Origin of the sequence: Embleya sp. NBC_00888 (assembly GCF_045207655.1) — a bacterium.
GTDB lineage: Bacteria > Actinomycetota > Actinomycetes > Streptomycetales > Streptomycetaceae > Embleya.
On record NZ_CP108784.1, the window covers coordinates 1 to 57,671 of the forward strand.

At 70.3% G+C, this 57,671-nt stretch carries 46 protein-coding genes and 4 pseudogenes (1 of these 50 running past the window's edge); 25 read left to right on the plus strand and 25 right to left on the minus strand.

Annotated features, from left to right (window positions below; genetic code table 11):
- Positions 1-1,317 precede the first annotated feature (1,317 nt).
- The 3 genes from OG948_RS00005 to OG948_RS00015 are packed head-to-tail and all read right to left on the minus strand — an operon-like array spanning position 1,318 to position 4,821.
- Positions 1,318-2,394 (minus strand): hypothetical protein, encoded by a 1,077-nt coding sequence (locus tag OG948_RS00005; protein ID WP_331768902.1) that lies wholly within the window; start codon positions 2,392-2,394, stop codon positions 1,318-1,320.
- Entirely contained in the window at positions 2,391-3,176 is a 786-nt protein-coding gene (locus OG948_RS00010; RefSeq protein WP_331768903.1) for an ATP-binding protein, read from the minus strand. The genes OG948_RS00005 and OG948_RS00010 overlap by 4 nt, the downstream gene beginning before the upstream one ends.
- The gene (locus tag OG948_RS00015) at positions 3,139-4,821 is read right to left on the minus strand and encodes a Mu transposase C-terminal domain-containing protein (protein ID WP_406300151.1); all 1,683 of its coding nucleotides are present in this window, start codon (positions 4,819-4,821) and stop codon (positions 3,139-3,141) included. Before OG948_RS00015 ends, OG948_RS00010 begins: the two co-directional genes overlap by 38 nt.
- A 1,409-nt stretch (positions 4,822-6,230) precedes the next feature.
- On the opposite strand from OG948_RS00015, the gene OG948_RS00020 reads away from it, so the two are divergent.
- On the plus strand, positions 6,231-6,716 hold the full coding sequence (locus tag OG948_RS00020; RefSeq protein ID WP_331768905.1) for a hypothetical protein: 486 nt from the start codon (positions 6,231-6,233) through the stop codon (positions 6,714-6,716).
- Here OG948_RS00020 and OG948_RS00025 read toward each other — a convergent pair.
- The 4 genes from OG948_RS00025 to OG948_RS00040 form a co-directional block, all read right to left on the minus strand.
- On the minus strand, positions 6,709-7,965 hold the full coding sequence (locus tag OG948_RS00025) for an IS110 family transposase (protein WP_406292718.1): 1,257 nt from the start codon (positions 7,963-7,965) through the stop codon (positions 6,709-6,711). The two genes, OG948_RS00020 and OG948_RS00025, sit on opposite strands and share 8 nt — an antisense overlap.
- A gap of 621 nt (positions 7,966-8,586) precedes the next feature.
- On the minus strand, positions 8,587-9,873 hold the full coding sequence (locus OG948_RS00030; RefSeq protein ID WP_331768907.1) for a hypothetical protein: 1,287 nt from the start codon (positions 9,871-9,873) through the stop codon (positions 8,587-8,589).
- Positions 9,870-10,610, minus strand: coding sequence for an ATP-binding protein (locus OG948_RS00035; RefSeq protein WP_331768908.1), 741 nt, complete (start codon positions 10,608-10,610; stop codon positions 9,870-9,872). Before OG948_RS00035 ends, OG948_RS00030 begins: the two co-directional genes overlap by 4 nt.
- 65 nt (positions 10,611-10,675) lie before the next feature.
- Positions 10,676-10,873: a hypothetical protein gene (locus OG948_RS00040; RefSeq protein ID WP_406292720.1), complete on the minus strand. Its 198-nt coding sequence runs from the start codon at positions 10,871-10,873 to the stop codon at positions 10,676-10,678.
- 588 nt (positions 10,874-11,461) lie between these two features.
- Here OG948_RS00040 and OG948_RS00045 point away from each other — a divergent pair.
- From OG948_RS00045 to OG948_RS00055, 3 genes are all read left to right on the plus strand, one after another.
- A complete protein-coding gene (locus OG948_RS00045; protein WP_406300152.1) occupies positions 11,462-12,979 on the plus strand; it encodes a Mu transposase C-terminal domain-containing protein in 1,518 nt (505 codons plus the stop codon).
- A complete protein-coding gene (locus OG948_RS00050) occupies positions 12,969-13,745 on the plus strand; it encodes an ATP-binding protein (protein ID WP_331768911.1) in 777 nt (258 codons plus the stop codon). Before OG948_RS00045 ends, OG948_RS00050 begins: the two co-directional genes overlap by 11 nt.
- Positions 13,746-14,182: 437 nt before the next feature.
- On the plus strand, positions 14,183-15,043 hold the full coding sequence (locus tag OG948_RS00055; protein WP_331768912.1) for a hypothetical protein: 861 nt from the start codon (positions 14,183-14,185) through the stop codon (positions 15,041-15,043).
- A gap of 238 nt (positions 15,044-15,281) precedes the next feature.
- Here the strand turns inward: OG948_RS00055 and OG948_RS00060 are convergent, their stop codons facing one another.
- Entirely contained in the window at positions 15,282-15,533 is a 252-nt protein-coding gene (locus OG948_RS00060) for a hypothetical protein (protein ID WP_406292722.1), read from the minus strand.
- A 95-nt stretch (positions 15,534-15,628) separates the two neighbouring features.
- Between OG948_RS00060 and OG948_RS00065 the strand changes: the two genes are divergently transcribed.
- The gene (locus OG948_RS00065) at positions 15,629-16,450 is read left to right on the plus strand and encodes a hypothetical protein (RefSeq protein WP_406292724.1); all 822 of its coding nucleotides are present in this window, start codon (positions 15,629-15,631) and stop codon (positions 16,448-16,450) included.
- Between the two features lie 3 nt (positions 16,451-16,453).
- Here OG948_RS00065 and OG948_RS00070 read toward each other — a convergent pair whose 3' ends face one another.
- Complete coding sequence (locus OG948_RS00070; RefSeq protein WP_406292725.1) at positions 16,454-17,524, minus strand: nucleotide kinase domain-containing protein; 1,071 nt, start codon at positions 17,522-17,524, stop codon at positions 16,454-16,456.
- Positions 17,525-17,572: 48 nt separating this feature from the next.
- Between OG948_RS00070 and OG948_RS00075 the strand changes: the two genes are divergently transcribed.
- Positions 17,573-17,893, plus strand: a complete 321-nt coding sequence (locus tag OG948_RS00075) for a hypothetical protein (RefSeq protein WP_246127353.1) — start codon at positions 17,573-17,575, stop codon at positions 17,891-17,893.
- A 410-nt stretch (positions 17,894-18,303) separates the two neighbouring features.
- Here OG948_RS00075 and OG948_RS00080 read toward each other — a convergent pair whose 3' ends face one another.
- From OG948_RS00080 to OG948_RS00090, 3 genes and pseudogenes are all read right to left on the minus strand, one after another.
- On the minus strand, positions 18,304-18,948 hold the full coding sequence (locus tag OG948_RS00080; protein WP_406292728.1) for a hypothetical protein: 645 nt from the start codon (positions 18,946-18,948) through the stop codon (positions 18,304-18,306).
- Positions 18,949-19,303: 355 nt separating this feature from the next.
- Positions 19,304-20,496, minus strand: a pseudogene (locus tag OG948_RS00085) (hypothetical protein).
- A 40-nt stretch (positions 20,497-20,536) separates the two neighbouring features.
- Entirely contained in the window at positions 20,537-22,975 is a 2,439-nt protein-coding gene (locus OG948_RS00090) for a Helicase associated domain protein (RefSeq protein WP_406292730.1), read from the minus strand.
- 181 nt (positions 22,976-23,156) lie between these two features.
- On the opposite strand from OG948_RS00090, the gene OG948_RS00095 reads away from it, so the two are divergent.
- The 9 genes from OG948_RS00095 to OG948_RS00135 all read left to right on the plus strand — a co-directional run bounded on the left by OG948_RS00095 (position 23,157) and on the right by OG948_RS00135 (position 34,608).
- Positions 23,157-24,287, plus strand: a complete 1,131-nt coding sequence (locus tag OG948_RS00095) for a TniQ family protein (protein WP_406292732.1) — start codon at positions 23,157-23,159, stop codon at positions 24,285-24,287.
- 275 nt (positions 24,288-24,562) lie between these two features.
- Positions 24,563-25,276, plus strand: coding sequence for a hypothetical protein (locus OG948_RS00100; RefSeq protein ID WP_406292733.1), 714 nt, complete (start codon positions 24,563-24,565; stop codon positions 25,274-25,276).
- Positions 25,273-26,340, plus strand: coding sequence for a hypothetical protein (locus OG948_RS00105; RefSeq protein ID WP_406292735.1), 1,068 nt, complete (start codon positions 25,273-25,275; stop codon positions 26,338-26,340). Before OG948_RS00100 ends, OG948_RS00105 begins: the two co-directional genes overlap by 4 nt.
- Positions 26,261-27,787, plus strand: coding sequence for an integrase (locus tag OG948_RS00110; protein ID WP_406300153.1), 1,527 nt, complete (start codon positions 26,261-26,263; stop codon positions 27,785-27,787). The genes OG948_RS00105 and OG948_RS00110 overlap by 80 nt, the downstream gene beginning before the upstream one ends.
- A complete protein-coding gene (locus OG948_RS00115; RefSeq protein WP_406292737.1) occupies positions 27,784-29,718 on the plus strand; it encodes a hypothetical protein in 1,935 nt (644 codons plus the stop codon). Before OG948_RS00110 ends, OG948_RS00115 begins: the two co-directional genes overlap by 4 nt.
- On the plus strand, positions 29,715-31,805 hold the full coding sequence (locus tag OG948_RS00120) for a hypothetical protein (protein ID WP_406292739.1): 2,091 nt from the start codon (positions 29,715-29,717) through the stop codon (positions 31,803-31,805). Before OG948_RS00115 ends, OG948_RS00120 begins: the two co-directional genes overlap by 4 nt.
- The gene (locus OG948_RS00125) at positions 31,802-32,218 is read left to right on the plus strand and encodes a hypothetical protein (RefSeq protein ID WP_406292741.1); all 417 of its coding nucleotides are present in this window, start codon (positions 31,802-31,804) and stop codon (positions 32,216-32,218) included. The genes OG948_RS00120 and OG948_RS00125 overlap by 4 nt, the downstream gene beginning before the upstream one ends.
- Positions 32,219-32,329: 111 nt before the next feature.
- Positions 32,330-33,559: a Mu transposase C-terminal domain-containing protein gene (locus OG948_RS00130; RefSeq protein WP_406292743.1), complete on the plus strand. Its 1,230-nt coding sequence runs from the start codon at positions 32,330-32,332 to the stop codon at positions 33,557-33,559.
- Complete coding sequence (locus OG948_RS00135; protein WP_406292744.1) at positions 33,553-34,608, plus strand: TniB family NTP-binding protein; 1,056 nt, start codon at positions 33,553-33,555, stop codon at positions 34,606-34,608. Before OG948_RS00130 ends, OG948_RS00135 begins: the two co-directional genes overlap by 7 nt.
- Before the next feature lie 132 nt (positions 34,609-34,740).
- On the opposite strand, the gene OG948_RS00140 is transcribed toward OG948_RS00135, so the two are convergent.
- The 5 genes from OG948_RS00140 to OG948_RS00160 form a co-directional block, all read right to left on the minus strand.
- Positions 34,741-35,085 carry a hypothetical protein gene (locus tag OG948_RS00140; RefSeq protein ID WP_406292746.1) on the minus strand — a complete coding sequence of 115 codons (345 nt, stop codon included), beginning with the start codon at positions 35,083-35,085 and terminating at the stop codon, positions 34,741-34,743.
- On the minus strand, positions 35,082-35,450 hold the full coding sequence (locus OG948_RS00145; RefSeq protein WP_406292748.1) for a hypothetical protein: 369 nt from the start codon (positions 35,448-35,450) through the stop codon (positions 35,082-35,084). The genes OG948_RS00140 and OG948_RS00145 overlap by 4 nt, the downstream gene beginning before the upstream one ends.
- Before the next feature lie 387 nt (positions 35,451-35,837).
- Positions 35,838-36,314 (minus strand): ATP-binding protein, encoded by a 477-nt coding sequence (locus tag OG948_RS00150; RefSeq protein WP_406292749.1) that lies wholly within the window; start codon positions 36,312-36,314, stop codon positions 35,838-35,840.
- Between the two features lie 72 nt (positions 36,315-36,386).
- Positions 36,387-36,995 carry an NAD(P)H:quinone oxidoreductase gene (gene wrbA / locus OG948_RS00155; protein ID WP_406292751.1) on the minus strand — a complete coding sequence of 203 codons (609 nt, stop codon included), beginning with the start codon at positions 36,993-36,995 and terminating at the stop codon, positions 36,387-36,389.
- A gap of 175 nt (positions 36,996-37,170) precedes the next feature.
- Entirely contained in the window at positions 37,171-37,473 is a 303-nt protein-coding gene (locus OG948_RS00160; RefSeq protein WP_406292753.1) for a muconolactone Delta-isomerase family protein, read from the minus strand.
- Between the two features lie 215 nt (positions 37,474-37,688).
- On the opposite strand from OG948_RS00160, the gene OG948_RS00165 reads away from it, so the two are divergent.
- Both OG948_RS00165 and OG948_RS00170 read left to right on the plus strand, forming a co-directional pair.
- Positions 37,689-38,402 (plus strand): SDR family NAD(P)-dependent oxidoreductase, encoded by a 714-nt coding sequence (locus tag OG948_RS00165; RefSeq protein ID WP_406292754.1) that lies wholly within the window; start codon positions 37,689-37,691, stop codon positions 38,400-38,402.
- Positions 38,403-38,623: 221 nt separating this feature from the next.
- A complete protein-coding gene (locus tag OG948_RS00170; RefSeq protein WP_406292756.1) occupies positions 38,624-39,655 on the plus strand; it encodes a nitronate monooxygenase in 1,032 nt (343 codons plus the stop codon).
- 105 nt (positions 39,656-39,760) lie between these two features.
- On the opposite strand, the gene OG948_RS00175 is transcribed toward OG948_RS00170, so the two are convergent.
- A complete protein-coding gene (locus OG948_RS00175) occupies positions 39,761-40,381 on the minus strand; it encodes a TetR/AcrR family transcriptional regulator (protein ID WP_406292757.1) in 621 nt (206 codons plus the stop codon).
- A gap of 152 nt (positions 40,382-40,533) precedes the next feature.
- Between OG948_RS00175 and OG948_RS00180 the strand changes: the two genes are divergently transcribed.
- Positions 40,534-40,890 (plus strand): YybH family protein, encoded by a 357-nt coding sequence (locus OG948_RS00180; RefSeq protein ID WP_406292759.1) that lies wholly within the window; start codon positions 40,534-40,536, stop codon positions 40,888-40,890.
- A 126-nt stretch (positions 40,891-41,016) separates the two neighbouring features.
- On the opposite strand, the gene istB is transcribed toward OG948_RS00180, so the two are convergent.
- From istB to OG948_RS00195, 3 genes are all read right to left on the minus strand, one after another.
- A complete protein-coding gene (gene istB / locus OG948_RS00185; protein ID WP_331773332.1) occupies positions 41,017-41,823 on the minus strand; it encodes an IS21-like element helper ATPase IstB in 807 nt (268 codons plus the stop codon).
- Positions 41,820-43,079 (minus strand): IS21 family transposase, encoded by a 1,260-nt coding sequence (istA, locus tag OG948_RS00190; RefSeq protein WP_406292761.1) that lies wholly within the window; start codon positions 43,077-43,079, stop codon positions 41,820-41,822. Before istA ends, istB begins: the two co-directional genes overlap by 4 nt.
- Before the next feature lie 624 nt (positions 43,080-43,703).
- Entirely contained in the window at positions 43,704-43,853 is a 150-nt protein-coding gene (locus OG948_RS00195) for a hypothetical protein (protein WP_406292762.1), read from the minus strand.
- Positions 43,854-44,020: 167 nt separating this feature from the next.
- Here OG948_RS00195 and OG948_RS00200 point away from each other — a divergent pair, with 167 nt between their 5' ends.
- The 3 genes from OG948_RS00200 (at position 44,021) to OG948_RS00210 (ending at position 46,529) form a co-directional block, all read left to right on the plus strand.
- Entirely contained in the window at positions 44,021-44,725 is a 705-nt protein-coding gene (locus OG948_RS00200; protein WP_406292764.1) for a type 1 glutamine amidotransferase domain-containing protein, read from the plus strand.
- Between the two features lie 604 nt (positions 44,726-45,329).
- Positions 45,330-45,701, plus strand: coding sequence for a fic family toxin-antitoxin system, toxin component (locus OG948_RS00205; RefSeq protein WP_406292765.1), 372 nt, complete (start codon positions 45,330-45,332; stop codon positions 45,699-45,701).
- Between the two features lie 348 nt (positions 45,702-46,049).
- A complete protein-coding gene (locus OG948_RS00210) occupies positions 46,050-46,529 on the plus strand; it encodes a DEAD/DEAH box helicase family protein (protein WP_406292767.1) in 480 nt (159 codons plus the stop codon).
- A 301-nt stretch (positions 46,530-46,830) separates the two neighbouring features.
- Here the strand turns inward: OG948_RS00210 and OG948_RS00215 are convergent, their stop codons facing one another.
- Positions 46,831-49,065, minus strand: coding sequence for a beta-propeller fold lactonase family protein (locus tag OG948_RS00215; RefSeq protein ID WP_406292768.1), 2,235 nt, complete (start codon positions 49,063-49,065; stop codon positions 46,831-46,833).
- A gap of 349 nt (positions 49,066-49,414) precedes the next feature.
- Here OG948_RS00215 and OG948_RS00220 point away from each other — a divergent pair.
- Positions 49,415-49,504, plus strand: a pseudogene (locus OG948_RS00220) (chaplin family protein); the annotation flags it as partial.
- A 233-nt stretch (positions 49,505-49,737) separates the two neighbouring features.
- Here the strand turns inward: OG948_RS00220 and OG948_RS00225 are convergent.
- Positions 49,738-50,241, minus strand: a complete 504-nt coding sequence (locus tag OG948_RS00225; protein ID WP_406292769.1) for a hypothetical protein — start codon at positions 50,239-50,241, stop codon at positions 49,738-49,740.
- Between the two features lie 163 nt (positions 50,242-50,404).
- Between OG948_RS00225 and OG948_RS00230 the strand changes: the two genes are divergently transcribed.
- A complete protein-coding gene (locus OG948_RS00230) occupies positions 50,405-51,757 on the plus strand; it encodes an IS4 family transposase (RefSeq protein WP_406292770.1) in 1,353 nt (450 codons plus the stop codon).
- 107 nt (positions 51,758-51,864) lie between these two features.
- Positions 51,865-53,445, plus strand: a complete 1,581-nt coding sequence (locus OG948_RS00235; RefSeq protein ID WP_406300154.1) for an IS1182 family transposase — start codon at positions 51,865-51,867, stop codon at positions 53,443-53,445.
- 100 nt (positions 53,446-53,545) lie between these two features.
- Here OG948_RS00235 and OG948_RS00240 read toward each other — a convergent pair.
- Positions 53,546-54,549, minus strand: a pseudogene (locus OG948_RS00240) (IS5 family transposase).
- 293 nt (positions 54,550-54,842) lie between these two features.
- Between OG948_RS00240 and OG948_RS00245 the strand changes: the two are divergent.
- Positions 54,843-55,555 (plus strand): annotated as a pseudogene (locus tag OG948_RS00245) (IS110 family transposase); the annotation flags it as partial.
- 89 nt (positions 55,556-55,644) lie between these two features.
- Here the strand turns inward: OG948_RS00245 and OG948_RS00250 are convergent.
- Positions 55,645-57,671: the 3' portion of an FG-GAP-like repeat-containing protein gene (locus tag OG948_RS00250; RefSeq protein WP_406292771.1), read on the minus strand. It continues 892 nt past the right edge of the window; 2,027 of the gene's 2,919 nt are visible here — the last part of the coding sequence; the start codon falls outside the window, past its right edge; its stop codon occupies positions 55,645-55,647.

The window sequence follows — 57,671 nt, forward strand, 5'->3', positions numbered from 1 at the left end:
ACGCGCGACCCTACGGGTCGCAAGAGGTGTTGGTTGGAAGTGACTCCGTCACTTCCAACCAACACGCAATCGCTACGCGATTGCCCGCCGAACCGAACGCACCGGTCCCCCCGATCGATGGGCTCCGGAACTGTGCTGGCAGCACGGCGGGTTGGTGTGTGGTTCCGTCTCCACTGCGGGACCGGCGATTCGAGACAACGACCGGTGGGGCAAACCAACATCGCACGATGCCAGAGGACTTGAGATCGTCATGCGCCAACCATCATTGGAAACAGGCGACTTCATGACCAGTCGAAGACTTCCAATATAGGTGGGTGTCGCATCACGCAACAAGACCATGCATCAGAACTTCTTGCCGGGTACGATTCGGGGAAATCCACAGGCCCCACCGGACCCCAACCCCGGCCTGGTGCGTCCCGTCACGCCGGGCAGGGCATTCTCACCGTGCGGCCGGCCGATCCCAGGGCGTCGTCCCACTCACCCGACCGCGACGAGATCACCAACTCCCCCACGGACAAAGACGGATCCCGATTTCGCACCCACGCACCCCATGGACAGTCCGATGAGAATCCACCGGACAACCACACAGGACCCCACGAGCCCGCTCCGCGGCCCCACCGCCGCACCCGACGGGCCGAACCGGCACCGACCCCAGCGCATCGAACCGGCCCTCCACAGCCATCGCAAGCCCACCCCGACACCCACACCAGGAACCCCCGACAAGCGGCCTGGACACCCTCCTGCGGCCCTCACACCCGAGCCCGCCACAACCCACCCGCCGACGCCCCATACCCCCGGAAACCACGCCCGAAAGTCGTAAGGAAAACCCGGCGGGAAAATCAGCCCGAAAACCCCGGAACCTGCAGGTCGACAACCCTCCACCCGGCGCAGCGGCCGGCGACCCCCACGCAGCAGACCGGACACGAGCAACTCCCGGAACCGGGACGCAGGAACCGGACCGAGGTACGGGTTGTGCCCACGGACGACTCGACGAGGCCGCGTCCGCAACTCGGCATGCTCGGCATCGTGTGATCCCACCCCCACGCCGTGTCCGACAGGCAATCCTCAATCGTGTTGCGCGGCCTTCTCAAACCCTGCGGCACCACAGGCCAACCGCCCCGTCACCGAGCAGGCACCCATCGGGGGCGGGTGATCGGCAGCCCCTCACGCTCCGGGGATTCGTCGGGTCGTCGGGCGAGTGGGAGAGGCGTCGGCGGGGCTTCGCATGAGGAACTTTCGAACAATTCCTTACCACTTACCGAAATGTTGATTCCTTACACGAAGCCTGTGCGGTGGGGGCGGGCCGGGTCGGTGTGGTCATCGGGTCCCGCGCCGCCGGGATGGTGGAGGTTGGGGGGCACGCGCGCGGAGCCGGCATCGATCGGCGAGCGCGGGGAGTTCGGGGGCGATCCCGTGGGGATCGCTCGGGTCGACGAACAGGAAGGCGCTCACGCCGGAGGTGATCCACGTCAGGTGACGGGCGGCGATCAACGAACGGCGAGCCCAGGGCGGCACGGGATACTCCACGCAGCCGTAGTGGTAACCGGACGGATCGTGCAGGAGCAGGGCGTCGGCATCCGGGGAGAGGTCGGTGGCGCGGGTCCACACGAGCTGGGCGGTGGAGGCGGCCGTGAGCACCGTGGCCACCACCGCTGCTGCGGGGCGGGGGTGGGCGGTGGCGGCGTCGAGCCTGCGGAGGATCTCCGCCGCGGTGGCCTGCCGCAGGCGCGGCACGACGGGTGGACGCAGTCGGGCGAAGGTGCGGGCGGGGAAACGGCGACTGCGCGGGGTGCAGCCGCATCCGGGGCGCGGTGGTTCGTGCCGGCTGCGCTCGCCCAGGCGGGCCAGGGCGGGCAGGGTGATCCACCGGTTCGTGGGCCGCCGCGGCACTGCGGAGGCCGCGATGTCGGGCTTGGGGTCGGTGGGTGGGAGCAGTGCGGCGGCGTCGGCGAGGTGGTGCGGGACGGTGGCGAGCGCGCGGGTCAGGGCGGTGGGGACCGTGGGGCGGTGGCACACCGCCTGGAGGCGGATCCCGGTGTGCGCGCGCAGGGTCAGCAGGTGTTGCCAGCACGATGGGGGCAGTAGGTGTGCGCGCAGCAGTGTCAGGTGGGTGATGTCGGTGGTGAGAATCCATGCCGCGGCGGTGGCCCATGCGATCCGGTTCCGGATCTGCTGGTTGCGGGGACCGCTGGGGTGGGCGAAGGGGACGGGCTTGCCCAGGGCGGCGAGGACGTCGTAGGCGAGCGTGAGTGGTGAGGTGGCGGCGGGCGTGGGGTGGACGGTCAGTCGCCCTTGGGCGGGGTGGTGGGCGTGGAGCGCGGCGCGGGTGTGGGTCACGTCGTCGAAGGGGTCGAGGACCACCGTCACCGGTGGGAGGAACGGGGTGTTCGTCATCGGGCGGGTGCTCGGCGGGTGAGTTTGCTGTAGGCCCAGCGCAGGAGTTCCTCGTCGACGCGGGTGCGGTCGGTGGCGTCCAGGCCGGTGGTGAGGTGGTGGGTGATCTTCGCCCAGGCGCGGAAGTTGCCGTGGGCGGCTTCGCGGTCGCAGGTGGCGATCAGGTCCGGGTCGGCCTCGGCCCAGATCGGGTGGAAGGCGGGGATGACGGCGAGGACTTCGTCCAGGGGCATCGGGCCGATCTCCTGCCAGGCGTATACGCGGGATTCGAGCATGGGTTCGCTCTGGAGCATCTCGAAGCAGCCGTTGCCTCCGGTGAAGACGATGGTCAGGTCGGTGTCGGTGTCGTCCCAGAGGTAGCGCAGGTATTCGAAACAGAGTTTCGACAGCCATTGGGCCTCGTCGCAGACCAACACCCGGCGTTCCTCCAGGGCGCCGCGGAGCATGCGGTCGAACTCGATCGCGTGGGAGGGTGGGCGGCCGGGCAGGCCGAGGGCGTGGAAGAGTTCGTGGCGCAGGTCGCGGGTGCTGGGGCGGGCGCGGAAGACCACGCGGTGGGTGGTGGTCGGGGCGAGTTCGCGCAGCGAGGCGTTCACCGCGAGGGATTTGCCGTGGCCGGCGGTGCCGTGGACGCAGATCATCGCGCGCGCGTCGATCGCGGCGCGGATGTCCTCCCTGACGGCGAGCAGGGTTCTGGTGCCCACGATCTGGGCGCCCTTGAGGCGCATGTAGTGGTCCTCGCGTTCACCGGGCAGGCGGCCCTTGCGTGTCGCGGTGCTCATGTCGGTCGCCTTCCTCGGACGGACTCGGCGGTCGGCGCGGTGCGGTGTCGCAGTTCCGTTCGCCGGTGTCGTCGCCGGTTGTCGGTGCGGTGTTCGTGTCGGAGGCCGCCGGTTGCCTGGTGCGGGGGCGTGCCCAGGTCGTCGGTGGTTCGCGGGGCGGGATCAGGTCCGGCAGCGCGCGCGAGGCCAGGTCCGCCTGTCGGGAGCGAGTCAGCTCGGCCTCGGCCTGCGCGGCGGTGAGTGCGCCCAGTTGTCGGGGGGCGGTCGCGGTGGTGACCGCCGCGTAACGCCGTCGGCGTTGTCGGTCGGCCTCGGCCAGGGCGTGTGCCAGGGTGCGGCGTTCGGCGTCCTTGGCTCGGCGCAGTGCGGCGCGTTGTGTGGCTGTGGCCTGGTCGGCGAGGTGGGCGCGGCCCAGGTGGGCGTGGGTGGTGGCGTCGAACACCTCGATCTCGTGGTCGTGGTGTGGGATGTAGCGCAGGCGTACGCGGATGCCGTCCTTGCCGTGCATCCATGGGCCGACGTAGTCGCGGCCGCGCCAGCGGATTCCTTTGGTGGTCAGTGTCCTGGTTCGGCCGTCGTCTTCGAGGGTGAAGGCCCAGAGCAGGTCGGGGGGGACGTCCTCGATCGGGGTCGGGTCGGCGTTCCACGCCTGCAGCGGGGTGCCGGCGTGGGCCTGGCTGTGGTGTTCGGTGTTCCACCACGCGATCCAGTCCAGGAGTCGGGAGGTGAATTCGACGAAGGGCAGTACGTGGGTGGGGGCGGTTTTTGGGGGTCGTGCGCGGAGTGAGGTGGTGGGGGTGTGGAGGTGGCCGGGCAGGGCGATGCAGAACGTACTCGCCACGCAGGCGTTGAGGTTTTCCACCGTGCCTTTGAGGTCCGGGCGGTATGGCGGCAGGTCGTGCACGGGTACGGCGAACGCGCCGAGCGCGGTGGTGACGGTGCGGGAGAGGAAGTCCTTGCCGCGGTCCACGCGGACGAGTTCGGGTAGACCACCGATCGGGCCGTAGGGGCCGTCGGGTTCGTCTCGTGACATGGCGATGCGCAGCGCGGCCAGGATCGCGTCGCGGGAGGGGGTGTGGGGGGTGACGGCCGCGCCGGGGACGGCTCCGGTGGCGCAGTCGATGAACCAGGTGACCCACGGTGTGACCAGTTCCCCTTCCAACTCGACCTGGACGGGTAGGTGTTTGTGGTCGGCTTCCCAGCAGGCGTTGCGCCATTGGCGTGGGCGGGCCAGGTGGACGTCGTGGAGGCGGCGGGCGCGTTCTCCGCCTTTGAACGCGGCGCGTTGGCCGGTGTTGACGTCTCGGCGTATCGCGCGTTGCAGTGTGGCCAGTGACGGAACGTCCGGCGGGGCCGTGCTCGTGTCCCCTGTTCCTGTGGTGCGGTGTGTGGCGGCCGCGTGGGCCTCGGCGATCAACTCGCGGTGCACGGCTGCCGCGTTCCCGCCCCACAGCGCCAGCCGGGCGTGCAGGTCGGCGGTGATCGTGAACCGTGGCCGTGGGCGAGGGGTGGTACGGCCTTCCTCACGGGCCGTTTGCAGCCAGCGCTGCAGGGTGCGTGGTGACTTCCCCGCTGCGGCTGCAGCCAGTCGGAGGTGCTCGGGCGTCAACGCGCCCCGGGCTTCCAACCCCGTGAGGCGGGCGATCACTTGCTCCCGGGCCGCAGCCGCCGGCACCACACCGGTTGCCCACAGGTCGTCCTCGGGTGCGTCGGTCACCACCACTCCCCCCTTCCCCTTTTTCCTGCCCGGCCCCGGGAGCCGGACGACCCGGCCGTCGGAACACCGCTTCCTCCAGGAACACGGAAACCGCGTCACCGTGACGCCGAAAACGGCATTCCGATGACGCGGGCGGGACGTTCTGGTAAAAGCCGGACAGCGGGCGGCCCAAGGGGAAGTTGCAGGACGCCGACCTGCGGGACGTCGTTTCCATGACGCCACAAAACCGCACCGGAAAGACGCGACCAGGGCCCTACATGGCTGTGACCAGGCAGATCTGTCACACGATCGACGACATACTCACGCGGCCACCACGACACCCAACCGCAACTTCACACTCGTGATCGGGACCGCCGAACCACGGGAGCTGGCGGACCTCACCGTCACGGTCAGACCGAAGTCGAACACCTCAGGCCGACCCACCAGCGAAACCTCCTCCACCTCGCTCCAGAGCGAACGCGGCCCCGCCTGAAGGACATTCGGACACCGGCCCCCGGCAAAACCCGCCGCGGCCACCGACGGAACCCCGCAGCCGGCCGTCAACCACAACGTGCCCTCACCCGCACGCTCACCCGGAGCCACCACGGGCACACACCCCGGAACCCGCAAACCGACGACGAACGCCACCGGATCACAGGAACCACCGACCACATCCACCAACGACAACTCCGTACCGCCGGCTCCCCAACCCGGACCCTCCGACACACCGCCCACCACCATCCCGGCCAGCGAACACACCGCTTCCCAAAGGGAATTCTCAATCGCGTTGCACATCCCTCTCAAACTCTGCGACACCGCAGGTCAACCGACCCCTCGCGAACGAGCGCGCCCCATCCACACACCGAAATCCCAGGTCACAAAACACAAACCACATTCTCAATCCGTGCCGCACCGCAGGTCAGCGCACCACACCCGCACAACCCAAGTGAGACGACGTACTCGCCAACTGCCGCCGACCCCTGGAAACCCGCACCAACCCCGCCCGCCGGGCGCAGCGATGGGAACGGCTCGCCGCCGTCGACCCCGACTGGAACCCCATGGGCCGCACCGACCCGGCACGGCGATGGTCGGTGGACTGGCAGCGGATACTCGCCCTGGTCCGGCTGCACGTGGAAGGCGGTGGGCGCCCGGCCGAGTTGACGCCGGGTCACACCATCGGCGGCGAACCCGTCGGACGATGGCTTCAGCGACAGAAGACGAGCTGGGCGGAACTGACCCCGGCGCAGCGGAGGGCGTTGACCGGGCTCGGCGTTCGACGGGTGCGGGGGGTGCCCCTATGGGTTTCGTCAAGGGAAATCGGGCTGCATTCGGGGTGGGGAGCCGGGCAACATGGTGGTGTGCCCGATCTGCTGTGGGATGACGTGAAGTGTTTCTTCGATCCCGACCTGATGGGATCCCTGCCGGACATGCGTGTCCCTGACGCCTCGGTGGAGGACTGGCAGACGGTCCTTGATCTTGTCGAGGCGAGAGGCTGGAAGTGCCGGTACTCCGAGGGCGAGATGGTGCTGCCGGTGCCCCGGGCGAGGGCCGTGCTGTCCCGCCCGCGTGACGCCGAGTGTCCGAACCTGCGGGTCTGGCCGACGGGTGGTGTGTTGGCGATCTTCCGTTTCCACGACCACGACGAAATCGACTTCGACGTCGACCTGGGGGAGTTGCAGGGCCAGGAGCGACTCGATGCGTTCTGCGGATTTCTGCGGGAGATCGGGCGGGGTTTGGGCAAGCCCGTGCTCATGGACCCGGAGGGCGACCACGGCCATCCGGTGCTCGGATTCGAGGTCGGGGCCGACCGGGTCGTCCTCCTGACCGAGCCGCCGCTCAGGTGACCTCCGCCGGCCGGGGTTCGTAGAAGGTGCCGTCTCTGAGCATGGCGAAGAGGACGTCGGCTCTTCGGCGGGCGAGGCAGAGGAGGGCTTGCGTGTGGTGCTTCCCCTGGGCTGTCTTCTTGTCGTAGTAGGCCCGGGAGGCGGGGTCGTTCAGGGCAGCGAACGCGGAGAGGAAGAACGCGCGTTTGAGCTGCTTGTTGCCTCTCCGGGAGGGCTGTTCGCCGCGGATCGACGATCCCGAGCTCCTGGTCGCCGGGGCCAGGCCCGCGTAGGCGGCGAGGTGGGCGGCGGAGGGGAAGCGGCTGCCGTCGCCGACGTCGATGAGGATCCGGGCTCCGGTCCTGACGCCGATGCCGGGCATCGAGGTCGGGACCTTCGAAAGAGGGTGGGCCTCCAGGAGCTCCTCGATCCTGGCGGCGAGGACTTTGCGCTGGTCCAGGACGGCGGTGAGCGAGCCGGCGAGGCTGGGGACGATGAGCGCGGTCGCATCGGTGCCGGGGACGACCGCGGTCTGTTCGTCGAGCGCGGCGAAGATGTCGTCGACCAGGCGTTCGGCCATGCGTGGGGCCTTGGGTCGTATGAGGTTCACGAGGCGTCTGCGTCCGGCCTTGCGGATCAGGGCAGGGGACCCGAATCGCTGCAACAGCGTGAGGATACCGGGGTGTTGGATGCGTGGGCCCAGGACGCGTTCCAGGTGGGGGTGGATCTGGGTGAGCAGGCCGCGCATCCGGTTGGAGACTCGCGTGGCCTCGCCGGCGAGGTCGTCGTCGAAGCCGACGATCATCTCCAGCTCGGCGATCGCCTCGTCTGCGGCCTCGATTGCCCGCAGGGTGTGGGGCATCGAGCGGGCGGCGTCGGCGATGACGAAGGCGTCGCGGGCGTCGGTTTTGGCCTCGCCGGGGTAGAGATCGGCGATCCGCCGCATGGTCAATCCGGGCAGGTAGGCGACTTCGCAGCCCATGTCCCGGGCCACCGCGAGCGGTAGGGCGCCGATGGAGGCGGGCTGGTCGACGACCACGAGCACGGTTCCGTGTTTCGTGGCGAGTTTGGCGAACACCTCGCGCAGCTTGGGCTCGCTGTTGGGCATTCGCTTGTCGAGGACCTTCTTCCCGGCCGGGGTCAGCGCGGTGGCGTGGTGTTCGCCCTTGCCGACGTCCAGGCCGAGGAAGACGTCGATGTCGCCGATGTCGATCACGTGCTTCCTCCAATCGTTTCCTGCCCGGCCGTCCCACGGCACCGATCGCCACATCCACATTACGAAGAGCCTCCCGACCTGCGGACAAGCCGGTGGTCATGCCCCTAATCAGCGGTCTGTCGATGCCTTCGGGATCGGTGACACCACCCCCCTGGCCATGCGTTCAACAGGGGGAGACAGTCATGCCGGTCCCGAAGGCCGGGAGCCCCGTTGCGGGGCCACCAAAAAGGTAATGGGGAGTGCGAGGAGAGGGCGGCCCCGGCGGGTGTCGTTGTCAACCGGTGGACGCTCACTCTCGCCGCCGCGGGTGCGTTCCGGGCGCGCGAGGTGCACCTGACCGTACCCCGCAGGCATCTCGAGATCGTCCGGGCAGGCGGTGTGGACCACGAGGTGAAGTTGGGGGTGGCGTTGGCGAACGCGCGGCAGCGGCGGGGTCCTACCCGCAAGACAGGCTCGACGCACTCTCCGCTCTGGGCATGCGATGGGCGTAGCGGCGCGGTCGCCTGAACCGCCGACCGCGCTGGGGCGACGCGTCCGTGAGGGTGTCGCCGCGGCCGGTCGTGGAAGGGCTCGCGTCGGGCTCTCGGGCTCGGTGGCGGCCGGGTCGAATCGGTCGGCGGTTAGGGGCTGTTGCCTTGGCTTGCGTTGATGTTTTGGTCCGTTGGGCGCGGGTGCTCAGTTCCGTGTCAGTCGCGCTTGGTGGTGCCAGTCGTGCCCGGTATGTGGGTGGTCGAATGTGGGGATCGGATGATCTGCGTCCTGCCGCAGGGCTTGAAGTCGATGGCCGAAGGATGTGCTGAACAGCCCGTAGTGGCCGGGGGCTTCCTCGAGTACGCGGAACATCCGCGCCGCCTCGAGGATGGGCCGCGCGCGGGGCGGAACGGTGTACCAGACCAAGGGCGGCGGACTGTCTGGGTCGTGGTCACGGCTCCACTGTTCCGGTAGTGCCAGGCGGGTACCGTTTTCGTCGATGCCGTCCACCGTGGTTGCCGCCACCTGGTCCGGGTGGGCTCCGGTGAACAGCAGCGTGGCGAGCGCGGAGAGTTGTACGGGATGCGGAACGGCGCGGCTGACGCGGTGCGCGACGTGGGCGGTGAAAGGGACTGTGCAGATGCCCGGTCCCCCGGCGGCTTCGAGGTCGGTGGGCACGGTCAGGCGCAGCCCGTGTGCGGCGAAGCCGGCCTGGGCGCCCTGGACGCGGGCCGTGGTGTGGCCGGGGTTGGGGCTGAGGGTGGTCAGGCGGGACAGGAACAGTTCGAGGTCGGCTTGGTCGGGGGGCGTCGAGGGGGTGATGCGGTGCCGGGCCAGCCAGGTCTTGGCGGCGTTTTGCCCCGCGCGGTGCTGGGCGCGCGAACTCGGAGTATCCGCCGGGTTCGACGTGCGCGGCCTCTCGGCCGGGAGACCGGTGTCCTGGGTCTGCGGCGCCGCGAACGGTGGGCGGAAGCGGTTGGGCGTGGTGGGCGGGACGAACAGGCCCAGCGCGGCGTGGACGCCGTCGAGGCGCTGCAGTTCTCCGGCGAGACCGGCTTCGGCAAGGTGGAGATCGAGGCGGGCCGTGTCCGGGCGGCCGGGCGGGTTGGCGATCAGGACCAGGTGGATGCCGGTCGTCGCGCGTAGGGCGGCCAGGCGCTCGGTTCGGTCCGGAGTCAGCAAGTGGGCGCGCAGGAGTATCAGTTGCCGGATGTCGTCGACGGTGAACCAGCAGGCGACCGCTCTCCACGCGGGTGCGGCGGTGATGGCCCGGCCGTGGGTCGGGACGTAGGCGGTGCGGCCCAGTGCGGAGAGGATGTCGCGGGCCAGGAACGTCGAGGTGACGGTGGCGGGGGTCGGGTCGACGGTGATTCGCCCGTGCCGGGGATCGGAGCATTGCCGAGCCGCGCGGGCCAGTGCCGCGTCGTCGCCGTCGTCGGTGATCAGCGTGACCGGCGGTGCCGGCCGGGAGAAGAGGGTCAGGGGTTTCATCGGCGAGGCGGAGGGTCGATACGGTCCGCGATCCGCTCGAGTAACTCCGGTGTGACGGCGCCGGTGTGGGCGAAAGTCTGGGCGCGGCGGGTGTGATGGGTCAGCGCTGCCCAGCGGCGCAGCCGGCCGTGGGCGAAGCGGGCGTCCATGTGGCGCAGCACCGTGTGGTCGGTGTGCCGCCAGATCGGGTGGAGGCGGGAGATGGCCTGCGGCACGTGGTCCGGGAGCAGCGGGGTGATCTCCACCCAGGCGGCGGTGCGGGAGGCCAGCATCCGTTGTCTGCGCAGCAGTTGCCCGCTGTCCTCGCCTGCGATCAGCACGATGCACAGGCCGCCGGGGAGGGTGTCGTACAGGTAGCGCAGGTACTCGAACGCGGCGGGCGAGAGTTGGTGTGCGTCGTCGACGACCACGATTCGCGGCGGTCGGGTCAGGGTGTCGAGGATGCTCGCGTCGCAGACTCCCGGGTCTGAGGGGGGATCGCCGGGGAGGTGGAGGGCGTGGTGGAGGGCCGCGCGCAGGTCGGTCGGCTCGGGGTGGGCGCGCAGGTCGAGCCGGCAGTGCCGGTCGGGCGGGTGGCCGGCGAGTGCGAGGCGGACGGCGAACGTCTTGCCCACGCCGGAGGCTCCATACAGGCACAGCATCGCCCGTTGGGCGAGGCAGGCCGTGAGGGCGTGTGTCGTGTCGAGCAGGCCGGGGGTGCGCAGGGCCCGAGCACCCGGCAGGTCCAGGAAGTGCATCCCCGCCTCGAGGGGGTGGGGTACCGGAGCGAACAAGTGGGACGGCCGCCGGGGGTCGGAGGTTGTCAGCACTGTTTCAGTGCCCACTCGATCACCTGCTGGTCGACGTCGCCGGTCCTGAAGTGCTTGAGGCCTTTGAGGACGTGGTGGGTGACCTTGGCCCACTCGCGTATGGAGCCGTCGGCGTGCACCCGGTCGATGTGCTGCAGGAGTCCGGCGTCTGCGGTCTCCCGGGCCGGGTGGGTGGCGGGGACGACGCTCATGGTCTCCTCCTCCGACATGGCGAGGACCTCGGTGCGGGTGTAGATCCTGGAGGCCGGCGGGGTGGATCCGCGAAGAACCGGTTCACCGCAGTCCGGTTCAGGCACTCCGCCTCACCCTTCAACCGCGTGCTGCGCACGACCTCGACCCGGACGACGGCCTCGGGGTCGTGTCCGCGTCCTGCATGGACCACGACAGTAGGAACGGCCCCGGCCCTCACCGCCACGAATTCACACTACTCACCCGAATGGATGAACCCATATCGATTCCCCTCGCACTCACCGGCTGTGCCTGCCAAGCGGACCCGGACCCCGGAACATCAACCCGCGCCACCGGCGTAGGAGACACGGGTTCCCTGACTGTCAACGGCCACGCGGCCACCTGACGTACTCGACAGGGGCTGTGCTGTCAGCGGTATGCCGATACCGGTCAACCGGGTGACGAATCTCTGGGACACCTGATGTCGGAGCGGCCGTTCGGGCTGCCTGACGGCTCGGCGAGAAGGGGGATGCATGACGGATGGGGGCGGTGAGGACTACCGAGGTGGGGTGCAGGCCGTCTTTCCGTCACGCCTGGGGCGGGCCGCGGCGATGCCCAGGCTCCTGGACCTCGATGGCCGCGGGGAACTGACGGCCGTGCATGTGCGCTTGGTCGCACAGGCGTTGGGGAAGTCGGAGCGCACGGTGTGGCGGTGGCTGGCGGTCGCGCGCCGGGACCGGCGTCTCGCGCGGGTGGAGGCGTCGCGCTTCACCGTCACCACGGAGATCCGGCAGTTGCTGGCGCTGTGGGGCGGCAACGCCTCACGGGTCCACGCCGAGCTGGTACGGCAGGCGGCCGAGGATCCGGACGCGCCGGCTGTGCCGTCGCTGTCCACGCTGCATCGGGCGGTCCGCCGGGACCTGACCCGCGGCGAGCGGGCCGGCCTCAAGAGCGGGGAGGCCGCCCGGCGCGCCCACGACGTGTTCGGGCAACGGCCGCCGACGCACCGCAACGCGGCGTGGGAAGGCGACCACAAGCACGTTCCCGTCGAGGTCGACGTGGAGGGAGAGTTGGCCACCCCGTGGGTGACCTGGTTCATCGACTGCGCCACCAAGGTCGTCACCGGGGTCGCGGTCACCGCGCACGCGCCGAGCCGGGACGCGGTACTGGCGTCCTTGCGGATCGCGATCACCCGCGGAGGACCCTTCGGGCCGATGGGGGGACTGCCCGGTCGGATCCGGGTGGACCGCGGCAAGGAGTTCCTGTGCGCGACGGTCACCGCGGCGATGGGCGCGTTCGCCGTCCCCGTCACCGACCTCCCCGCCTACAGCCCGCATCTGAAAGGCACCATCGAGGCGTTGAATGACGCGGTGGAGGAGATGTTCCTCGTCTCGCTCCCCCGCTACACCGGCCGCCAGAGGCTCACGGGCGGCCGGCTCGCCGACCCGGACGCCCCACCGCTGACCTACGAGGCGTTCGTGGGCCTGCTGTTGGACTGGGTGACCTGGTGGAACACCGAACACCGGCCGGCCGCCCTGAACGGCAAAACCCCCGTCCAGGCGTGGCAGGCCGATCCGACACCGCTGGCGGATGTGCCCGCCGGGCAGATGGCGACCTTCGCCCTGGAAGACGACGGGCGCACCTACACGATCACCACCAACGGCGTGCGCCGCCGGCGCCGCGACTACCTCGCCCCCTGGATGAACGGCCGTACCGGCACCAAGGTCTCGGTACGGCACCTGCCTCACCATGACGACACCATCGAAGTCTTCGACGTCGTCACCGGCCGCTACCTCGGGCCGGCGTTTTTGGCCGCCGCCGCGAGTCGTGAGCAGATCCGCTCGGTCCAGGCCGCACGCACCGCGGCCGCCCGCCGGCTCAAGGCCGATCTCAAGGCCGCGGAGAAACTGCGCCGCCGACGCTTCGAGGCCTCCACCGTCGCGGCCCCGCCCCGTCTCCTCGCCTCGCCCACCTCTTCGCAGGCCGAGGACGAGTTGGGCACGGCGGCGCGGGTGGACCGACGTGCGCTGGCGCGCCCGGACTTCGTCCCGCACGGCCCCGCGCCCGCCGGCTGGGTCCGCCCGGTCGCGGCCGCTCCTCCCCCGGACAAGGACACGGATGATCACTGACCCGGACTACGGACTCCTGCCCGACGAGAGCGAGGACCACTTCCTGGGCCTTGAGCAGGCGCGGTTGGTGGGTACCGAAACACTGCTGACCACCCGGGACAACATCGAGGCCGTGATCGAGGCGAAGGCGATGATGTGCGTCTACGGGCCGGCCGGGTCCGGCAAGACGATGTCGGTGAACTCCGCCCTGCGTCACCTGGCCCCCGACATCACCCATCGTCTGGAACTGCGTGCCGGCCCCACGCCCAGGGACATCCGTCACGGGCTCTTCCGGGCGTTGGGGCTGCCGGGTGAGCCTCCCGCGCGTCCCATCGAGTTCGACACCCTCCTCAAGGACGCCCTCGCCGAGGAGTTTCGGGTCCTGGTCTGTGACGAGGCGCAGTGGATGAAGAAGACCGGGTTCGAGTTCTGGCGTCACCTGTGGGACGACAAGCGCACCGACATCGCGGTGATCTTCGCCGGGGGCGACGGCTGCTACAAGGTTTTGCGCCGGGAGCCGATGCTCGCGTCGAGGATCTTCATATGGCAGGAGTTCACCCGCATGTCCAAGGAAGAGGTAAGGGCTACGATCCCCGCCTTCCACCCCGTCTGGGCGGACGTGGACATCGCGTTGATCGACGCGATCGACAAACAGGCCGCCCACGGCAGCTTCCGCAACTGGGCCAACATCACCACCCACGTCCTGGCCGGGATGCGGAAGATGGAACTCGTCCGGGTCGACGGGGACTTGGTGCGCTGGGTGTACAGCAAGATCGGCGGCATGTGACGCACCTCGCCGCGCCGTCGGCGGGGCCGACGGCGTTCTCGGTGTCGGCACCGGATCCGCTCCACGTCATCGTCGATCGCCGTGACGATCCCGCCTGGACGGCGACCGTGCTCGGGGGCGCACGACGGGGCGGCGGGCCGGGTCACCGTCCATCCGACACCGGCGGCGGGTGGTGTGGCCGCGCCGGCGCAGGACGTGTTGTACGCGCACTGGGCGACACCCCACGCGGCAGCGGGGACGCGAAGCCGGACCGACGGACGGGACGCACGCTTCCTGAACGGAAGACGTCGGCGGCCCGGCCCCACACCCGAACCCGGGCGCGGAGGATCCTCGGCTCCCATGCAGTCACGACCCGTCGGCCCCACTGAGGCTCGGGCCCATCACAGGCGAGGCGTGTACGCCTGGCAGAGAGCCGGTCGAGGATCGATCCTCAAGGCATGAACAACGAGGACTCACCAAGCGATCTGCCCGACAACTGGGCGCACCACCACCGGTTCGGCACCGCGCTGCCGACCTGGCCCGAGAGTGACCACCTCGGGCGGGCATTCACGCTGTACGGGGGCTTCGTGCACGCCCTCACCGGAACTCCTGTCGAGGGCGCCTTCCCGAACGCTATCGCTGCCGCCGCTCTCTTCGGACGTGGGTACACGCAACTTCGGGCCGCGTACGAGCTCGCCGCACAGGGGTTCAACGCCGAGGCGTTCAACCTTCTCCGCTCGGTCTACGAGTCGACGGGGCTCGGCCGCATGCTCGCCAAAGAAGAAGGCACGGCCCAGAAGTGGATCGAGAAGGGACAGTGGACTCCCGACAAGAAGGTCCGCGAATGGCTCGGCGAGGCACAGCACGAGTCGGAAGACGGGGTGAGGCCCTACGCCAACTTCTACCGCGAGGCGAGCGCTTGGGCCCATCCCAAGGCGGTGTCGTGTCTGGGGCTTCTCCACGTGGAGGACGACGTGATCAACGTCCAAACCACGATCATCTTCGACGCCGACACGAGCCGGAAGGTCGTCTCCGCCATCACCTGGACGACCGTCTTCGCGTGTTTCGCCCTCAGGAACGCCGTGGTCGACGAACGCGTGATCCCACCGGAATGGAGGCAAGAACTCTTCGCTCTCGCACGCGCACTGTCTGGCGATGCCATGCCCCATCTCGAACGGGATTGGGAGCAGGAACGCACCCGTTTCGAAAGCGTGTTGTCACGGCTGAGGGACGCCAACGAACTGACCGAGACGTTGAGGACCGACCCGCGCTCGTGGGACAACCTTTCCGCCACGCCGGAAAACACGACAACGGATTAGGACAACCACCGGCCAGGGAACACACACCAGGGCGCGGTCCGTCGTCTTGGGGCGCCGTCGCCCACTCGTGTCGCCTCGCCCTTGTCGCCCTGGTGATCGGCGAACCCGAGGTCCTCGCAGTGACCGATCCGGTGCCCTGACGCATGTAAGCGACAGCCACGGCGGTGCAGGCCCCCGGTCCACTGACACGAACCGGCCTGTGACCTGGACCAACACCACCCGTCATACCGATCTGCGTTCAACCGACCCGATGATTCGTCAAAAGCGTCAGCAGAAGATCGGCACCCACCGTCAACGGACCGCCCAGCCCCGCACCCCACACCACAAGCCGGAACGCCGACTCCACCCCACTGACAAAACCCCGCCGAATCTCCACCGACACACCACCGCAGATCATCACCGACGGCAACCGCGCCCTGTGGGTCACCGAAGAGTTGAACGGCGTTTCCACCCTGACTGCCACCTCCGGCGACGAGATCTTCCACGTCACCGTGTCCCCGGTACCGCGACGTCATGGCTCCGATCACTTCTGGGAGTCGTAGCCCGAACGCCGCGCGCCCGTGCTCCGTCGAGGGGAGACAGAAAGTGCACACCTTCACCGTCGACGCTCCCGACGTGTCCTCCGCCTGGCTGAGGGCCTGCGGGCGCCTGGCCGAATTCCCGGGCGCGAAGGGCTACCACACCGTCGTGCGCATCTCCGATCCGCGGCACGAACATCCAGATATGCGCGCCGAGTTGGAGCGCCTGCGCATCGCCAAGGACAAGTACCCGATGGAAGCGGTGATCAACACCCTCTTCCCCGCCGCGCTTGCTGCCTCCAGCAAGGATCACGCCGAGTTGGCCCGACGCTATCTCGCCATGTACGAGCGGCTGCGCAAAGCCGATCGGCGCAACGTCCACGGCACCTACTTCGGGCGGCTGGTGGGCCACCCCGGCCGCGACGGGAACACGGCTCCGGTCGACCAGTTGGGTGTGCTCATCGCGCGGCTACGGCAGCTCAGCCGCAGCAGTCGCTGGAACGCGGTGTACGAGGCCGGCACCGTCCACGTCGAGGACGGTCCGCCGCCGGTCGAGGAGGTTCCGGCCGACCTGCCCATCCGCGACCTCGGGGGCGACACCCAGATGCTGGACTTTCCCTGCCTGAGTCACGTCTCGTTTCAGCTGGAGAGCGGCGCCGGCATCGTCCACACGGTCGCCTACTACCGCAGCCACTACATGTTCGACCGCGCCTACGGCAACTACCTGGCGCTCGGCAAGCTCAACGCCTGGGTCGCCGAGCAGGCGGGTCTGCGTCCGGGAAGTCTGATGGTCGTGGCAGGCGTGGCGCGTCTGGATTGCACTCAAGAGATCCTCGCCCGGGTGAACAGGGCGCAGCAGCAAGAAGACCTGTTCGCTCCCCAGGGTTGACGCTCAGGGGCACGCCGACGCTCCGGCCGCACTCTCTGTCCCGGGCGCGTCGGCGCCGCCCAGTCCCCACTTCGGGGGGAACCACGGTGTCAACGGCGCGGAGTCGGCGCGGTAGACCTGCTTGATCCGTGCGCGGCCGCTGATCCCGGCGACGTCGGGGTGCGCGACCCTGGCGTACTTGTCGACCTCGCAGAACAGGTTCTGGCAGTCGATCAGTTGGAGTCGGCGGCGGCCTCCCAGCCGCACCGGCTCCAGGCCCAGTCGGGCGAAGTGCTCCTCCTGGGTGTCGGTCATGTAGTGGATGACCTCCGCCTCGATGCCGTCCGCCGCCGCACCGAACGCCTTGCGGATGCCGTCCTTGGCACCCGGGCCGGGCACGACGAAGTCGCCTTCCTCGAAAGGCATCTCGGCCGCGTAGTTCAGGTCGATCACGTACTGGTAGGCCAGGAACGGGCCGATCGCCGGATAGCCGAGCAGGATCCGGTACGCCTCCTGGAGGCTCTTCGCCGCCAGCACCCGCTCGGGCGCGTTCGTGGCCATCATCGTCTCCAGCACGCGCAGGTGATTGGCGTGCTTGCGTGACTCCCCCATGGCCGGCGGCGGAGTGATGTACGCCGCCGAGTACAACCGCCCACCGGACGCGAACGCCTTCGACAACACCCCGTCGTAACGACCGAAGTCGTAGTCCGCCCACGTCGGCGTCCCACCGAGCGCGCCCACCAACAACTCCCACGTGGACGCCTTGTTGAAGAACTTGAACAACAGCGTGCGGAAGAACACCTCCTCCCAGCGCTGATCACCCCGGTAACTCACCCCCGCGATCAGCTGCTGACTGACGCGATCCGCCGCGCGGAAGCAGTTGGTGAACCGGTGACGGGCCAGAATCGGGTCGCTCGTCCACGGCGCGGGCGCGCCGGCCACCCGAGCGCGATACACCCGGTCGCGCAGCACGGCGAACCGCCAATAGGTGTCGAACACCGCCGTCGGCCGCAACCGCCGCCCCGCCACGACCACCTCGTCGCGGGCGCGATGAGCATGTTCCTCGGCAGCGGGGCTGGCCAGCAGGGAAGGCATGCGTTTGAATATATATTCAATCTATAGTCGATGAACAGGGGCGCCGCTGTGGACAGGTCCGTGGAGCGGGTCCATCAGGGAGCACGGCGCAAGGTCCTGCTCACCTGGCCGCAGGAGATCGACGCCCGCCTCGACCTTCTGGTGCGCGCGGCGACCGAGGCGGGCGAACGCACCAACCGGTCCGAGCTCCTGGCCGCCCTGATCGCCTCCACCAAGACGACCCCGAAGAAACTCGCGGACACGCTGCGCGCCTATCGACGACTCGACCCGGAGACGTTCACCGCCGCCCACGACCGGCCCGATCTGCCCACCGTGCGCCGCACCGGACCCAAGACCGCGAGCGGGGACACCACCGCGCCCACGCCGTAGCCGCACGCCCCTGCGGCCGCCGCCACGTGGACCGGCCCGCCGGCGGCAGATGTTCCCGCCCGGTCCGCACCGCATGGGTGCACCACCACCGCGTCTCGACACGGCGTCCGACGAAAGCAACGACACGCGGGTTCAACCCCCCACACGACACCGAGGACACGGCCCGACCCCCACGACCACGCGCCGGCCGGCCGCAACAGGAACCCCCGGGAGTCGAAGACGGCTCACCCTCGGCGGAACGGGGCACGTCATCGCGTTCTCTACAGCTCGCCGCCCGTACACCGCACCGCCGGGCCGGCCCTACTCGCGGTTGCCGGATCGGGCGGGTCCACCGCACGTCGCGGAAACCAACGGCCCAGCCGAGGCGCGACACAGGGCGCACCCACGCGCAAGTTCGCTGGTGGAATCCCTTACGTGGACGACTCCCACGTCTTGGCGAAGATTCGTTCCAGCGTCCGATACATGGGCGAGGACACGGGGTACTTGACGACCGCGCAGTGTCGGCCGTGCTCGTGCGCCGAGTAGGGCGTGAAGTAGGCCGCCCGTTCGATCAGACACACCCGCCCGATGTGCGGGGCGTCGAACCTTCTGAGTTCGATCGTGCCCGCACTCGTGTACGGCGCCACGAACGCGACGTTGGTCTCGATCTGAGTGTGCAACAGGCCCGAGCCGTGACTGCGATCGAACGTCGCAAGTTCCGCCTCGCGGTCGGTCGTCCAGCGGGCGTCCTGGCCGGTTCCGGTGCACGGCAGCAGGAGCCGAACCCGGCGCCCCGTCGTACCCGCGGCCGCCAGGAGAGGAGCGAAAGTATCCCGCTGCAGCTCGTTTCCCCGGCCGGTCAACAGGTCCACGCGACGAGCGCGCGCCAACTCCCTGCGGAAATCCTCGTCCGCCTCGACTTTCGTCGGCCACGTCTGACCGAAATCACCACGCGTCAATCGCGATACCACCCGGATCAACAACCAACGAAAACGTCCCGACCACAACACCGCAAGTGTGACGGTCAGCCCCGTGGCCGCGAGTGAGGACAACACCCCCATCAAGAACTCGTTCACCACCCACCCCCTCGCACGTCATACCCCACCGCCCGCCCCGACCAAGCCCCGGGAAGACGAACAACACATGCGATTCGCGACGTCGGCGCCACCCGAGCGGATGCGCGACTCCTTTGGCGACCGGGAACGATTCGTGGCAACCGCGTCGCCGGCCACAGGCCGGCTCGCATCACAAGGGATTCGGTTCCCGGCCGATGTTCGTCGAATCGGTCGGGGACCGGTCGGTCGTACCGCACGAGAACGCACACGTGCGCTCGCCCCTCCCGTTGCACGGTTCGTCGACGCGGTGGGGAGGCCGGGCGGGCCCCTGAGCCGAGCAGAAGCGTGACGAGTGAAGGGACGGCGCAGCGGGGCGCTACGGGGCGCGGGCGTCGCCGTGCCACTGGTCGAGGCGGTCGGGGGTCTCGGGTACGTCGGGCGGGGTGCGTTGTTTTTTCAGGATTCGGTCGGTGAGTTCGACGGTGGCGAGGTACCACCAGAAGATCCAGTCGAGGAAGGCGTCGTCGTAGTCGGCGCGTTGGTCGGCGCGGCCGTGGCGCAGGTCGTATCGGTTGGCGATCTCGAAGAGGAATCCGTCGTCGGGTTTCCCGGCCTCGGTCTTGATGAGGTCGCGGCGTTGTTCGAGGATGCGGGCGAGGGCGACGATGGCCGAGCGTTTGTGGTCGCGGGTGGCCCCGCGTGCGCGGAACAAGGCGATGGCGTGCTCGGTGCTCGCGCGTGTTCGCGGGTCGGGTGTGTTCAGGACCCGGTGGACGAGGTCGCCTCGGGCGTCGTCGGTGAGCGCGCGACCAGTCGTCCGAGGTCCTCGCCCTCGTCGGCGAGTCGGTAGTCGATGCCGGCGTCGTGGAGGAGGTTGTCGATCCTCCACCGGTACAGGGAGCGGCCGGGGGCGGCGTTGAACTCCTTGTAGTGCCAGCCGCAGCCGGAGTAGGAGTGCATGTCGCGGTTGCGGGGGCGCGACACCAGGTCGTGGAAGACCTCGATCAGGCCGAAGAAGACGTCGTCGTCCCACGCGTCGGGGTCCAGGGGCCACAGGTTGGCGTATCCGAGGTGGCGGTCCAGGATCCGGGAGCGGTCCGGGAGCGGATCGGGGTCGTCGACGCAGTCCCGGCCGAAGACCTCGACCAGGTAGCCGGCGGCCTCGAGTTCCTCGACGAGGCGGGCGAACTCGCGGCGTTCGCCGCCCTCGTGGCATGCGTGGCCGGGTGGGGTGTTGTGGCGTTGGGGCCAGTACGGGCGCGGTCGGCGGGCGTGGCGCAGTTCGGATGCGCGATCGATCAGCTCGCGCAGCCAGGTGCGTTGGGTGTACGCGGGAGGGGCCTGTCCCGCGGGCGGTTTCGGGGACCAGGGGTCGTCGTCGGCCCAGATGGTGGAGGATTCGCCGACCTCGTCGAAGTCGCTCACCGCCGTGGTACCGGCGAACGCCTCGCCCAACAGCAGTCGTGCGCGTTCGACCCACTGGCGGTGGTCGGAACGCGAGATGCGCTCGGCCTCGGCCGTGAACAGAGAGGTGGGCCACACGAGTTCGTACACGCTCACATCCAGCACGGGACCATCCTGGCCGAGTGTGTACGAGGTCGTCCCCGAATCAGCGCGGCTGTGTGCGGGGTCGCATCCCCGCCGGCGTCGGTCGGGTGCCGTGCAGTTCGGTCGGGGGCGCGGGGGCGGTGAGGCCTGGCCGCCATTCCATGCCGAGTGCCTGCAGGGCGTCGAGTTCCGGGCGGGACAGGCGTGTGACCTGGTCGGGGTCGCGCAGGACGGCGATCGCGGCACCGAGGGGAATGCGGTCGCGGCGGACGCGTTCGACGTGGTCGGCGGGTACGCGCAGGTGACCGTGGGTGCGACGGAACCGGCGGGCGGCGCGCAGGAGGTGGCAGAACTCCCTCTCCCCCGAACTGCGGGGATTGCGCAGGCCGATGGCGAGAGGGTCCGCGGGCAGGAGACCGGCGAGTTGCTCGCGCTGGCCCGAACGCAGCGCGGGGAAGGCGTCGAACTGGGCGTCCAGCCATCGGGTCAGGTCGTCGGCCTCGGCCTGGGCGTGGGTGACGGGGATGGCCAGGGCGCCGCCGCGGGCCCGAACGAGGGCGGCGGCGTGCATTCGCTGCCAGGCGTGCGGCCAATGCGGGTTCCAGTGGCGGTCGATACCGGCCAGCGCCTGGGCGTAGCGGCGGGGCAGAGTGCCGGCCGTGTCCTTGGCGCGTTGGTGCTCGAGCCAGGCGCCCAGAGGTTGTTTGCGGAAGGTCTCGGTCGGTTCGGGGAGCAGGTGGCCGTGTCGGTGGTGCCAGGCGCGGGCGAGGGCGAGGTGGTACTCGGCGCTGTCGGCGGGGTGGCGCCAGCTCATGCCGAGTCGGGCCAGGGCGCGGATGCGTTCGGGGGCGAGGTTGCCGGCGGCTTTGAGGGAGCGCTGATAGCCGATCCACCAGCCGAGGTGGAATCCGTCGTCGTCGACGTGGTCGCTGCCGACGTCGAGGTCGCCGTGGCGGGCGTGGTGGAGGGTGGCGGCGTCCAGGCCGCGGAGCCATAGTTCGGGCGGTGGGTCCATGGTGCGCAGGCCGAGGTGGGCGGCGATCTCGGCGGCGCGTTCCGGGCGTGGGGCGGGCAGCGGGGCGTGGAGGGGGCGCTCGCCGGTGCGGACGAGGCGGTGGAACCAGTGCTCGTCGTGGGCGCGGAGCGCGACCATGACCTGGTAGAGCAGGTGGTAGGGGGTGGCGAGGGTGGCCTCCGCGGGGTCGTCGCCGGGGGCGAAGAACACCGGGACGATCAGGGTGGCGCATTTGGACGTGCCGGGTGCCAGGCGCAGCGCGCGGCCGACGGCTTGGACGATGTCGATGGTGCTGGATTTGGAGTCGGTGAACAGGACCGAGTCGGCCAGGGGGAAGTCGACGCCTTCGATGGCAAGGCGGCAGGTGGCGAGGACTTCCAGGTCCAGGGTGTTGCCCGGGTGTGTGGCGTGGGGCCGGCGGGCGAAGCGGTCCATGCGGCGGCGGCGTTCGTCGGGGGCGTGGCGGGAGTGGACGGCGGCAGCGTGGAGTCCTTGGTCGTGTCCGGGGCCGGCGTTGCGGGCGGTCTCCAGGAGGGTGTCGGCGAAGGCTTCGGTGCGGCTGATCGAGTTGGAGAAGGAGATCGTGCGGGTGATGCCGTGGCGTTCGCGGGCACGCAGCAGGGCGAGTTGGGCGGCGGCGGCGCGCATGTTGTCGGCGGACGGGTGGTCGCGGTGGCCGCGTCGGCCGGTCAGGACGGTGTGGAGTTCGGGGTGGTGGATCTCGGGGGCGCAGACGCGGTAGTCGGCGAGGAGGCCGTCGTCGATGGCCTGGGCCAGGGAGTAGCGGAAGACGAAGGGGCCGTAGAGGGACTGGTCGTCCATGGAGGCGACGGGCTCGTCGGCGAGGGGGTGGGTGACGTCCCAGACCCTGGGGGTGGCGGTGAGGTAGAGGCGGTGGCGGGCCGGGAGGGCGTCGGCACTGTGGACGACGGCCCATTGTTTGCCCAGGGCTCCGGCGGTGCGGTGGGCTTCGTCGACGACGACGATGTCCCAGCGCGGCAGGGTGAGTTCGGCGTGGGCGAGGACGACCTTGTCGAGGGAGGCGTAGGTGGAGAACACGGTGACCGGGCCGTCGGCGGCGCGGATCGCCCGGGTGAGGACGCCAGGGTCGGTGGTCATGGTCATGTGGCCGTGCAGGGCAGGGTCGGTGGGGGCGGGGTCGCTGCACAGGGCGATGTAGGTGCCGCGGCGGCCGTGGGCGTGCCAGCGGGCGGCGGTCTGCTGGAGGAGGAGCCGGGTCGGGCACAGGACCAGGACGCGGCCTTCGGGGGCGCACTCGTGGGCGATACACAGGGACATGACCGTCTTGCCGGTGCCGCAGGGCGAGATGAGGGTGGAGCGTTCGCTGCCGAGGGCGAAGCTGTTGCACAGGGCGTCGACGGCGTCCTTCTGGCAGCCGCGGAATTCGACGTCGAGGTCGCGGAACGGCCGGGCGGGGCGGATGAAGCCGGTGGGGTGGTCGGCGTGGGTGAGCCGTGGCGGCACGGGGCCTCCTGAGCGTCGGTCGGGCCGCGCTGTCCGGCGGTGGTGCCGTCGGCGTGCCGCTGACGTGCTGTCTCCTGGGCAGCGTGCAGGACCGGGGCCGGGTTCCTCCCGTGCCGGCCGTCGATTCGCTCGTTCGAGCGAACAGGTCTGGTGTCGTTCGGTGTTGGCGTGCTATTCCGCGATGGGTTTCGGCACGGCGTGCGGCCGGGCGTGCGGGTGGTTGCCGGGAAGGGTTCGCCGGGCCGCGGGGCAAAGTGGACGGGGGTGGGCGCGGGTGGAGGGGCGGGCGGGGTGGGGCGTGTCGCGTCCGTGGCCGCTTGCAGTGCGGTTCGTGGCGGAGGAGTCGACGGGGTCGTTCCTGGCGCGGTGGGCGGCCGCGAACGGCCGCACGCTGGGAGACCTTCTGGAGGATCTCGGCGAGGGCGGGCAACCACCGGCGGACCCGGGGTCGGCGGAGGTCTACCTCAGCCGCCCGGCCCTGGCATGGCTCGCGGCGATGACCGGCCGTGCGGTGCCGGTGCTGCAGCGGGCGCTGCCGGGTCTGCGCGGACCGCTGCTGTTGCCCGGGGAGGACGCGCGGTGGCACTGCCCATGGACGCCTGCGGCGGGGGTGCTGGTGCGGGCGTGCCCGTGCTGCGCCGGCGCCCGAGGCGCCGCCGACGCGTGGGTGCTGGCGCGGGACCCGTGGCGGGTGTGCCTGCGGCACCGGCGATGGACGGACAGCGCCCGGACACGGGATCCGGGGTGGTACGACCTGAGGGCGGTGCCGGAGGCGGTGGCCGCGTGGCGGGGGCTGGAGCGGGTGGAGCGGCGGTTCGGGCCGACGGGTGTGGCGCTGGTCGCGGACGCGTTCGCAGTCGCCGGGTGGTGGTGGCGCCGGGTGCCGCAGGCACGGGTGTGGGCGGACCGCGAACGGCGTGTGGGCGCCGGCCCCGGAGCGGTGCGCACCGCGGCGCTGGTCATGGCTCCCGAGGCGTACGCGGTCGCCCGGCTGCTGCTGCGCCACGAACGCGCCCGTGGCCTCACGGACCACGGCGGGGCGGGGGCGGAACTGCTGGCAGCGGCATGGGTGTCGGCCGGGCCGCTCGGCTTGTCGGCGGCGGTGGCGCAGCAGCCGGTCGCGGAGTGGTTGGCGCGTCACCACCGCACGCTGCCGCCGGTCCCCGGCGAACGGGTGCCGGGCCGGGGCGGTAGGACGCACCGGTCTGCGCCGGTGCACGCCGCCGCCCATGAACGGGACGACCCGCGGGCGTGTCTGGACGACCGCACTTGCCTGCCGTGGTGCTGGGGCGACCTGCGAACCCGGGTGTAACGATGCACGCCGCGAAGCGCGGGCGGGCCGCGCTCGTGCGGCGGCCCGGGGTGCATCGGGCCGCCGGCGCACGGCCGAACGGTTCAGGGAGCGGCCGCCATGTCCCGTTGACGCCCTGCCCGTTCAGCGCCTAGCTCACTCTGGTCGGCTTGGCAAGGGCTTGCGAGGGGGGTGTCACCCGTTCGTGTGGATACGGCGGTCACCCGCACGGGCGGCCTCGCCCGGTGGACCACTGTGAAGGGGCACGTCTCGTGCCGACACCCCGAGGGGGCCGCGTGTTGGAGATCTCCGTCGCCTACCTCGACGCGCGAGGACGCCTTCGCGAGGTACCCGCTACCCAGGCCTGCGGTGTGCCCATCGAGGAACTCCCCCACATCGCTCCTCCCATCGCGCACCGGGGACGAGGCGGCTTCGTCACCGACGCCTGGGTGTCCACCACCGGCAGGGTCGTCTCCTGCGGGTCGCTGCGGGGGCAGCGGGTTGCCATGGCCCTCGACCGGGACAGCAGGATCGCTGCGTTCAGCGCCTGCCCGGTGGAACTGCGCTGGGACGAGGGCGGCCGACGCCGCGCCCTGCGGCCCGACTTCGGCGCCCGCCGCCACGGCGGCGAGCGGCTCCTGCTCCTTGTGGAACCGCAGACGCCCGGTGCCGTCTGGGAGCGCCGCAGGCACGTCCTCAAGGAGGCCGCGTTCCAGACGGGATGGGAGCTGGAGGTCACCGCCCCTGCGGCCGGCACGGAACTGGCGAACCTGCAGCTGGCCTTCGGTGCCCGCGACCCGCGCGGGCGCGACCCGGGCGCCGCGCAGGCGCTGCTGTCCGCCTTCGCCTGTCCCCGCCGGCTCGAGGACGGCGCCGCGGCCTGCGGGCTGCCCCGCCTGGCGGCAATCGAGCTCGCCCATCACCTGATCTGGCGCCGGCAACTGGAGATCGACTGGCACGCGCCGCTCCTGCCGACCTCCCCCGTCTGGGCGAGCGGGGTGCGGCCGTGAACCGGGAACCGGTGCTCGAGGCACCGCATCCGAGCGGCGAGATCCTGGACGTGGGCGACACCGTGCGATTCGATGGCCGCGCCTACACGGTCAGCCTCCTGCACGGACCCCGGGTGTCGATGGAACCGTGCGAGGAGGGCGTCGACGCGGTCACCGGCCTGCTCCCGGCGCTCGTCGCGGCCGACGACTTCGCCGTCCTGGACCGCTCCGGCCGGCCCCGCCCGCGTCCCCGGGTCCTGCACCGCAACGGCGAGTTCGAGGCGTTGCCCGTCCATGCCCGCGCCCAGGCACGGGAATGGGAACGCCACATCAAGCAGGTCCTGCACCAGCAGATGCCGAACATCCCCGCCGCCACGGCGCCGCGGCCCGAGTACGACCCCGCGCTGCGCACCCTCCAGGAGCGCTACGCGGCCAAGGCCAGGCAGCTTCGGGCACTGGGCAGGGACGTGTCGGCGGCGACGGTCGAACGCAAGTGCCGGTCGTGGCGCGCCCACGGGGTGATGGGACTGGTCGACGGCAGGAGCACCCGCCGGGGCTCCTTGTACGGGCGCACCGATCCGCGGGTGGTGGAGCTGCTGTGGGAGGTGATGGACGCCGAGGCGAAGGCCGAGGAGTCCGCCGGCACGGCGCAGCGCCTGTGGGAGCGGCTGGAGCGCGCCGTCGCCAGGCGCTACCGGCGCGAGCTCGACGATCCCCTCGAGCGGGCACGGCTCCGGGTGCCGCGCTCCACCTTCTACAAGCTGCTGCAGCGCCTGGGTGTCACCGTGGACGACGTGACCGGAACGCTGGTGCGGCGCACCGCCCGACGGGCTCGTCCCCGGCCCCCGTACACGCCCACGGTCGCGCGGGTGCCCGGTGAACTGGTGCAGATCGACACCACCGGCTTGGACATCCTCGCGATCGGCGACGACGGGCGGTCCACACCCGTCGAGGCGACCGCAGCTTGTGCACGACTGGTCACTGACCGAGTACGTTGCGCCGGTGATGCGGAGATCTGGCTGGACGGTGCACTACACCAGCCGCGACGTCGACCGGCCTGCTACTGGGCCGCCCTGGCTGCATGACCTGCCCGATGACCTGATGCCGTGGCTCGACGAGGTCGGCCTGCCGGACGGACTGCCGTTCCTGCTGTCGCCTCGATTCGAGTACGACGTGGTACTCAACTCGTACTTCCATCGAGTGGATTTGATCGACGCGCCGTGGAACAGCAACGCCAACCGGGCCCGTGCGCTTGCGGGTTACCTGAGCTTCCTGCACTGCGCCCGCGGCGGGAAAACGTGGCGACAGGCCACCGAGGCCGATCACCTGGCGTTTCATCAATGGCGGCGCCGCGATCCGTCCGGGCCCCGGGTGGCAGGCGGCACCTGGAGCCAGGAGGTCGCACACGTCAACCAGTTCTTCGAGTGGGCGGTACGGCAGAACCAACTCGGCGCCGTCCCGATCCCGCATCGCTCACGACGGCCCACGCCGCTGGGTACGTTCGCGGGTACGCCGAGAACCCGCACGGAGGAGACGGTCCCGGCGACCTACGCACATGACGAGGGCGGCGAGCGGATCGAATGGCTCCCGCCGGCTTCCTACCGGCTCTGGCGGGACGTCGGCCTGCGCGGATATGGGGCTGATGGCCTGCCTACGGGCCGGTTCAAGGGCCGCTGGTCGGCGAGGAACGCAACGTTCACGGATCTCATGGTCCGCACCGGCATGCGGCTGTCCGAGCAGTCCCACCTGACCACGATGGAGATGCCAGTCCGGGTCGGTCTGGGCGGCTACCAGCGGTTTTGGCTGCCGGGAGCCATCGCGAAGTACTTCTCCGCCCGCTGGATCTACGCTCCACACAGCGTGGTGCGCGACCTGGCGGCCTACGCGGAACTGGACCGCGCGGAGGTGGTCGAGGACGCCCGCGCGGCCGGCCGCTACCGGCGGTGGCGCCGCCCGCTGGTGATTGATGATCCGTCACGTCCTCAGCTGGTGCGGGTGACCGGCGTCGGCACCCGCCGGGTGGTGAACCTGCGCGAACTCAAGCCGGTGGAACGGCGCCGAGTGCTGGTGGAGACGTCGGAGGGCCTGGAACCGGCGTTGTTCTGGCTCGGGGAGGACGGGCAGCCCCTGGCCGTGTCGACTTGGAAGAGCATCTTCGCCGGCGCCAACGACCGCTGCAGGGAACAACGGGTCGCGCTGTCGTGCCATGCCCACCTTCTGCGGCACGGTTTTGCCGTGGTGACCTTGGAACAGCTCCAGCGCGGCCACATCGCGGCCCTGGCCGAGCTCAACGAGGCCCAACGCGGCCACTACACCCGCATCTTCGGCGACCCGCTCGACTGGGTCCGCCGCAGACTCGGCCACCGGTCGGTCCTCACCACGGCTGTTTATCTGCATGCCCTGCAGGAGCTGGAGATGGAGACGCGGATGGCCCTGGTCCCCGATACCTGGGAAGACCCGCGCGACACCCCGCTCCAGCGGATCGGTGAGGACACCCCGCCGCCCGCCGATGTGATGGAGGCCGCCGGATGAGCCGGCAAGGACGCGGCAGCACCGGCCCCGGACGCACCGCCGCGATGCCGTCCCACGACTACGAACCGGCCGCCGATGTCCAGGACTTGGACGACGGGCGGCTGGTGGTGGCCTTCCACGGCGATGACGGACGCCGCAGGCTCTTCGATGTCTCCGCACTCCCGCTGCCGGGCTGGCACACGGCCCTGGCCGCGGCGGTCGCTGAGCGGACCGGCCCCGGCGGTGGGCTGCGCACGTTCGCCGCGGCGACCACCGGCTGGGGGTCCCTGGGCCGACTGGTGCGGTTCCTCGGAACGCTGCCGCGCCCTCCGGCTACTCCCGGCCACCTCACCCCCGCCCACCTGGACGCCTTTCACACCCACCGGGCCCGGACCGCGCCGACCGCGGCCCTGCGGGAGTTGGGCGAGGCCCGGATGCTGTTCACCTCATCCGCGCTGCGCGAGAAGGTCTCGGCCGAGGTCCTCGACCACGTCCAGCGGCGCCTGCCGGCGCCCCGGGACGCCGAGGCCCCAGCGGGAGTCGGCAGGAAGCGGGGGACCACCGGGTTCTCGGACGGGGAACTGGCTCGCCTGCTGGCCGCGTTGCGATCGGACACCGCCAAGATCCGCGACCGGATCCGGGCGGGCGAAGACCTGCTGTGTCGCTACCGAGGCGACCCGTCGGCCCTGGACGACAAGAACCGGGAGACGGGCCGCCTGCTGGAACAGATGGCCGCCACGGGGCAGGTCCCCATACCGCCTGGCACGCGCAACCCGCTCTCCCCCGAGCGCCTGGAGCTGGCGGGGAAGCTTTTCCTGACGCTCAAAGACCTGCCGCCGCTGATGATGCTCGCGGCGGCACTGAGTGAGCGCAACGGCGAGACGGTCAAGGAACTACCGGTCCGCCACCGAGTGTTGGAGGACCGGGCGGTCGAGTTGGTCATCGTCAAGCGGCGCCGGGGTGCACGACGCTGGTTCGAGACCGTGACCTGGGAGATCGGGGCACCGGGACGCGAGCTGCACACCCCGGGAGGCTTCTACCTCCTGCTTCTGGAACTGACGACCCGCAGCCGCGAGCGATGCGGATCGCCGCTGCTGTGGTGCCTGTGGCGCAACGGGCACAGCGCCAGACTCAAGACCGCCGACGCCGACCACGTCGCACCGTTTGAGAACTCGCTGAGCTGCACCTCGCTGCTGCCCACCGTCTGGGCAGCGAACCGATCTCGTCCGCTGCTGGCCGATCCGCAGCCGGACTCCACCGGTTCGGGCGGCATGTCCGCGGGCCTGCCGCTGCAGGTGAGCTTCAACCGGATCAAGACCAGCATGGAGGTGCGACGCACGAAGCGGATGGGCGGCCACCTGCCATCGGCCGCGAAGTCCAACACCATGCAGGTGTTGTTCCGCAACTACCTCAGCAGCGACCCCGTCATCACCTCCTGGGCCGAGGAGGTTCTCGGCGAGGCCCTCGTCGATGCCGAACAGGCCGCCCGCCGAGCCCACGACCAGGCGGCGCGGGCCGCCGGAGGAGGCCCGCGCGTCCTGCCCGGCCCGGGCGACGCCGAAGCTCTGGCCAAGAGCGGTCTCGACGCGGACACCGCCCGGCGGACCGCAGAGGGCCATCTCGACACAGGGTGGACGGCCTGCGCCGACCACGACCGGCACCCGCTCACCCAACAGCGGTGCCAGGTCACCTTCCTGGACTGCTTCCACTGCGGGAACTGCCTGGTCACCCGGGACCACCTGCCCCGTCTCCTCGGCCTGTTCGACGCCCTGGGCCGGCGCCGCCGCGCGCTGTCCGACGAGGTGTGGTGGCAGCGCTACGGCCCGGCCTGGGTCGCCATCCGTCAGGACATCCTCACCAAGTTCACCCCCGCCGAACTCCAGCAGGCCCGGGCCGAGCAGCCGCACGACGCGCTGCTCGACCTGGTCGAAAACCCCTGGGAACTGCCGTGACCACCGCCCTGCGAACCCTGCCCGGTCCGGGCCTGCTCCCTCGGTCCCGGACCGACACCACGGATCCGTACGTCTTCCACGGCCGACGCCTGCGCGAGGGCTGTCGGCTCGAAGACACCTCGCGGTTCAGCGACGACATCTGGAACCTGGCCCCGGCGATGCTCAAGAAACACGAGCGCCGGTTCATCCTCGACTTCACCCTGATTCCCGTCAGCCACCGACGGGTTGGCAGGGAGCTCTGTTACGCGATGCTGTCCGGGAGCGTCCCGGCGGGTGAGGACCGGCCGGCGGTCGGCACCATCCGCACCGCCTTCACCGAGTACATTCGGTTCCTGCGCTGGGCAGCCGCCCGCGACCTCCCGCTGGACACCTTGACGGGCCGCGATCTGGAAGACTTCCAGCGCTTCCTCATGCGGTCTCTGCCTGCCGTCGGCGCCCGGCAAGGAGCTCGGGCGGGAGTGCGCAAGTTCTGGCTCTGGCGCGCTTCCCTGCCCTCGGGCGCCTTGCGGTTCGACCCGCGGCACTTCGACGGATGGGGTGAGGCGACCGGCCAGGGCGCCTACGAGAACGCCACCGCACGGATTCCCGAAGAGGTCCTCGGCCCGCTGTTCGTCTGGGCGATGCGGTTCATCGACTCGTTCTCCGCCGACATCCTCGCCGCGGACCGCACATGGCGGGCCCCACTCCCGGCCGCCGCCGAGCCGCACACCTACGGCGATCTGCCCGTTCTCCTGCGGGCCTGGCTGGACGAGTACATCGCCGCGGGCCGGCCTCTTCCCGCCTGGCGCGGCAAGACCAGCACCACGGCGATCGCGAACGCCCTCGGTCGCAACCGGATCTCCCTCGCCCGCTACCGGCACATGATCGACGGGGCCGCAGCCCTGGTCGGGACCGCCCCCCAGAGGATCAGCGACCAGCCGATCCGCAGCCGTCTCGACGGCGAGCCGTGGATCGAGGCGATCCTGGCGGACCACACCGAACGCGACGGCCTCGCCGCCCTGGCCCGCATGCTGCAGGACGCCTGCTACCTGGTCCTGTCCTTCCTCTCGGGCGCCCGCGACAGCGAAATCAAGCACCTCAAGCGCGGCGGCCTGACCATCGAGCGCGACGCGAACGGGACGCCCTACCGCTGGAAGATGCACAGCCTCGCCTTCAAGGCCGAGGACGACCCCGCCGGCGTCCCGGCCGTCTGGAACATCGGAGAACCCGCCGCCCGCGCGATCAGGATCCTGGAGCAACTCCAGCCTGATGAAAGCGATTTCCTCTTCGCCCGGCTCCAGCACAGCCCCGGAGTCAAGGCCGACGCAGTCAGTCAAGTGCTGACCAGCGGGGCCACCAATGCCCGCCTCAACACCTTCGCCGTCTGGATCAACGATTACTGCGAGCGCACCGGCCGAACCGATGGCATCCCCGACATCGACGGACGGACCTGGCACCTGAAAAACAGCCAGTTCAGAAGGACATTGGCCTGGTTCATCGCCCGCCGTCCCGGCGGCGTCATCGCCGGGGCACTCGCCTACCGGCACCACTGCATCCAAGTCTTCGAAGGCTACGCGGGCACCAGCGAATCCGGCTTCCGAGCCGAGGTCGAGAGCGAGCAGGCCCTCGCCCGCGGCGAACACCTCATGGCAGCGATCGACGCCCACGAGCACACCGAGCTCACCGGACCTGCCGCCGAGGAAGCCGCCCGCCGTCTGGAGGCGTTCGGCGCACGGGCCCGCTTCCAGGGCAAGGTCGTTCTCGACGACAACCGGCTGAGGCGACTCATGGCCAAGCACGACCCGGCCGTCTACCCCGGCGAGTACATCACCTGCGTCCACGACTATGCCAAGGCCCTCTGCGAACGCGCCCGCCGGGGACGAACCGAGGGGCTGCCCGACCACGGCGGCTGCAAGCCCTTGGCCTGCCGCAACGTCGCGCTCACCCCGGAGAACGCCGCAGCCTGGCAGCGCGAGGTCGACCGCATCACCCGCCGCTTGGCCTCCCGGCCCACGCTGCCGCCGCTGCTGCGGCACCGGCTGGAGTCCCGTCGCGCGGAGATCACCACGTTCCTCCTGGAGAACACCACCGTTCCGGAGTCCGCATGAGCCGTTCTGCCGACGTCCCCTCCGAGGCTCGCGCCCGCCGCGTCATGGACCAGTACATGACGGAGTGCCAGGACAACGGCACCAGGCCGAGCGTCCTCACCCTGGCCACGAAGCTCGGCCTGAGCAACACCACATTCCGGCGGCACTTCCCCGACCTGGCCCAAGAGATCTCCACCATCCGCTCGAACCCTGAAGCCGCCGCCGCGGCAAAGAAGCATCCGAGCCCTTACGAGATCCTCGCCGCCAGGAACGCCAAGCTCCGCCGGACGAACCGGTCACTGACCGAGAACCTCCGCTTCGCGGCGGCCCAGATCCAGCACCTGGCCGTGGACAACGCCCGCTTACGCGAGGCCCTGGAAAACAGCAGCAAGGTCACTCGCATCGATCAACCTCACCGAGAACGCCCGGCCTGATCCTTCCGGCACCACCGTGGTCATCTCCAGGTCCTCAATGGTCAACGGTCAGTCGAAAACTACCGCCACAAGATCGCCGTCGACGTCGCCACCCGGGCCATCCTGGCGGCGGTGCTGTGTCCGGGCGGGACGCAGGCGGTGGACGCGGCGCTGTTGCTCGCGGAGATGGCCGTCCCGCACCCGGCCCGGCCCACCTGGCCCGACGCGCTGCGTTTCGCCCACGCCCGGCTGCTCTCGCGCGATCGGCTGATGACGCTGGACGAACGCCTCGAAGGCGCGGCGGCGCGGCCGGTCGTGGTTCCGGAGACGATCGTCGTGGACCGGGGGAAGGTTTTCGTGTCGGGGGCGTTCGCCGCGGCCTGTGAGACGTTGGCAATCAGCGTGCAGCCGGCTCCGCCGTTCGCGCCGACGGCGAAGGGCATCGTGGAGCGCACCTTCGGGTCGATCAACTCCCTGTTCTGCCAACACCTTCCGGGATACACCGGCCCCGACGTCACCCGACGCGGCAGAGACGCCGAGCGTGAGGCGTGTTTCGGTGTCGCCCAGTTGCAGGACCTGCTCGACGAATGGCTCGTGCACTGGCACCACCGCCCCCACGAAGGGCTGCGACATCCGGTGATGCCCAGGGTCGCGCTGACACCGAACCAGATGTGGGCCGCGCTCGTCGCGGTCGCCGGATATGTGCCGGTACCGCTGACCGGCGGCGACTACCTCGAACTGTTGCCGGTGCGATGGCAGGCCGTCACCGAACGCGGGATCCGCATCGACCACCGCACCTACGACCACGAGGCCCTGGGCCCGTACCGGGGTCAGTCCTCCGGGATCGCCGTCCGAGGCGGGAAGTGGGAGGTCCACCACAACCCCCACGACGGCCGCCAGGTGTGGATCCGCCTGCCCGACGGCGAGTTGACGGAGATCCCCTGGATCCACCGCGACCACGCCCACCACCCGTTCGACGAACGCACCTGGCAATACCTGCGTGCCACCGCCGGCCCCCACACCGACGCCGACATCCACGAAGCGAACCTCGCGCAAGCCCTCGACCAGCTCATGCGCCGCGCCCGCACCGGCCAGGCCACCCGCACCGAACAACGCCTCCTCGCCCGCGGCACACCCACCCGGATTCCCCCGCCGGCGCGCTCCGTGCACGAAGGGCGGGAGCAGGACCTCGGCGACACCGTCCCGGGAAAAGGCGGGGACAGCCTCGACGAACTCGACGACGGCCTCGACGAGTCACCGCTCCCGGGGTCGGACGCCGGCGAAGACGACCCCGACTCCCCCGCCCCGCCGTACACGGGGCTCGGTCTCTACGACGCACACGAGGAGGCCCTGAAATGGTGAGCCCCGGTGCGCGATCGGGCGACGACACGTGGGCACACATCCATGCGGACCCGACGGAACAGTCCCGGCCGGTGACCACCTGGCAGGGCTGGCAGAACTTCGTCGCCGCAGCGCCCCCGGCGCCACCCGAGCCCGGCGCGCCACCACGCGGTCGGGAAGAACGCCTGGCCTACCACTCCGCGTTCGTGACCATCCGCACCCCGGCCATCGACACCCTCGCCACCAGCGTGCGCACCCTGATGATCCTGGGCCGCCACCAACAGACCACCGCCCGGCCGGCGTTGATCGTCACCGGCCCCGCCGCGGCCGGGAAGACCACCGCCCTGCTCCACGTCGGACGCGCCTGCCACCTCGCGGAGGCCACCCGACGCGGCGGGAGGGCTGAGGGCCGGGTGGCGGTGGCGTACGTCCTCGTGCCGCCAGGCGCGACCGCGAAGGCGCTGGCCGCCGAGTTCGCCCGCTACCTCGGCATCCCCGTCACGACCCGAATGACGCAGGCACAGATCACCGAAGCCGTCTGTCACACCTACAACCGGGCCGGTGTCCGCCTGGTCCTCATCGACGAGATCCACCGCCTCAACCCCCGCACCACCACCGGCGCCGAGACCGCCGACCTGCTCAAAGACCTCACCGAACGCATCGGCGCGATGTTCGTGTACGCGGGCATCGACGTGGCCGCCACACCGTTGTTCGCGGGTGTACGCGGGGCGCAACTCGCCGGACGGGCCTCGCTGGTCGAGTGCGGGGCGTTCCCCGCGCGGTTGGGGAAACGCGAACCGTTCACGGAGTTGATCGCCGGCGTGGAAACCGCGCTCGACCTGAACGCACACCGCGCCGGGACACTCCCCCGCCTCGCGCCCTATCTCCACCAACGCACCGCCGGACGGATCGGCAGCCTCACCCGCCTGATCCGCCAAGCCGCGATCACCGCGATCGACGACGGCACCGAACGCATCACCAAAACCAGCCTCGACAACATCCGCCTGGACCACCTCGCCGAAACCCGGCACCGCCCCGGCACCACCAAGTCCCGCACATCCGGTCCGTAGGCCATCCCGACCCTGCGAGCAGGCCAAAGCCCGTGACCAACACAAACACGGTCCGGGCCTTTAGGCGTACAAGGCTATGTGCAACAACCCGCGCGTTCTCAACGAAACTGCGACATCCCCAGGCCAGACCCCTCACGGCCCTCGCCCGGACAGCCGCAAACCGTTCTCAACCAACCTGCAACACCCCAGCTCACACCACCACCCACACACCAACCACCACTGCGAAATCACACCGAGACCGGGGCTGTAGAAGCCGGTCGCCATCTTGACGGTGAAGTCGGCGGTCTCGGTGATCCGGCCGGCTTTCACCGGACAGTCCCCGCCTGCTTCGGGGAAGTCCATGTGCAGGGGCGGCGGGACGCCGGCGCGCCCTTCGGCGTGGGCGATGAGAGCGTCACGGACGCTCTCCAGGACGATCTCGGGGGTGGCGGCCGTCGCGATGGCGGCCAGGTCGAAGACGGGCAGAGCGGTCGTCATCGGCGTGTCCGCACGGTCTCGACGGCCTGGTGGCTCGGGGTCACCACCGCCGCGTGGTCCCCGGCGTCGGGCAGGACATTCATCGCCGGGTAGAGGGCTTCCTCGGCTCCCGCGAAGCAGATCACCTCGTCCGCGCCGGCGTTCTCGTACGTCTGGGCGATCACCTCACGCAGGGCCGGATCGCCGAAGGTGTCCATGTAACCGATGGGCTGGTTCTCGAAGGCCACCCGGGCCTTGTCGTCGGCCGGCGAGAGGAGCTCGCCCAGCGTCATGGTCCGGACGTCGGAGGCGGTCGGATGGTGGCGGGCGGCGAACTCCCAGGGGGAGAAGTACGTTTCCGGACGGAAGTCGGGCAGCCGGGCCATGTCCGGTCCTTCGCATTCGGTGATCTGAGCCCGGCCGGCAGGCCGCGGAACGGGACACCCTCAGAGCAGTGGCGACAACGGGAGCGGCGCGGCGGACCGCGAACCCCGGCCCCGTCCCCGGCCGGCCGGCAGCCGATAGCGGCCGGAAGGCCAGGCGGATCATGCGTTCAACGGGGTGCCCTGTCTCGCGGACGTAGTCGCCGGTGATGTGAGGGGACACGCGCGGACCGGTCCTGCTCGGACAACGGCGCCGGGCGCCGCGCCATAGGGGCGCCGCAGACGGACAGGACCGCAGCGGCCCGTCCGCCTGCGGCGCCCGGTCCGGATTGATGCACACCACGGCCGCCGGCAGGCCCCGCGGATCGCGCAGGACCCGGCCGGCGGTGTTCAGGGGGCGATGGGGAGGTCCGCCCAGTGGGCCGCGCCGCGCGGAAGGGCGCGTTCGCCGTGCGCGGTCGCCAGCACGGCGACGATGCCGCCACCGCGGCCGTGCTCGTCCGGGTCGCGGCCGGCGGCACGGGCACGGTCTTCGGGGGCGGGTCCGCCGTCGTCGACCTCGATATGCAGGGCGCCGGACTCCGTGCGTTGCTCAAGGTGGAGGACGACGGGGGGCAGGGCGTGTTCGATGGCATTGGTGACGAGTTCGGAGACGACGAGCAGGACCACGTCGGCCGTGTCGCCGTCCGTGCCCCACGCGTCGAGGAGAGTGCGGGCGATGCGGCGCGCCGTGCCAGCGGACTCGGGGCGGCGCGGAAGGCTCCAGGCGCAAGCCACCTCCCCGGTACAGACCGCCGGAAGGACACCGGACGTGGCATACGGCGCGGGGCCGGCGGCTACTCGGGCGGTGGCGGTGGCGGCGTACATGGGGGTCTCCTCAGCGGGGGCGGCCGGCGCCGCCGGTGTGGCGGCGCCGGGCTGCCGTGACGTGACGGGCGGTCAGGCCGCCTTGAGCTGCGCGGCTGTCCTCACCACGCGCCGGGCCTGGTGACGGGCGGCGGCGCGGGTGGTGTCGTCCACCGGCTTCGTGCCCTGACCGTCCACGTGCGAGGTGCCGTAGGGGTTGCCGTCGGTGAACTTGACCGGGTCCGTGAAGCCGGGGGCGACCACGATGCCGCCGAAGTGGTGGACGCTGGTGTAGAGCGCCTGGAGCGTCGTCTCCTGTCCGGCGTGGGCGGTCGCGGACGAGGTGAAGCCGCTGTAGACCTTGTCGGCCAGCTTCCCCTGCGCCCACAGTCCGCCGAGGGTGTCGATGAACTGCTTGAGCTGCGCGGAGATGTTGCCGAACCGGGTGGCGGATCCGAACAGCACGGCGTCGGCCCACTCGATGTCCTCGGGTGTCGCCTCGGGGACATCCGCGGTGGCGGCGTGGTTGGCCGCCCACGCCGGATTGGCCTCGATGGCCGCCCGCGGGGCCAGCTCGGCGGCCTTCACCAGGCGGACCTCGGCACCCGCCTTCACCCCGGCATCGCGCAGTTCCCTGGCGATCTCGGTAATGGTGCCCGTGGAGGAGTAGTAGACGATCGAGAGCTTGACGGGAGTGGCCACGGCGGCGGCTCCGTTCGTTGTTGGGTTCCGATGGAATTGGTACTAGACGACCGGTCTACTAATCCAAAATAGACGACCGGTCCGATCGAAGTCAAGGTCGAGTGCCACGGTCGCGGCGGGAGCGGTGGGGAGCAAGGCTCGCCGGGCGGCGACGAGCCCCACCACCCCGCGGGGTTCAAGCGGTGACCGCAGCCTTCCCCGGGTCATTGGGGTGGGGCTGCAGAGCCGTCACCACCGAGGTCATCCACGGCCGGAGCGGCAGCGCGCCGAGCACCTTCCCGTACAGCTCATCCTCGTCGGCGGCCCGCCACAGGCCGATGCTGCGCAGTTCGCCCACCGGGCGCCACAGCCGGACGAGATGGCCGGCCGCGGCCAGCTCCCCGGCCCTGACGGATTCCTCGGCGCGGCGACGGTCGACCTCGGCAGGGTCGGTCCCCTCGGGAACAGTGGTGGTGAGTTCGACCAGGAACTCCTTCATGGCGGCTTCTCCTTCTCTCCGCGGGGCCTGTCGACCCCTCACGGCGATCTACCGGGGGCGCGGTCGCCCCCGGTGTGCTCCGCGGGCGCACACGGCCTGCGACCCGGCGGCGCACACGCTTTTGAAATAACTCGACCGGTCGTCTACCTTGGCATAGACGACCGCCCGGCTACTAGTCGGCAGCGCTCGTCCCCCTTGAAGGAGGTCAGGTCGCCATGAGCACGCAGGTTCAGAAGGTCGCGGTCGTCACGGGTGCGTCCCAGGGCATCGGCGCCGGGCTTGTCACCGCCTACCGCAAGCTGGGCTACGGCGTCGTCGCCACCTCGCGCCGCATCCCCGCGTCGGAGGACCCCGACGTCGTCACCGTCCAGGGCGACATCGCCGACCGCACGACCGCAGAGCGCGTCATCGCCGCCGGCGTCGAGCACTTCGGCCGTATCGACACGCTGGTCAACAACGCGGGGATCTTCGTCGCGAAGCCCTTCACCGACTACACAAAGGACGACTACGACGCGGTGCTCGGCGTGAACCTGGACGGCTTCTTCCGCATCACCCAACTCGCGGTGGAGCGCATGCTCGAGCAGGGCGGCGGTCACGTCGTGCAGATCACGAGCACGCTCGCCGACCAGGCCAACTCCAGCGTGACCTCCGTGCTCGCCTCCCTGACCAAGGGAGGACTGCAGTCCGCGACCAAGGCGCTGGCCATCGAGTACGCCGGCCGCGGCATCCGCAGCAACGCCGTGGCGCTGGGCACCATCAAGACGCCCATGCACCCCGAAGAGCATCACGCGGCACTCGCGGCACTGCATCCGCTCGGCCGCATGGGCGAGGTGAGCGACATCGTCGACGCGGTCGTCTACCTCGAGAACGCCCCGTTCGTCACGGGCGAGATCCTCCACGTCGACGGCGGCCAGAGCGCCGGGTCCTGAGCGCGGGCACTCGCCGCCGGCCTCGCCCGCGCGGGCCCGAGGCGGGGGCGCGCCACCTGTGCCCCTGCCGGTTGCCCCGGAACCGGCTGCCGACGGCCCGCCCGGTGCCCACGACGAACCACCGGCACAGGCCCCTCGGGGACCGGCCCCGGCGGCCGGGCGGGCCACTGCCTCGTCCCGGACCACGTCCGTCCCCGTCCCACGAGAAGAGAGGACACTCCATGACTTCGCCACTCGAGGGTCTCGCCGTGGACAATCCGGTTCTGGCCGCGCCGATGGCCGGCGGGCCCAGCACCCCCGCACTGGTCGTGGCGGCGGCTCGGGCGAACGGGCTGGGGTTCCTCGCCGGCGGATACAAGACCGCCGACGCACTGGCCGAGCAGATCGCCGAGGTCCGACGCCACGACATCGTCTTCGGGGTCAACCTCTTCGCTCCCAACCCCGTGCCGGTCGATCCGGAGGACTTCCGGCGCTATGCCGCCGCGATCGCCCCCGAAGCCCGGGTCTACGAGATCGACGTCCGGGCAGCGGGAATCGTCGAGGACGACGACCACTGGTCGGACAAGATCGATATGTTGCTGTCCGCGCCGGTACCGGTCGTCAGCTTCACCTTCGCCGTCCCGCACGCGGCCGTCATCGCCTCACTGCGTGCCGCCGGAACCCTGGTCGTCCAGACGGTCACGTCACCGGCGGAGGCCCGCCTGGCCGCGGACGCGGGCGCCGATGTGCTGGCAGTACAGGCGTCGGCCGCCGGAGGGCACTCCGGCACGCTCACCCCCGAACATGTTCCGGCCCCCGTCCCCCTGACCGATCTGCTGGGGCGCGTACGGGAGGCGGTGTCTCTGCCGCTCGTCGCCGCGGGCGGGCTGGCCACCCCGGCCGATGTGGCCGAGGCACTGCGCGCCGGGGCCGAGGCGGTCATGGTCGGCACGGTCCTGCTGCGAGCGGACGAAGCCGGTACCTCACTCCCCCACAAGGCGGCCCTGACCGACCCGCAGCGCCGTGGGACGGTGATGACCAGGGCGTTCACGGGCCGGCCCGCGCGGACTCTGGCCAACCGGTTCACCGACCGCTACAGCGGCCTCGCCCCCTCCGGCTATCCCGCCCTGCACCATCTGACCAGGCCGATGCGCCAGGCCGCCGCCGCGGCCGGCGACCCCGAACGGATCAATCTGTGGGCCGGCACCGGGTACCGCCGGGCCACCGCCCAGCCCGCCGCCGAGATCCTGCGGAGACTGGCCTCCCACGTCTGAACACTCCCAGCACCCCACGCACGCCAAGGCACCGGCGGTCAGGGACCTCCGGGCCGACGGAACTCCGGCGCCCCGCGCACGGACCCGTCGGCAGCGGACCGGGGCTCACGCCCCGGCCGCTGCATCCTGCGGCACCCGGGCTCCCAGCAGGGCCAGGCAATTCGCCCAGAGAACGCTCAACCGGGACGTGTTGTTGTAGAGCTTGGCGAGCAGCACCTGTCCTTCGAGCTGCGCCACGACCGCTCGCGCCCCCTCATGCGTGTCGGCGACACCGACCTCGCCCCGCTCGCGCGCCTCGGCGACGACCGACTCCACCATGGCGACCTGGGCGTCGAAGATCTCCTGCAGGCGCTCGCGGATCGCCTCGGTCTGGTTGCTCAGCTCCAGCGTGAGGTTCCCGAACAGGCAGCCGGAGACGGTGCCGCAGCTCTTCTGCCCCGCCCGCTGGGTCGCCTCGGTCTCCTCGAAGAGCTGGCGCAGTCGCTGCAGGGGCTCGGCGTCGCCGTGCAGAACCCGGGTCCACTCGCGGCGCTGGGCGGCCCAGTGCTCGTCGAGCACGGTCAGCGCCAGAGCCTCCTTGGACGCGAAGAAGTAGTAGAAGCTCCCCTTGGGCACCCCGGCCGTCTTGCAGATCTCGGCCACGCCCAGCGCCGAGTAGCCCCGCAGCTCGATGAGCGACTGCGTGGTGCTGATGATCTTCTCTCTGGCGTCACTGGTCCGTCCCATGCTTGCCAGTATACGACCGCTCGTCTACATTCTCACTAGACCGGTCGTCTACAAGGGTGGGGAATCGGTCGCCCGCATTGCGCGACCACGCACGGTGGACCCCGCGCGCCCACGCCCGTCCACAGATGAGAGCTGAAGCAATGAGCCATCCGATGCAGGACGTCCTTCGGCGCTGGAAGGCCGCTTTCGACGGCCATCAGCCCGACGCCATGGCCGATCTCTTCACCCCCGATGCCCTCTTCCAGGGCTTCGGAGCTGCCGTCCTCACGGGCCGGGACGCGGTACGGGACTACTACGAAGCCGTACCACCCGGCCGCAGGGCCGACGTGACAGTCCTGTACACCTACACGATCGGCGAGCAGGCCGCCGGCGGCTTCGCGGACGTCACGTTCGGCGACGCGCACGGCTGGGAGGCCCACGTGCACCTGTCGCTGGTGCTCCACCTCCACGACACCGGCTGGAAAATCGACCAGTACCACGTCTCCCGCGTCGAGGACGAACACCAGTAGTCCGGCAGCACTCGCCATCCGGTCGGAGGCACCGCACAAAGTGCAGCATGGTGACGCCCGGCAGCTGTCAACGCTCTCTGAAAACTGACCCCTGCGGGTCTCGGAAAATTGACCCCCGCGGCTGGTTCAACCCTGATTCGCGCGGTTCTCCTTGGCGAGGAGTTCGCGCCGCTGGCGAGTGCGATACGAATCACCGGTGAGGGTGAGAACCTCGGCATGATGGACCAGGCGGTCGATCATCGCGGCGGCCACGACGTCGTCCGAGAACGTTTCTCCCCAGCGCCCGAACGGCAAATTTGAGGTCACCATGACCGAGCCCTGCTCGTAACGGGACGCAATGAGTTGGAAGAACAGATTCGCGGCGTCCTGGTCGAACGGGATATAGCCGACCTCATCGATAATGATCAGCTTGTAGCGGCGGATCTTCTTCAGCTCGGCTTCCAGACGGCCGGCCTGGTGGGCCTCGCCGAGACGCGAAATCCAGTTGCTCGCGGTGTCGAACAGGACCGAATAACCTGAGTGGGCCGCCTTGACGCCGAGCCCGATGGCCAGATGTGTTTTCCCGAGTCCCGGCGGTCCGAGTAGAATTACGTTCTCCGCCTTCGCGACGAATGTGCCGGTCGCCAGGTGCGCGAGAACATCACGCCGCAGCGAGGGCAAGTGGTCGAGGTTGAAGTCCTCCAGCGTTTTGACCTGCGGGAAGTGAGCAGTGCGGATCCGCATCACCGTTCCCTTCGATTCCCGATCGGCCACCTGTCGCTGCAGCAGGGCGGCGAGGTATTCCTCGTGGGACCAGTTCTCGTCCCTTGCCTGAGCAGCGAGGTCCTCCCAGACGACACCCATCGTCGGCATCTTCAGTGCCCGGGTGAGATAGGCAATCATCGAGGGAAGCCCGTCCTTGTGGCCCGAACTCTCCTTGGTGGCAGTGGTCATTCGTTGCTCGCTTTCGTGGGTGTGGGGTCGAAATCGACACCGAAAAGGGCGTCGTAGTCGGGCAGGGCCCGCAGTGTGACGGCGTGGCCGTCGGGATGATGCCGGGTGGCGGCCTCGCGCCGCCGGCGTTCCAGGGCGAGGGCCTGGCGCATCCGGGCGGCGGCGGCCGCATGAGCGGGGTCGGTGACCACGGCCTGCTTGGCCCAGGACCGGTGGTGACGCGCGACGACCTGGCCGTCGCAGAACACCGTCACCTCCTCCGGCGACGCGGTCACGTCGACGAATCGGCCGATCACCTGCGGGTCCACGGAATAGTCGACGGTGTCGACGCGTACGTAGTAATCACGCGCCAGACGAATTCGGTTGTTCAGCCCGATCGGTGGGACGACGGGCGGCAGCGGAAGCATCGACTGATAGTCGGTCTCCAAAAGGTCGACCGGCCGGCCCTGAATCGAGCGGACCGTGCGGGAGTTGGCCCGCACCAGCCATTCCGCCAGCTGGCCGTTGAAATCCGCCGGCGAGGTGAACCGACGCCCGGGCAGGAACGATGTCTCCAGGAACTGGTTGTTCCGTTCGACCATTCCCTTGTATTCCGGGTCCCGCGGCGGCGCGAGCTGGATCCGGGTGGCCAGTGTCCCGGCAAAAGCCGCCGCCGGAGCAGTCACCCGACCCGTCCCGCCGATCGCGGACTCCCGATCCCGGACCAGCGTTCTGGTGACCCGCCCAATCGCGCCGATCAGGGACCACATACCCGACAGGATGTCGCCGCCCTGACGGGTCGGAATCATCGCTGCGGACAAGTAGCGGGAGAACCCCAGCGTCATGACCAGCACCGGCAGAATCCGTTCCTGACCGGTCATGACCGGTATCTTCGTCTCGGGAAACCACAGATCGCACTGCGTGATCCCGCCGGGCTCGTAGTGGACACGATCCACCGGGTCGATGCCCACGTATTCGGGCCGCAGCAGAGCCAGTCGCTTCCTCAACGGCGACATGGAGTACGGCCAGCCGATCCGTTCCGCGACGACCGGGGCCGGCATCCTCGGCCATTCCTTCAACAAGACACGGATCTGCGATTCGAAGGCGTCCACGACCGAACCCTGCAGGGCCCGCTCGTATTTGGGCGGCCGGTTTGAGTTCAACGCGGCCCGCACGGTATTCCGGGCCACCCCTAGCCGCCGCGCGATCTCCTTGATGGGTACGCCCTCCGCTCGATGCAGACGACGTATCTCGGCCCAATCCTCCACCTTTAGCACCCCCCATGATCAACAAGGGGGTCAACTTTCGGAAGCCTCCTGGGGGTCAGTTTTCAGGAACCAGCGACAGCAGCAAGGCACCCAGGACGCGGAACTGCGCGCGATTTGTCGCCGAAGACTCCAGGGCATCACCTCGAGGACGGCGGCACTCGCGCCGACCGGCTCGAAGTCGAACGTCGGGCAGCCGGCCCGAAGCCCAGGCGCCTCTCCCTCGGTCCGGTCCACCGCCGGGCCCGCCGACGCTTGGTGGTCGCCCACTCACCGATGTACCGGCAGCGCACCGCCGCATCCAGCATCCACGTCGACAGGAGCCCGGCGCTGACGGTCAGGCGCGAAGGCGGCTGTCGGGGCCGTCCTGATCCCCGGCCGTTTCGTCGTCGAACCAGTAGTCGCCAGCGGCCAGGCAGCGGAACCCGGCCGGGTCCGCAGTCACCCGGCCGGGTCCTGTCACGTCCCCCGGATCCGCCGGACCACTCCGGGCGCACCCGTGATGGCGGCGCCGCGCAGGCGGGCGGGCCAGGCCCGACGTCACCCGAAGGCCGCCCGATCCCGACCGGAACCGATCGCTCACCCGAACCCGGCCGAACACCGCAACCGACACGGTGCCGGGCGCGGTCAGCCGGTTCACCGATGCCCGAACTCCCCCACAACCGGCCCGGCCAGTGCGTCGGCGTCCGCCTCGGCAGACCAGCCGGACACGCGAACCTCACCCTCCACCCCGTCCTCCAGGACCAGCACCCGGTCATCGAGCCGGAACCGGTGCCTTGCGCCCACGACGCCGGCCACGTTCCGTGGTGCCGACCAGGAGCCGCTCGTGGGCCGTGCCCGTCCGTCCCATGCGGCCAACCATCACGCGTCCGACCCCGGAGCAAAATAGTTGACCGGTCGGCTACAATGAGGTGGAGCCGACTCGGGCTCCACAACGTTGACAGGAGAAGGACATGCCTTCGATCTTGATCGTGCTGACCGGTGCCCGGCACTGGACGCTGAAGGATGGCACCGCGCACCCGACGGGGTTCTGGGGGGAGGAGTTCATCGAGTCGCACCGGGCCTTCACCGCGGCCGGCGCCCAGGTGACTCTGGCCACGCCCGCAGGGGTGCGGCCGGTCGTGGACGAGCTGAGCCTGGCCCCGGCGATGAACGGTGGTGACGAGGCCAAGGTCGCCGGCTTCCGTGCCTACCTCGCCGAGGTCGACGGGTTCCTCGCCGCGCCCCGGCGGCTGGAAGACATGAATCCCGCGGACTACGACGCCGTGTTCGTGCCCGGCGGGCACGGACCGATGCAGGACCTGGCCGTCAGCGACACGCTCGGCCGGCTGCTGGTTTCGCTGCTCGACACTCCCGACAAGGTGGTGGCCTCGGTCTGCCACGGCCCGGCCGGCTTCCTCGCCGCCGGCCGCGCCGACGGCAGCTGGGCCTTCGCCGGCCGGCACCTGACCGCGTTCACCAACGACGAGGAAACCCAGGCCGGTTTCGCGGACAAGGCCCCCTGGCTGCTGGAGGACCGGCTGCGCGCGGCCGGCGCCAAGTTCGACGCCGGCGCCTCGTGGGGCAGCCACGTCATCGTCGACGGCAACCTGGTGACCGGCCAGAACCCCGGCTCCACCATCGACGCCGCCCACCGCGTGCTCGAGCTGCTCGCCTGACCACGCCCATGGCGCAGGGAGTGCCGCGGCGCGAGCGACCCGCTCGCGCCGCGGCACTCCCTGCTCAGGTCACCGGTTCGACACGCGGTACCCCATCGCGGGCAACGCCCTTGACGGGCATCACCAACGGCGGCGAACGGACGGAAGGGTGAACAGGACCAACCCCGTTCGCCCGAGCAAGCAACGAGATCACACGCCTGTCGCCGAGAACCACGAGGCGCCCCGGGGCATCCGGCAGCGATCCGGTTGCCGATCGGGGCTCCCCTGTCGCTCCCGAAAGAGCCCCCGAGCCGGGAGGTGCGCAGGCATGCCGCAGACCATGACGGCATCGATCTGCCGGGACTCTCCACCGGTGGCGCCTCGCTCGCCCCATCCGGGAGCCAGCTTTCGCTGGCATCGTCGTATGGCGACGACACAACTCGACGCGCGCCTGGACGAGGACACGGCGAACGCCGCCCGTCATGCCGCCGAGCTGCGGCACATGACCTGCAGCAGTACATCGAACACCTCGTGCGCAGCGACACCGACCCGCTGCGGGCGGCATTCACGGGCGCGGCGCGCAAGGTCATCGAGGAGTACGGCGACCTCATCGAGGAACGCGCCCGTGCACCTCGCGGTTGACCTCACCCGGATCCTGGAGATCGCCCGCATGACGGGCGAACAGGACCCCTCCCCCGACGACTTCGGCGTCCCCCTGGCCGCCGTGGAGCGCCACAAGGCCGTGTTGTTCGACCGGGACGTGTCCAACGGCGTCCACGCCCGAGCGGCCGCCCTCGCGCACACCCTGGGCCGGCTGAACCGGCTCGAGCACTCGAACATGACCGTCGCCGTCGCGATCGCCATCGCCTACCTCCAAGCCTGCGGCCGGCCGGTCAAACCCGGGCCCGAAGGCACCACCCTGCTCGTCGACGAACTGCGCCGTGAGGACTGCAGCGCCCACTCCGTCGCCGCCCTCCTGCGCACCTGGCCCACCTGACCACCCCGACACCGGCCGGCCCGCGCCCAAGCCGCCCGCAACGATCCCCTCACGGGGCGAACAAGTGGTCGTGGGCGGGGTCGTGCCGAATGCGGTCGCGGTCGGATCGCACACGTCCGCCACGTGGTCCCAGTCCTCCACGCGCGACGCCGGCCGAGGCCGGGACCGGCGATCCGGGCCACCGCCCGCACAGGCGGACTCGGCGGCGCCGTCTCGACAGCCAAGTCCCACTCCCGGTGTCGGACCGAGGCTGTGGCGCGGGAGTATGGCGTCGAGCTCCCGGTGCGCTCGCAACGCTGCGCGCCGGCACGACCATGGTCCGGGAACCGACGACACGAAGAGAGAAGCGTGCAGCATTCCTTGCCGCTTTTCCCACCCGAGACCCCACCACATCCCGCACGCCGGCCCGTGTCGCCACTGCGCCCACACCAACGCGAGGCCGTCGACGCGATCGTCCGAGCCCTGGAGAACCCCGACACCGACCTGGTCCCTGATGGGCCACACGGCGGGGCCAGGGCCACCGCAGTGATGGCCTGCGGCACCGGCAAGACCCGCATCGCCGCCGCCACCGCAGCCGCCCTCGCGCCCCGCGGCCACGTGCTGGTCCTGGTCCCCACCCTCGATCTCCTGACCCAGACCGTCACGGCCTGGCGAAACGCCGGACGCACCGCCGGAACCCAGATCGCCGTGTGCTCTCTGACCGGCGACCGCACCCTCGACCAGGCCGGAGTACGGTGCACTACCAGCGCCCCCCGATTGGCTCTGTGGGGGCCGTCCCGGGCCCTCTCACGGTGTACGCCACCTACCAGTCGCTGGGCGCCGTCCTGACCGCCCACCAAGGCGCCTACGGCCTCGCCTTGACCCAATTCGACCTCGTGATCATCTGATGACGGCGGCAACGTCGCGGGGGCGCCGGAGCGGCCGGGGTGGGGACCGGGTACCGGAGCAGCGTCACCGGCCCGGCCGTGTCCACCGGACCCGGCGGTCCCCGGCCTGGGCGGCCGCTCTGGCGGTGTGCGTCGCGTCGCTCGTGACGGACGCGTTCCCGCGGTTTCGGCGTGCGGTCGGGGATGGTCGGTGGCCGGGCGGTTGGTGTTCCGCCCGGCCTCCGGTTCGCCCAGTGCTTCGGTCAGCAGCTGGTGGTGGTGTCTCCGGCGTCGGCGCTGCAGGTGTCGGAGCCCAGGCCGCCGTTGGCGGTGTCTCCGCCGGCGCCGTCCTGGACGTTGATGGTGTCGTTGCCGAGGTTGCCGCTCATGGTGTCGGTGCCGGAGGTGTCGACGAGGGTGTCGTTGCCGTTCTGGCCGTCCAGGTCGTCGTTGCCCGGGCCGCCGTAGATGTGGTCGTCGCCGTTGTCGAACAGGTACAGCAGCGAACCCAGCAGCGTCTCCCCGTAGTTGGTGTCGTTGCCGGCCTCTCCGTAGAGGTAGTCGGCACCGTTGCCGCCGCCCATGACGTCGTCGCCGTCACCCCCGTACAGCGTGTCGTCGCCGTTGCCGCCGTCGACGACGTCGTTCCCGGACCCGGCGTGGATGAGGTCGGTGTTGTTGCCGCCGTTGAGGTCGTCGTTGCCGGTGCCTCCGTACAGCGTGTCGTTGCCGTTGCCGCCGTTGACGGTGTCGTTTCCGCCAAGGCCGCAGATGACGTCGTTGCCGTTGGTCCCGTTCAAAGTGTCGTTGCCGGCCGTGCCGGTGACGGTGCAGCCGTGCCCGTTGTCGACGGTGGTGTTCTCCACGGCGGTGTTGTTGCCCGGGGTGGAGTCGGCGACGGCTGAGGTGGTGGTGCCGGTGGCGGTCAGCGTGCCGGTGGCCTGCGGTTCGACGACCACGGTGATGGTCGCGGACGCGGCGTTGGTCAAGGTGGCGAGGGTGCAGTTCACGGTCGGGGCGCTGATCGTGCACGAGCCCTGCGAGGTGCTTGCCGAGACGATGCTGCGCGCGACACCGGACAGCGTCAGCGCCGAGGTCGTCGAGGTGGCGGTGGCCGGGCCGTTGTTGGTGACGGTCTGGGTGTAGGTGATCGTGTCGCCGAGCGCGACCGGATCGGCCGAGTCGGCGACGGTGGTGGCCAGGTCGGCGTTCGGGGCCAGGTAGGTGAACTGGTCGGCGGCGCCGGTGGCGCTGGTGCCGGCCGGGGTGGTGACCTGGACGTCGACGACTCCCGCGGCGTGCGCGGGCGAGGCGGCGGTGCAGGACGTTGCCGAACACGTCACGCCGGTGGCCGCGTTGCCGGGCCCGAAGGTGATGCCGGTGGCGCCGTTCAGGTCGGTGCCGGTGATGGTGACGACGGTGCCGCCCGCGGTCGGGCCCGTGGTGGGGCTGATGCCGGTGACGACCGGCGCCGGCGGCGCGACACTGCCGGGGGCGAACGCGATCGCGTACGGGAACGGGCCGAGCGGGAGGGTCGCGGTGACGGTGTTGGTGGCGGTGTCGATCACCGAGACGGTGCCGGCGTAGCCGTTGGGCACGTAGACGAAGGTGCCGTCGGGGGTGACCGCGGACTCGAACGGGCCGTTGCCGACGCCGACGGTGGCGACGACGGTGTCGGTGGCGGTGTCGATGACCGAGACGGAGCTCGCGCTGTTGTTGCTGACCCAGGCGCGGGTGCCGTCCGGGGACAGGGAGAGGCCGAACGGGCCGATCCCGACGGGGACGGTGGCGGTCACGGTGTTGGTGGCGGTGTCGATCACCGAGACGGTGTGCGAGTTCTGGTTGCCCACGTACGCGCGGGTCCCGTCCGGGGTCACCTTGATGACGTTCGGTTTCTGGCCGACGCCGACGGTCGCGACGACCGTGTGGGTGGCGTTGTCGATCACCGAGACGGTGTTGCCGTCGTTGTTGGAGACGTAGGCGCGGGCGCCGTCCGGGGTGAGCGCGACACCGAATGGGAGGGCGCCGACCGGGACGGTCGCGGTGACCGTCGCGGTGGCGGTGTCGACGACCGAGACGGTGTTGGCGTTCGAGTCGGCGGTGTAGAGGGTGTCGCCGTCCGGGGACACCACGAGCTTGATGGGGCCGGCGCCGACCGCGATGGTCGCGGTGACGGTGTTGGTCGCGGTGTCGATCACCGACACCGAATTGGAGCCGTTGTTGGCGGCGTAGACGTGCGCCCCGTCCGGGGACACCACCACGCCGAGCGGGGAGGAACCGACGGGGACGGTCGCGACCACCGTGTTGGTGGCGGTGTCGAGCGCGGTGACGGTGTTGCCGAACAGGTCGGCGACGTATGCCACCGGGGCGGGCGGCAGCGCCTGCGCGGCGGGGGCGGCCGGCGCGACCAGCCCGGTCATGGCGAGCGCGCCGGCGGCGACCAGCGCGGAGAACCTACGCCGCAGACGCGACGGACGTAACGCGGAGCGTGAGGACATCGGGTGTCCTGTCCCTTCCTCGAGGTTCACCCCGCGTCAGGGTGTCGGACGGGCGACCTCGAGGACGCCGCATGGACGCAGACCCCCCGGTCACCGCCACCGGGACGAACCCCGCGACGGAGCGAACATCCCTGGCGACCAACGACGTTGGCCCCCTCGACCCACCCAGCATGACACCCCGAACCCTCGCATCGGGTCGAAACCGGCACATCCTCGAACCAACGCCGAAAAACGGGTACCGGCCTCCGCCGTCCGGGGGTGCATACAGGCGGCCCGGCCCGCGGTGATGTGGGCGGGAAGATCCGATGGGAACGGCCCCCACGGTGGCCCCGTGTCGCGCCGAGGCAAAGCCGCGGTCGGCTCGCCCGGCGTCCTGAGCGGGAACCCCTTCCACGTGCCGGTCCACGTGCCGGTCCACGTGCCGGTCGACGTGTGTGGGTGTGGGCGCGGCCCGGGCGGCGGTCGCCCGTGCGCGTCCGCGCGATGCCGACCTGCGCGGTGCGAGGCTGCGCGAGGCGAAACCGATGGGCACCGACCCGGGCGTCGTGTGACGAGAACGTACGGCGCGGCACCCGGTGGTGCGGCGCCGTACGTGTTTCGCCCTCGACTACGGGGCGGGCCGGCACGGCCGGTGCCGGCCCGGAGGCGGGATTCCTCCGGGCGGGCCGACCGCTAGGCCTTTTCGAGGATGAACTTCTCGTGTCCGCCGCCGTTGGCGTTGACCTGGCCGTTCACCGTTCCGCCGGGGCCGGTGGCGGAGGTCACTCCGCTGTCGGTGACCAGGCGCAGGAACGTTCCGGGGAAGGCCACCGACTCGAAGGAGAACGAGCCGTCGGCCTGGGCGCGGGCGTTGAACTTCTCCCAGGGGAGGGAGCCGTACTGGCAGTTGACCGTCCCGCCCCCGGCCTGGTTGGCGGGGACGCCGGTGCCGTCCATGCGCAGGAACACGTTCGGGAAGGCCGCCGACTCGAAGGAGTACGAGCCGTCGGTTTCCGGGTGGACCTTGAACGTGGTCCAGGGGCCGGTGCCGTACTGACAGTTGACCTTCCCGCCGCCGTTGTCGGCGAAGGCGGTCACCCCGGTGCCGTCCATGCGCAGGAAGATGTTCGCAAAGAACGTCGAACGGATCGTGATCGTGTTTCCAGGCCTGGCGAGATCGGTCGCGGACAACGACACGATGCCCTCCTTCTTCGTCTGGGAGAATCGCGGACACGTTCTAGAAGCAACGCCGTTCAGTTAGGTGCGGGCGCGGGTTTGTCAAAGCCGGCAAACAGAGCAGCGGAGCTGCCGTAGAAGAGGTCTGTCACTCCAAGACATCCTCACCACGGGAGCTCCGCTGTTGGAACAGACTGCCACAAGGCGGACGGTCAAGGTGGCGGCCGGGGTTTTCGCGCCCGGCCACATCGGCGAGTTGACCCGGATCGTGCCCTTCGAGATGGTCGACGACGTGCTCGTGGCGACCAGGACGGTCGAGCGACGGGTCCGGCTGGTGCCGGCGCGGGTCACCGTGTATCTGCTGTTGGCCGGGGCGTTGTTCGCCGATCTTGGCTACCGGCAGGTCTTCGAGCGGTTGTGCGCCGGCCTGGCTGGTCCGTTGTCCGTCCGGCCGAGCGGCAGCGCGTTGCGCCAGGCCCGACAGCGCTTGGGGACAGCGCCGTTGAAGGCGTTGTTCGACCTGCTGCGCGGGCCGGTGGCCACGACAGCGGCCCAGGCGCGGTGGCGTGGGCTGCTGGTGGTTGCGGTCGACGGCACGCTGTTGCCGGTGCCGGACACTCCGGCGAACCTCGCCGTCTTTGCCAAGCAGCGGTGCAACAGCGGGGCCGGGGGCTATCCGCAGATCCGGCTGACGGCACTGGTGGCCTGCGGCACCCGGGCCGTGATCGGTGCGGTCTTCGGGCCGGCCACCACCGGCGAGCTGGAGTACGCCGGCCGCCTTGCGGGCGATCTGCGTGCCGGGATGCTGCTGCTGGGCGACCGGAACTTCGCCGCGGCCCACCTGTTGAACCGTCTTGCCGCCACCGGCGCGGACCTGCTGGTGCGGTGCAAGTCCGGTCGCAGACTGCCGGTGGTGGCCCGCTGCGGCGACGGCTCGTTCCTCACCCGGATCGGCGCGCTGACCGTGCGGGTCGTCGACGCCGAGATCGGCGTCGCCACGTCCCGGGAGACCCGCACCGGGCACTACCGGCTGCTGACCACCCTCACCGATCCGTCGGCGTACCCCGCCGCCGAACTCGTCCGGCTCTATCACGAACGCTGGGAGATCGAGACGGCCTACGCGGAACTCAAGTCCACGATCCTGGGCGGGCGGGTCCTGCGCGCCCGCACCCCGGCCGGGGTCGAGCAGGAGGTCTGGGCGCTGCTGGTCGCCTACCAGGTGCTGCGGACCGCGATGACGGATGCCACCGACAGCGTTCCGGGCACCGACCCCGACCGGGCCGGTTTCACCGTCGCGCTCTCCGCCGCCCGCGACCAGCTCGTCCTGGCCGCGGGCATCATCGCCGACACCGTCGTCGACCTGGTCGGCGCCATCGGTCGCCAGGTCCTGGTCCAACTCCTGCCCGAGCGGCGGGTCCGCACCAAGGACCGCATCGTCAAACGAGCGATCTCCAAGTACAACGCACGCGGACCCACCATCGATCGGACCACCTACAAAGCCACCATCAGCATCAGCGTGCTCATGACTGACCCTTGACACCACCCAACCCCGCCTTAACTGAACGGCGTTGGTTCTAGAAGACTCATGAAGATGTTGCGTTCTGGCCCCGCCGCGTCAGCGGCGGGACCAGACTCGTTTTCATGGTGCAGGGGGAATGGTCGGGTGAGTTGATCGGGCCGGACGTGTGGGCGACGTGTCGGGAGCTGATCCCGGCGGGGAGTGTGTTCGCGTTCCTGGCCGAGCATCGCGAGGCGTTGTTTCCGGCGGTGATGTTCGCGGACATGTATCCGTCGGCGAACGGGCGTCCGTCGATGCCGCCGCAGGTCCTGGCGGCGGCGATCACGTTGCAGGCCCTGAACGGGCTCTCGGACTTCGACACCGTGCAGGAACTGCGGTGCGACCTGCGGTGGAAGGCCGCCTGCGGGCTCGGCCTGCACGACATCGCGTTCGACCCGTCGCTGTTGGCGTACTTCCGTCGCCGCCTGGCCCGGTCGGCGCGTCCGGACCGGGTCTTCGACGCGGTCCGCGAGGTCGTGCGGGCCACCGGCGTGTTGAAGGGCAGGCAGCGTCGGGCGGTCGACTCCACCGTCCTGGACGACGCGGTCGCCACCCAGGACACCGTCACCCAACTCGTCTCCGGAGTGCGCGCGGTGATCCGTGAGGTCCCCGACGCCGCGGCCGTCGCGACCGAACACTGCCGCGCCCACGACTACACCGACCCGGGGAAACCCAGGATCGCCTGGAACGACCCGGCCGCCCGAGCCGATCTGGTGGACGCCCTGGTCCGCGACGCGTTCCTGCTGCTGGGGAACCTGCCCGACCGCGAGCACGGCGAACGCGCGGCGAACGCGATCGGCCTGCTCGCGCTCGTGGCGGGGCAGGACGTGGAGCCCGCCGACGGCTCCGACGGCCGCGACGGCAGGTGGCGGATCACCCGGGGCACCGCCCCCGACCGCGTCGTCTCGGTCGTCGACCCGCAGTCCCGACACATCCACAAGACCCGCAGCCGCCACCAGGACGGTTACAAGGCCCACCTGGTCGTGGAACCCGAGACGCTCCTGTTCACCGCGGTGGCACTCACCCCGGGTTCGGGCGCCGAACACCACGAGGCGAACGTCGTCCTCGACCTTCTCGCCGACGAGCCGGACCCGGTCGACCTCCTGGGCGACACCGCCTACTCCACCGGCGACGCCCGCGCGGTCCTGGAGGCCGCCGGGCACCGGTTGTTCCTCAAACCCGCCCCGTTGCGCAGCGCGGTGCCCGGCGGGTTCACCCTCGACGACTTCGCCGTCGACACCACCGCCCACACCGCGACCTGCCCGGCCGGCCACACCGCCGCCCTGGCAGCCCCCGCCGGACAACACCGCCAACGCAAGGCGTTCTTCGGCGACCACTGCACCGACTGCCCGCTCCGAGGCCGGTGCACCAAGGCCGAAGCCGGGCGGACCCTCACCATCCGTCCGCACCACGACCACCTCGCCGCCGCGCGTCGACAGGCCGCCACCGACCTCCATTGGCAGGCCGAGTACCGGCGTTGGCGCCCACCGGTGGAACGCGCGGTCGCCTGGATCGTCGCCCGCGGCAACCGCAGACTCCGCCACCGCGGCACCGCCCCCAACGATCGTTGGCTCCACGTCCGCGCCGCCGCGATCAACCTGCGGACCCTCATCCGCCTCGGCCTCACCCACGACGGCACCACCTGGCGCCTGCCCACCACCGCCTGAGCGGGGCACAGCACCCGAAACGCGACCCGTTCCGCCACTGACGCGACGGAACCGGTCCCAAGATTTTCATCGACCTTCTAGGCCGCGTATCCAGTTGAGATCAACAGGTGCCCCGGCTGAGGGCGTTGACCCAGATCATCGCGGCGCGAAGGTGGAGGCCGGCGAGGTAGCTCTCGGGGGTCTTGTCGTAGCGGGTGGCGATGCCTCGCCAGGCCTTGAACCTGTTTATCAGGCGCTCGACGGTGTTCCGTTCCTTGTAGAGGTCTGCGTCGTGGCCGACGGGCCTGCCGCCCCCGGTGCCCTTCCTCTTGCGGTTGGCGGCCTGGTCCCTCTTTTCCGGGATGACTGCCTTGATGCGGCGTCTCCGCAGGTGGGCGCGGTTGCCACGGGACGAGTAGGCCTTGTCTCCGGCGACCGCGTCGGGCCGGGTGCGGGGACGCCCGACGGGCCCGCGGACCCGTACCTTCCCGAGGACGGGGACGAACTGCGGGCTGTCGGCGGCCTGTCCCGCAGTCAGGATCAGCGCCAAGGGCCGGCAGTTGCGGTCCGAGGCGAGATGGATCTTGGAGGTCTGTCCACCCCGCGAGCGTCCGAGCAGGGCGGCCCTCAGCCGGATCCGATGCCGGCGCCGGACACGTCGTCGTTCCTCCCGGTCCGGGTCGATTCCGGCTCCGTTCCCGCTTTGTTCCTCCGGATCGCCCCCTTTTGCCGGGCCTTCTCCTCCTCGGCGGCGGCCTTCTCCAGAGCGGTGAGCGTGTCCGGGTCGAGATGCATCCCGGCGGCGTCGTGGTGCGCCCGGACGGTGGTCGAGTCCACGCTCACCAGCGACATGTCCACCACGCCCCGCTTCGCGGCCTCCGCGATCAGGCCCTCCAACAGGGCCTCGAAGACACCGGCGTCCCGCCACTGCCGAAAGCGGTTGTGCACGGTCGGCCACGCACCGAACCGCTCCGGCATCTCACGCCACTGCGCACCCGTCCGAAACTTCCAGATCACGCCCTCGAACTGCTGCCGCAGCCGCTCGGGATACGGACCGAACCCACCGATCGGCAGATACGGCCCGATGAACTCCCACTCCACGTCCGTCAGTTGCTCTCGCGTCACAACAAGACCAATTACCAGACCAGGACCGGGTTGACGACGAATCCCACAGATCGATCACAACCCGATACACGCCCTAGTAGTGGTTCTTAAAGCAACGGCATTGGAAGGGATGACCTGGGGTGTGGTGTCACCGGGCCCGGAGCACCGTTCGACCGCTGATGAGAGGCCTGACCGCCACCCGACCGAGCGCAACGCCCGGCCAACGAAGGGTGGTTGGTCTGCGTCACGTGGACGCGCGCGTGCGGTGCGAAGGCTTGAGGCCGGGACCGGAACGACCCCCTGGGAGGGGTGCGGTGCTCGACACCGGCGACATCAAGTTCTTTCTCGGCCTGGACGTGGGCAAATCAGACCACCACGGCCACGGCCTCACAAGCGGCTGCCCAACAGCGAACCCAAACTGCGGGCCGTCTTCGACAAGCTCCGGACCAGGTTCGGCACCGTACCGGTGATCGTCGACCATCCCGCCTCGATCGGCGCCCTGCCGCTGACGGTGGCCCGCGACGCGGGCTGCGAGGTCGCCTACCTGCCCGGCCCGGCCATGCGCCGCATCGCCGACCTCCACCCGGGAGAGGCCAAGACCCACGCCCGCGACGCTCACGTGATCGCCGACGCCGCCCGCACCATGCCGCACACCCTGCGCGCCCTGGAGGCCACGGACGAGACCACCGCCACGCCGACCGTCCCGACCGGCTTCGACCAGGACCTCGCCGCCGAGGCCACCCGCACCAGCAACCGCATCCGCGGCCTGCTCACCCGGTTCCACCCCTCTCTCGAACGCGTCCTGGGCTCCCGCCTGGACCACCCGGCGGTCACCCACCTGCTGGAGCGGTACGGCTCGCCGGCCGCCCTGCGCAAGGCCGGACGCCGCAGACTCGTGACACTGATACGCCCGAAGGCGCCGCGCATGGCCGAACGCCTGGTGGACGACGTCTTCGACGCACTCGACGAGCAGACCGTCGTCGTCCCCGGCACGACCACCCTGGACACGGTCGTGCCCTCTCGAGCGCACGGTGGGCGGGGAAACCGGGAAACCGACCTACGCCTGGGGCGGGAGCCCACTCGCCTCGCCGCTTCGCGGGAAGGCGAGTGTGGGCGTCACCTCGAGGAGGTTGCCGGTGTGCTGAACACCCGGGTGGTGATCGGTGATCGATTGCCCGCGATGTCGACGGCCAAGACGTAGAGCGTGTGGGTTCCTGCGGTCGAGGCGGTGGGTCGGAAGCCGGCGCTGTTGTGTCGGGCGTCGAGTCGCTTGGATGAACCGGTGCTCGGCGGGACGTCGACCGTGTACTCGAAGTACGCGACGCGGTATCGGTTGTCGGTCGCGCGAAGCGTGACCGGGCCGCCCGTCGGGCCGACCGGAGAACTGCTGCTCGGCTGCCGTACGACCGAGCCATCGGACCAACGCAGCACGATATCCGTGGTGCCGCCCGTGGTGAACCGGCCGGGGACGATGTCGACGACGTCGGTCCACGCGCCGGCCGCTTGCCATATGACCGAATCGCCGAGTTCGCCTTGGCCGTTGCCGGGGTAGAGGTACACGCTGCCGGCGCGCCAGCGGACCAGGAGGTCCGCCCGGCCGTCGTTGTCGAAGTCGCCCGCGGTCACGTCGGTGGCGTCGCCCCAGCCGGAGGCGCCGGCCGGACGCAACTCGATCGGCGCACCGAAGGCGGGTACCGACGAGCCCGGATTCGTCATCGTCGGATGCAGCGTGACCCGGCCCGACTTCCAACGGACCACCACGTCCGCCTTGCCGTCGCCGGTGAAATCCTCGGCCGTGACGTCGACCGCGTCGCCCCACGAGCCCGCTGGCAACAACGGGACGGAACCACCGATCCCACCGTGCCCGTTCCCGGGGTAGAGGAACACACTTCCCGCCGTCCAACGCACCAACAGATCCGCCCGACCATCCCCGTCGAAATCGCCCGCCGTGATGCTCGCCGCGTCCCTCCAGGCTCCATCGGGGGAGGAGACCAAGGGGCTCGAACCGCCCAGACCGCCCCGTCCGTCACCCGGATACAGCACGACGTTGCCCGAATTCCAGCGCAGGACGACGTCGTCGACCCCGTCGTCGGTGAGGTCCCCGACGGTGAGGTCGACCGCGTCGATCCATCCGACGGTACCCGGGGGTGTGATCGTAACCGGCGCGGCGAATCCCGATCCGGTGATGCCCGCGAGCAGATCGACGCGTTGGTCCTTCCAGCGCAGCATGACGTCGTCCGTGCCGTCGCCGGTGAAGTCGCCCGCTGTCACCTCGCGTACGTCCGTCCACGCGTCGGCGGGACGCAAGGCGCGGGAACCGCCGAGTTCGCCTTGGCCGTTGCCGGGGTAGAGGTACACGCTGCCGGCGCGCCAGCGGACCAGGAGGTCCGCCCGGCCGTCGTTGTCGAAGTCGCCCGCGGTCACGTCGGTGGCGTCGCCCCAGCCGGAGGCGCCGGCCGGACGCAACTCGATCGGCGCACCGAAGGCGGGTACCGACGAGCCCGGATTCGTCATCGTCGGATGCAGCGTGACCCGGCCCGACTTCCAACGGACCACCACGTCCGCCTTGCCGTCGCCGGTGAAATCCTCGGCCGTGACGTCGACCGCGTCGCCCCACGAGCCCGCCGGCAACAACGGGACGGAACCACCGATCCCACCGTGCCCGTTCCCGGGGTAGAGGAACACACTTCCCGCCGTCCAACGCACCAACAGATCCGCCCGACCATCCCCGTCGAAATCGCCCGCCGTGATGCTCGCCGCGTCCCACCAACCCTGGTCGGCGGACACGAGTTGTACCGGATCTGCGAATTCGCCATGCCCGTCGCCCGGACGTATGTCGACGGTTCCCGACGGCGAGCGCAACACGAGGTCGTCGATCCCGTCGCCGGTGAAGTCGCCCGCCGTGTGGCCGACGCGGTCGAGCCGATCATTGGGCGTGGCGAGGCGCTGTTCGTCGAAGGTGACCAAGGGAGCGGCAGGCGGGATGACATCGTCGTTCCAGGTGAACTCGCCCACGTACATCAAGTGGTCCGACAGACTCGTCCCGTCGCGGAGCACGTCGACGACGTCACCGACGGCGGGATCGAAGTACGTGGCACTGCCAAAGATGTAGTCGAACTTGCGGGTGGCCGTGGTCTTCCCGC

Coding starts and splice junctions, on each gene's coding strand:
- OG948_RS00005 (WP_331768902.1), bottom strand. CDS start 2,394: ATGACGAACACCCCGTTCCTCCCACCGGTGACGGTGGTCCTCGACCCC.
- OG948_RS00010 (WP_331768903.1), bottom strand. CDS start 3,176: ATGAGCACCGCGACACGCAAGGGCCGCCTGCCCGGTGAACGCGAGGAC.
- OG948_RS00025 (WP_406292718.1), bottom strand. CDS start 7,965: ATGTGGCGATCGGTGCCGTGGGACGGCCGGGCAGGAAACGATTGGAGG.
- OG948_RS00030 (WP_331768907.1), bottom strand. CDS start 9,873: ATGAAACCCCTGACCCTCTTCTCCCGGCCGGCACCGCCGGTCACGCTG.
- OG948_RS00035 (WP_331768908.1), bottom strand. CDS start 10,610: ATGCACTTCCTGGACCTGCCGGGTGCTCGGGCCCTGCGCACCCCCGGC.
- OG948_RS00040 (WP_406292720.1), bottom strand. CDS start 10,873: ATGAGCGTCGTCCCCGCCACCCACCCGGCCCGGGAGACCGCAGACGCC.
- OG948_RS00045 (WP_406300152.1), top strand. CDS start 11,462: ATGCCCAGGCTCCTGGACCTCGATGGCCGCGGGGAACTGACGGCCGTG.
- OG948_RS00050 (WP_331768911.1), top strand. CDS start 12,969: ATGATCACTGACCCGGACTACGGACTCCTGCCCGACGAGAGCGAGGAC.
- OG948_RS00055 (WP_331768912.1), top strand. CDS start 14,183: ATGAACAACGAGGACTCACCAAGCGATCTGCCCGACAACTGGGCGCAC.
- OG948_RS00070 (WP_406292725.1), bottom strand. CDS start 17,524: ATGCCTTCCCTGCTGGCCAGCCCCGCTGCCGAGGAACATGCTCATCGC.
- OG948_RS00095 (WP_406292732.1), top strand. CDS start 23,157: ATGGGTTTCGGCACGGCGTGCGGCCGGGCGTGCGGGTGGTTGCCGGGA.
- OG948_RS00110 (WP_406300153.1), top strand. CDS start 26,261: ATGCGGAGATCTGGCTGGACGGTGCACTACACCAGCCGCGACGTCGAC.
- OG948_RS00115 (WP_406292737.1), top strand. CDS start 27,784: ATGAGCCGGCAAGGACGCGGCAGCACCGGCCCCGGACGCACCGCCGCG.
- OG948_RS00125 (WP_406292741.1), top strand. CDS start 31,802: ATGAGCCGTTCTGCCGACGTCCCCTCCGAGGCTCGCGCCCGCCGCGTC.
- OG948_RS00135 (WP_406292744.1), top strand. CDS start 33,553: ATGGTGAGCCCCGGTGCGCGATCGGGCGACGACACGTGGGCACACATC.
- OG948_RS00140 (WP_406292746.1), bottom strand. CDS start 35,085: ATGACGACCGCTCTGCCCGTCTTCGACCTGGCCGCCATCGCGACGGCC.
- OG948_RS00145 (WP_406292748.1), bottom strand. CDS start 35,450: ATGGCCCGGCTGCCCGACTTCCGTCCGGAAACGTACTTCTCCCCCTGG.
- OG948_RS00150 (WP_406292749.1), bottom strand. CDS start 36,314: ATGTACGCCGCCACCGCCACCGCCCGAGTAGCCGCCGGCCCCGCGCCG.
- OG948_RS00160 (WP_406292753.1), bottom strand. CDS start 37,473: ATGAAGGAGTTCCTGGTCGAACTCACCACCACTGTTCCCGAGGGGACC.
- OG948_RS00165 (WP_406292754.1), top strand. CDS start 37,689: ATGAGCACGCAGGTTCAGAAGGTCGCGGTCGTCACGGGTGCGTCCCAG.
- OG948_RS00170 (WP_406292756.1), top strand. CDS start 38,624: ATGACTTCGCCACTCGAGGGTCTCGCCGTGGACAATCCGGTTCTGGCC.
- OG948_RS00175 (WP_406292757.1), bottom strand. CDS start 40,381: ATGGGACGGACCAGTGACGCCAGAGAGAAGATCATCAGCACCACGCAG.
- OG948_RS00180 (WP_406292759.1), top strand. CDS start 40,534: ATGCAGGACGTCCTTCGGCGCTGGAAGGCCGCTTTCGACGGCCATCAG.
- istB (WP_331773332.1), bottom strand. CDS start 41,823: ATGACCACTGCCACCAAGGAGAGTTCGGGCCACAAGGACGGGCTTCCC.
- OG948_RS00200 (WP_406292764.1), top strand. CDS start 44,021: ATGCCTTCGATCTTGATCGTGCTGACCGGTGCCCGGCACTGGACGCTG.
- OG948_RS00215 (WP_406292768.1), bottom strand. CDS start 49,065: ATGTCCTCACGCTCCGCGTTACGTCCGTCGCGTCTGCGGCGTAGGTTC.